The organism is Noviherbaspirillum pedocola (assembly GCF_016632335.1).
Classification (GTDB): Bacteria; Pseudomonadota; Gammaproteobacteria; order Burkholderiales; family Burkholderiaceae_D; genus Noviherbaspirillum_A; species Noviherbaspirillum_A pedocola.
Genome location: NZ_JAEPBG010000017.1, coordinates 57672 through 115342, shown reverse-complemented (window position 1 = coordinate 115342; position 57671 = coordinate 57672). Strand labels below are relative to the sequence as shown.

Sequence of the window (57671 nt, the reverse complement as noted above, 5' to 3'; positions counted from 1 at the left end):
TTTGTAAGCATTCTACCGCGGATCGGCGCAGGCAATACTCGCAAAGGCGTCACAGTAACAGAAGTGTCAATGCCAGCAGCAGCAAATAGGCAACTGCATACGGCGCAGTCCACAAGCCGAGGCGAAAAGTGGAGACACCGTTCAGTGATTGCACCAGTCCCAGGGTGCCACTGAAGGGGCCGATCATGTAGGTCAGCACTGCGCTGCCAATCAATGCAATGGCAAGCGGCGTGACCGCAATGCCCAGCACTTCGGGCTTCAGCGATTCGCCCAGCAGCGCGATTGCCACCAGCGGATGCACGCCCAGGAATGCGGCCACCAGCGCCATGATTGGCATGAGCAGCAGAAAAGGCCGCGTGCCAAGCGCATCGTGCAGATGCAGGAACAGCGCGTTGGCCGCATGATCGTAGCCGGAAAGATGCATGGCGCCGGAGAAAAAGCCGGCCGACAGAAAAATCGCGAACTGGTCAGCCATACGTGGCAGGCGCAGCGCAAGCTGCATGCGTATTTCATGCAGCGACGCACGACCCCGTCCAATCGAAGCGCCCCAAATCAGTGCGAACGGTATCGCCACAACCGTCACCGCGGCCAGCAGGCCGATATGCAACCAGCGATCGAGCAGCACGATGCCGGCCACGAGCAGGATGATGGCAATCAGCATGCGGGCAAGCTTGCGGATCGCTGCAGCGGGATCCGGCGCATCCGAAACACGCGGCAAGGAAGGCCGGTTGCGCCCGCGAAGTTCCAGAAAATAGAACACCAGCCAGTTCGCTGCCAGGCAGGCCACGGACAAGGCGAAAAGCAGCGGAAACAGCCGCAGCCAGTCCAGATGCAGCGCCAGCAGCACTACGCCTACCACGCCGGATACCGGCGTCCACAAAATCGGCAGCACATAGCCGCAGATCGCCGAGACCGCGATGAAACGCTTGCGGTCGTCGATTGGATAGGCATCAACCACCGGCTCCATGCTGCTCATCATGATCGGCACAGCGGCCAGGCTCATGAAGGAGCCGCACAGGAAAGCCAAAGCGGTCACCAGGCAATTGAGCTGCATCACGCCGGCAATGCGCCCGCGCAAAAGCGCGCCGATCGCTTCGCTGTAGCCGCCAAGGCGCACCGGCACCGCGAGTACCGGCAGCACGGTAAACAGCGCCAGCAGATGTGCCATCTGGCCATAGGCGCCGAGATAGGCGCGCGCGCCGATGCCGGCATCGATCAGCATCCAGCTGCCCACGCCGAGAAAGAACAGCGACAGCACACGCGTGATCGCGCCGACGGCAGGAAGCGATACCAGGATCGCGGCCAGCGACAATGCCGACAACAGCGGCGCTGCCGCGCTCATGCCCAGCAATCCGACGGCGAGATAGCAAACCACGGTCGCGCCATAGATCCAGGCGCGCAGCAATGATGCGTAGCGATGCAGCATGTGCCCGGACGGGCTTGCAGCTGGCGTGACAGCCATGCCTGCCGCAGCCTATTTCAATGCCGCATCTGCAGCGCCGGTCGGCGCAGCGGTACCCGGCACATTGCCGCGCTTACCGTAGATGCGGCCCATGATCGCGGTGCAAACGCCGGCAGCAAGTATCACCACGGCGGCGGCGTAGAACACGTCCGCCGGGCTCCAGTGCGCGCCAATCAGCATGCCGACCACCGACGGTCCGGCGATGCCGCCAAGGCGGCCGATGCCAAGTGCCCAGCCCACGCCGGTGGAGCGGATCTCGGTCGGATAAAACACTGCGGCCATTGCGATGACGCTCTTCTGGCCGCCGCTCACGCAGAAGCCGGCCAGGAAAACCGCCAGCATCAGCACCGGCAGCGAAGCGCCGAAGGAAGATGCGGTGAAAGCAAGGAAGGCCGCGCCACACAGATACAGCACGCTGATGGAGATATACGGGCCGATGCGGTCCATCGCCGGCCCGACCACGAACGCTGCCAGGATGCCGCCCGTGGTCGGCAATGCCGTCACCAGCACGATCTTGTCCAGCGGGTATTTCATGGCGGTCAGCATCGTCGGCAGCCAGCTCTGCATGAAATAGAACAGGGCGAGGTTGATGAAGAAGATCAGCCACAACAGCAACGTGCCGCTGCTGCGTTCCTTCGTGAACAGCGCGGAAATCGCCGCGCGCTTGGCTACGCCGGCGCCATCGACGAACACGGTATTGGCGTCGATGCGCAAGCGCGGATCGAGTTTCAGCAAGGTCTTCGCCAGTTCTCCGCTGCGCCCACGATAGCGGGTTAAATAAGCCATCGATTCAGGCAGGCACAGCATCAACAGCAGCGTCAGCACGATAGGCGTAACGCCGCCGACCCACAGCAGCGATGTCCAGCCATAGACAGGCAGCAGCGCGCCAGCGACGAAGCCGGCCACCACGAAGCCGAGCGAAAAGCCGCAGTAGATCGCCAGCACGAAGCTCGCGCGCAGCCGCTGCGGGCTGAATTCGCCGGTCAGGGCCACTGCGCTAGGCGCGGCCGCGCCCAGGCCGATACCGGTCAGAAAACGCATCGCCATGAGTTGCGTGACATCGCCGGCCCAGACCGTGGCAACGGTGAAGATGCCGAACATCAGGCTCGCAATCGTCATCACCCGCTTGTGGCCATACTTGTCCGACAAGGGTGACAGCAGTAGATAGCCGACCATGAGCCCGACCAGCGTGGAAGAAAAGATCGGACCCAGCGTCTTTGGCGCGATGTGCCATTCCTTAGCCACCAGCGGCACGATGTAACTGATGGCTTGCGTATCAAAGCCGTCGATGAACATGATCAGGCCGCACAGGAGGACGATCATGGCTTGATAGCCGCCGACCTTGCGCTGCTCAATCACGTCGGACACGCGTATCACGTTCTGACTCATGGTTTGTCTCCTCCTGTAATTGTCGGGTCGCCCCGGGCATTGCCATGGGACGACCATGCGCAAACTTAGAGATGGGCCTACACAGCGTCAATCGATCCAACTACAATGTTCGCATTCCGAACAAGTTCAATCGCAATGAATGGCATCGAATCAAATACGGCCGCGGATGACAAGGAATATGTCGCCGGGCTGGAAAAGGGATTGTCGATCATCGAGGCCTTCGGCATCGAACATCGCGCGCTGACGCTGACGGAAGCCGCGCGCATCACGGGGCATACCCGTGCATCGGCCAGGCGCTCACTGCTGACGCTGCTGCGGCTGGGCTATGTGGAATCGGATGGCAAATACTTCCGTCTTGCGCCGCGGGTCCTGCGCCTTGGCTATGCCTATGTCGCTTCGCATCCCTTGCCCAAGGTAGTGCAGCCCATCCTCGAAGCGCTGAGCCAGCGCGTGCAGGAACCGAGTTCGCTCGCCGTGCTTGACAGCGCCGAAGTGGTGTTCGTGGCGCGCGCGTCGAACCGGCGCAGTCTCAGCACCGGCCTGTACATGGGATCGCGGCTGCCCGCGTTTGCCGCCGCTACCGGGCGCGCGCTGCTGTCGGCATTGCCGCGCGAGGAATGCGAAACGCTGTTGAAGCGCAGCCGGCGCGAAGCGCTCACGCCGCATACCCGCACGTCGATACCGGAACTGATGGCGCTGGTGGAAGAGGCGCGCGGCCTGGGCTATGCGTACAGCGATGAAGAGCTCGAGCCTGGCCTGTGTTCGATCGCAGTGCCGGTGCCAGACGCCAGCGGCCGCGTCGTCGCCGCGATGAGCATTGCCGCCGCGGCGAGCCGCTACAGCGTGCAGAAGGCGGTGGATCTGCTTCTGCCCGAGCTGGAGAGCTCGCGCCGGATGCTGACGACGCTGCTGTGAGCGGCGCGTGCGCCGAACACCCTGCTAGCCCAGCCTGACGCCATACCCTTGCCTGTTCTTGCGGATCAGCGCAATGAGCCGGTGCGCGGCCGGCGGCAGGTACAGATCGCGGCGAAAGGTCAGTCCCATGCGCCGCGGCATGGTCGTCTGGGGCAGCGGAACTTCCCTGAGCTTTGTTCGACCGGTCTGCAGATTGAGCTTCGACGCGAATCCAAGCAGACCCGTCTCTTCGATCAACGGCAGGATCATGTTGATCACCGTCGGCGTGATCTGCACCCTGGGCCGCGGCAGATGGTGGCGATCGAAGGCGTCGTCCAGCCATTGACGGCTCGCTACCGATGGCGCGGGCAGCACCCAGGAATAATCGAGCAGCGTTCTCATCGTGATCTCCTTCTGGAAGATCGCATGCTGTGCGCTCGCCATCACCACCATTTCATCGTGGATGATTTCCTCGGAGAGGAATGACTCGTCGGTCTGCGTCAGCGGACCCAGCACCACATCGAGCTCGCCCGCCTTCAACCCGGCCAGCAGCGCATCGTTCATCGCCACCTTCAATTCCAGCGTGACCTTGCTCGCCTCGACAAGCAGGTCCTTGCAGATCTGCGGCAGCAGATGCTCGGCGACCGTAGGAGCGCAGCCGAGGCGGATATGGCCTTCGAGCCCCTTGGCGTAATCGCCGATCTCGCGCGCCGTCTCATCCATCATGATGCTCATCTGGCGCGTCCTTGCCAGCAGCACTTCGCCGACGGCGGTCAGGCGCAGGCCTCGTCCGGCGCGCTCGAACAGTTTCGCCCCCAGCTCCTCCTCGAGGCGATCTATGCACTTGGTCAGCGCCGGCTGGGTCCGATACAGCCGCTCCGCCGCGCGGCCCAGATGTCCTTCCACGGCAATCGCCTCAAAGTACTTCAGGTCTCGGAGATCCACGATTCATTCCTGGCATTTATATATTTTCAAAAAAAAGCAAATATACATTATAGGTTCGGCTTCGTAGACTCCATGCCATGTGAACGATTCGCCCGAAACAGCGCGAACGAAAACAGCAGCAAGGAGACATCGATGTACCACTTCAGCCATCCCCGCCGCCGCTTTCTGCGCCAGGCCGCAATGACGGCGCTCGGCGCGACCACGATGCTGCGACTGGGCAATGCGTCAGCTGACGCAGGGCCGGCACCGTTTTCCTCGGGAAGCGACGCACCGACGTTCACCCTGCCTGCCGACGCATGCGACTGCCACATGCATATCTATGACAGTCGCTTCCCCGCTGCGCCGGGCGCGAAGCTGCGCCCTGCCGACGCCACTGTGGCCATGTACCGCCTGCTGCAGCGGCGTCTCGGCACCAGGCGCAATGTCGTGGTCACGCCCTCGACTTACGGCACCGACAACCGCTGCACCCTGGATGCGCTGGCGCAGTTCGGGCCGAGCGCGCGCGGCGTTGCGGTGGCGGACACAGGCATCAGCGATGAAGCGCTGCGCCACCTCGACCGCGCGGGCGTGCGCGGCCTTCGCTTCAATCTCGCGGTAGGCGCGGTCACGACGGCGGACATGATCGAGCCGCTGGCACGCCGCATCGCGCCGCTCGGCTGGCATGTGCAGGTCAACATGCCGCTGGAAGAACTCGAGCGCCAGCGCGCGATGCTGCAGCGCCTGCCCGTGCCCGTGGTATTCGACCACTTCGGCCGCATCCCCGTGGCGGCGGGCATCGAGCATCCGGCATACGCCTTGATCATCGAGCTGATGCAGCGGGAACGCGCGTACATCAAGCTCTCCGGCGCCTATCTGGCAAGCAAGGCAGGCGCGCCGGCCTATGCGGATGTGGCGCCGCTGGCCCGGGCACTCATCGATGCCGCGCCGAACCGGGTGCTCTGGGGCAGCGATTGGCCGCATCCGACCGAGACCTCCAAGCCCGACGATGCCGCGCTGCTGAGCCTCCTGGCGCAATGGGCGCCGGACGCAGCGCTGCGGGAACGCATCCTGGTTGCAAACCCGGCCCGCCTGTACCGCTTCTGAAAGCGCCAACGATGAGCACGACAAAGGAGACCAGCATGGACATGAAGACGCCATTCGCGGCCAGGGCCGAAGTCAATGAAGATGCGTTGATGAAGCGGGTGCTGCGGCACATCATTCCCTTCGTTTTCATTTGCTACGTGGTCAGCTACCTCGATCGGATCAACGTCGGCTTCGCGGCGCTGACCATGAACCGCGACCTTGGCCTCTCGCCCGCCGAGTTCGGTCTCGGCGCCGGGCTGTTCTTCCTGGGTTATTTCATCTTCGAAATCCCGAGCAACCTGGCCATGCACAAATTCGGCGCCAGGGTCTGGATCGCCCGCATCATGATTTCCTGGGGCGTGATCTCGATGGCGACCGCGTTCGTGGTCGGTCCGAAGAGCTTTGCGCTATCGCGCTTCCTGCTCGGATTGGCCGAAGCCGGCTTCACTCCCGGCATCTACCTGTACTTCACGAAGTGGTTTCCGGGCGCATGGCGCGGCAAGGCCACGGCGGCCTTCCTGGTCGGCATCCCGGTGGCCAACATGCTGGGCTCGCCGATTTCCGGAGCGCTGATGGAATTGCACGGGCTTGCCGGGTTGAAGGGCTGGCAGGTGCTGCTGCTGATCGAAGCGCTGCCCGCGGTCGTGCTCGGCGTGCTCTGCCTGTATCTGCTGCCTGACGGACCAATGCAGGCCCGCTGGCTGACGCAACAAGAGCGTTCCTGGCTGGAAGACAAGCTCGCCTCCGAGCAGAAGACGCTGACGCAGAAACATGGCGACAAGCTGCGCGATGCCTTTACCAACTGGCGCGTGTTCGTGCTGGCGCTGATCAACTTCTGCGGCATCATCGGCTCGCTCGGCATCGGCCTGTGGCTGCCGCAGATCGTCAAGGAATTCGGCCTGCGCGCCGGCCAGGTCGGCCTCGTGACCGCCATTCCCTATGCCGTCGGCGCGGTCAGCATGCTGCTTTGGGCGCGCCTGGCCAACCGCAGCGCACGGCGCCTGCCCTATGTCGTCTCGGCGATGATGATCGCCGCGCTGGCTCTGGCCACCTCGGCCTTCCTGGCCGCGCCGGTGGCGAAGATGCTCGCCATTACGCTGACCGTCTCGGCCATCCTGTCGTTTCAGGCCACCTTCTGGGCCATTCCGTCCAGCTTCCTCACCGGCCGCGCCGCCGCTGGCGGCCTCGCGCTGATCGTATCGATCGGCAACCTGGGCGGCTTCGTCGGTCCGTCCATGATCGGCTTCATCAGGCAGGCGACCAACAGCTTCACGGTGCCGCTGCTATCGGTCGCCGGCGCCTTGCTGATCGGCGCCTGCGCAATGCTCCTGCTCGGCGATCCCTCCAGGGCTTCCCGATAAACCGCATCAGGAAAATCCACCATGAGCTTTTTCGCCCCGCCGCCCAGCATCGACGCCAGCGTCTTCACGCGCCTCCCGGAGCATTTCAGAAAGCCGAGGAAGACGGCCTGGAGCAATGCGAACCGCTCCGGCCTCGAAATCGATTCCTTTCTCGAAGGCCCGTCCTTCGACCGGCAAGGCCGGCTGTATGTCACCGACATTCCGTATGGACGCGTCTTCCGCGTTTCCACCGAGGGCGCATGGGAACAGGTCGCCGAATATGACGGCTGGCCCAACGGCCTGAAGATCCACCAGGACGGCCGTATCGTCATTACCGACTACAAGCGCGGCCTGGTGCAGCTCGATCCCGACAGCGGCACCGTCACGCCGCTGCTCGAGACCGCCGGCTCGGAGGGCTTCAAAGGCGTCAACGACCTCGTGTTTTCGCCATCGGGCGATATCTACTTCACCGACCAGGGCCAGACCGGGCTGCAGGATCCCAGCGGCCGCGTCTACAAGCTGTCCCCGTGCGGCACGCTGACCTGCCTGGTGAACACCATCCCGAGCCCGAACGGCATCGTCTTCGACCCGGCGCGCAATCACTTGCTGGTTGCGGTCACGCGCGCCCAGCAGATCTGGCGCATACCGCTGCACGGCAATGGGCCGATCGCCAAGGTTGGCGTCTTCGCGCAGCTGCACGGCGGCATGGCCGGACCGGACGGCCTGGCGCTGGACGACGAAGGCTGCCTGTACGTTGCGCATACCGGCTTCGGCTCGGTCTGGAGACTGTCGCGCTTTGCCGAGCCGCTTTTGCGCATCCGTTCCTGCGCGGGCATTTCCACCACGAACATCGCTTTCGGCGGACCGGACAACCGAAGCCTGTTCATCACCGAATCGGAGACCGGCTCAATCCTGCGCGTGGACGCGCCGGCCCCCGGACTGACCATGTATTCCCACACCATCCCCGCCTGAACCCGGGCGACATTCACTCTTCAAGCAAAGGAAACGCCATGAGCAATTCGAACACCTCACAACCCGACGTCATCCGCGAATTCGAGCGCATCGATGCGAGCGTGGTCGCCGATGCATCGAAATTCGCTGCCTCGATCCTGGCCGACGTCGCCGGCCGCCGCGGTACCCTGTGCAGCCGTGTCGCGCCGCTGGCGCCGAGCATGCGCATTGCCGGACCGGCGCTGACCGTCGAAGTCCGTCCGGGCGACAACCTGATGATCCATGCCGCCATGGCGATCGCCAAGCCGGGCGATGTGCTGGTCATCGATGGCAAGGGCGATGAAACCGCGGCCCTGATGGGCGAGATCATGGTTTCGCAGTGCAAGGCCATCGGCCTGGCCGGCATCGTGATCTACGGTTCGGTGCGCGATACCGAGGCGCTGGTCGAGATGGGCTTCCCGGTGTATGCGGTCGGCGCGAATCCGAACGGCCCGACCAAGAACATCCCCGGTCGCATCAACTGGCCGATCGCGGTTGGCGGCGTGACCGTCAATCCGGGTGACCTGATCGTTGGCGATGCCGACGGCGTGGTCGTGATCGAGCGCGAGAAGGCGGCTTCGCTGCTCGGCGCGGCGGCGCAGAAAGTGGCCGATGAAAACAAGCGCCTGGAAGGCATCCGCGGCGGCGGCCAGCTGCGTCCGGGCTGGCTCGACGACGCGCTGCGCAAGGCCGGCGTGCTGAAGGAAGGAGAGACGCTGTGAGCCAGGGCGCACCTCATCGCGGCGTGGTTCTTGTCACCGGCGCCGACCTGGCGCCGCAGGCGACAGCCTTGCTGCAGGACTATGACATCGTCTACGCCGGCAAGACGCCGGGCGAAGATGACCTGGTGCGCCTGTGCGCCGAACATCAGCCAGAAGCCATCATCGTGCGCTACGGACGTATTACCCGGCGCGTCATCGATGCCTGCCAATCGCTGCGCGTGATTTCCAAGCATGGCACCGGCATCGACACGATCGACGCCGTTGCAGCCGGCGAGCGCGGCATCGCGGTGAAGGCCGCCGCGGGCGCCAACGCGCCGGCGGTCGCCGAGCAAACCTGGGCGATGATCTTCGCTTGCGCGAAGGATGTCGTCCGACTGGACAAGCGCATACACGAGGGCCATTGGGACAAGGCCACGCACAAGAGCCTCGAGCTCAAGGACAGGACGATAGGTCTGGTCGGCATCGGCGCCATCGGCGCTCGGGTTGCCATGGCGGCGATGGCATTCGGCATGAAGGTCATTGCCTTTGACCCCTACGCCTCGCGCTCGCTTGAAGGTATCCGGATGGTCGACCTCGATACCCTGCTGGCGCAGTCGGATGTGCTGTCGCTGCATTGCCCGCTGACGGATGAGAACCGGAACATGATCAATGCCGCCGCGCTGGCGAAACTGAAGGACGGCGCCATCATCGTCAATACCGCGCGCGGCGGCCTCATCGATGAGGAAGCCCTGGTGGCGGCGCTCGAGAGCGGCAAGGTGCGCGCGGCTGGCCTGGACAGCTTCGAGAAGGAGCCGCTCACGGCGCCGCATCGTTTCCAGGACATGGACAACGTCATCCTCGCTCCGCACATCGGCGGCGTCACCGACAATGCCTACATTGCGATGGGTACCGGCGCCGCGAACAATGTGCTCGCCGTCCTGCAGACCGAAGGCGCAACGAGCTAGTGCTTCGTACAACGCCGATTCGCCATCGTGGCTTATGCATGGCGGATTGGCATGAAAAGAGAAAAATTCATGGAGACTACTGTTATGAATGAACAGCAGCTGGAAAAGGAAACGATACGCAAGGTCACCTGGCGCCTGGTTCCTTTCCTGATGGTGTGCTACCTGTTCGCCTTCATCGATCGCGGCAATATCGGGATGGCGTCGCTGCAGATGAACCACGACATTGGCCTGTCGCCATCCATGTTCGGATTTGCCGGCAGCCTGTTCTTCATCTCCTACTTCATCTTCGAAGTGCCGAGCAACCTCGCACTGCAGCGCTTCGGCGCGCGCAAATGGCTGGCCCGGATCATGATCTCCTGGGGCCTGGTCACGGCATGCACTGCCTTCGTTCAGGGGCCGAACAGCCTGTATGCGGTGCGCTTCATTCTTGGCGCGGCCGAAGCCGGCTTCTTCCCGGGCGTGCTGCTCTACCTGACCTACTGGGTCCCGTCCGCATACCGCGCCAGGATCGTCGCGATCTTCATGGTCGCGATACCGGCGGCCAGCTTCATTGGCTCGCCGCTTTCCGCGCTCCTGCTGCAGATGGACGGCATGCTCGGTGCGCGCGGCTGGCAATGGCTGTTTTTGCTCGAAGGACTGCCGACCGTGCTGCTCGGCTTTGCCTGCCTGATGTTCCTGACGAATCAGCCGAAGGACGCGAAGTGGCTCACTGAGCAGGAACGTGAGTGGCTGTCGAGCCGCATGGAATCCGAACGGGCGGAACGCAGCGCGGTCGGCCATGTCTCTCTCGGCAAGCTGTTCCGTAATCCGAAGGTGTGGGGAATGGCTCTGGTTTGTTCATGCGCGTCGGCTGCCGGCTCGGTTCTGAATATCTGGCAGCCGCAATTGTTGAAGTCCTTCGGCCTGACCGTCATGCAAACCGGCTTGCTGAACTCGGTGCCCTACGCCGTCGCTTCCGTGCTGATGGTGTGGTGGGGCCGGCATTCCGACCGCACTGGCGAGCGCCGCTGGCATACCGCGATACCGATGTTGCTGATTGCCGGTGGCCTGATCTCGACACTTTTGACCGGCGCGCTGGCCCCTGTCGTGGTGATGCTGAGCATGATCCTGATCGGCGCCTATTCCTTCAAGGGCCCATTCTGGGCAATGGCGTCACGCTGGCTCGGCTCCGGCTCGGCAGCCGCCGGCCTTGCCGCGATCAATGCGACCTCCAATCTGATCGGCGGAGGTCTCATGGTCAACGTATATGGCTGGGTCAAGCAGGCCACGGGAAGTTACGCGCTTGCCTTGCTTCCGCTTGCCGTGCTGTCCTTCTTCAGCGTCGCCACGCTGCTCTATCTGAGCCGCAAGGAAGCCCGCGCAACAGTGCTTGCCGAGGCTGGCAAACCGGCTTGATTAAGGATGCGGCCTCGCCCTGCCGGGGCTGCGCTTTTCCCTTTTCGCACCTCGGGAAGTCGCGTTCAGGCTTCCGGTTCCGTGCGCAGTTCAGTGGCGGCTCAGCCCAGCTTCGGCGCCGGTGTCACAACGCCGCTGCAGACGCCGAAGCCGACGCGATATCCATCGCCCTGACACCAGCCTCGCAGCGTCATCTCATCGCCATCCTCGAGGAAGCTGCGCTGCTCGCCGGTCTGCAGTGTCAGTGGCTCCCTGCCGTTCTTCGTTATCTCCAGCAGCGAACCATACGAGTCCTGTGTCGGGCCGCTAATGGTGCCCGAACCCATCAGATCGCCAACGCGGGTATTGCAGCCGGAAACCGTGTGATGCGCGAGCTGCTGCGCCATCGACCAGTACATGTAGCGGAAGTTGGTGTGACAGATGCGCGTGCCCTGCGCCGCGCCCTGCGGCTGCAACCAGGCTTCCAGCGCGATGTCGAAGCCATGCTCGCCGCTGTGCCGCAGATAGGACAACGGCTCGGGCGACTGCTCGGGCTGCGCGGCGCGGAACGGCTCGAGCGCTTCCATGGTCACGATCCACGGCGAGATCGTGGTGGAGAAGCCCTTGGAATTGAAGGGCCCGAGCGGCACATATTCCCAGGCCTGGATATCGCGCGCGCTCCAGTCGTTCAGCAGCACCATGCCGAAGATATGGCGCTCGGCGTCTTCGCTGGACACCGGCTCGCCGAGCGCATTCGGTACGCCGACGATGAATCCCATCTCCAGCTCCAGATCCAGCTTGCGGCACGCGGTATAAAGCGGCCGCTCCTGCTCCGGCAGCTTGATCTGGCCATTGGGCCGACGCACCGGCGTACCTGAGACCACCACCGAAGACGCGCGGCCGTTATAGGCAACGGGCAGCTCGGTCCAGTTCGGCAGAAGCGCGTTCTTCGGGTCGCGAAACAGCATGCCGACATTGGTCGCATGCTCCTTGGACGAGTAGAAGTCGGTGTAGCCCGGAATCTCGACGGGCAGCAGCATCGTCGCGTCAGCCTGCTTCACCAGCGCGCGGCGCTGCAGCTCGGCATTGCCCTGCAGTGGGCCATTGCCATCGACAAGCAATGCGCTCAGTTGCGCGCGCACGCTCTTCCATGCATCGGGGCCGAGCGCGATGAAGTCGTTTAAGCGCGGCCTGGCGAAGACGCCGGGCTCGCATTGCAGCAGGCCGGCATCGGCCAATGCCGCGAGATCGACAATGCTGTCGCCGATCGCCACGCCGACGCGCGGCTCGCCATCCTTCGATCGGAACACGCCATACGGCAGGTTCTGTATCGGGAATTCGCAGTCTGACGCATTCGCGCTCTGCACCCAGCTCTTCAATTGCGGCGCGGTGGTCTGATCAAAATGCTTCATTTCGTCTCCGGGTTGAAATTCTTGCTGAGGTTTTGCCAGCACTGGTAATACTCGGCCTGCAGTTGCGAGGTCTCCAGCGCGTAGCGTGTCGGCCGGATCACCGCCGGCGTCTCGAACATGAAGGCCATGGTGTCGGCCACCTTGCCGGGCTTGCTGGTGTCGCTGCGGCTGGCCTTCTCGAAGGTTCCGGCGTCCGGGCCATGACCCGACATGCAGTTGTGCAGGCTCGCGCCACCGGGCACGAAGCCCTCGGCCTTCGCATCGTAGACGCCATGGATCAGGCCCATGAATTCGCTGGCCACGTTGCGGTGGAACCAGGGCGGGCGGAAGGTGTTTTCCGCGGCGAGCCAGCGCGGCGGGAAGATCACGAAATCGATGGTGTCCACGCCGGGCGTATCGCTCGGCGACTGCAGCACCAGGAAAATCGACGGGTCCGGATGGTCATAGCTGATGGAACCTATTGTGTTGAAGCGGCGCAGGTCGTACTTGTACGGCGCGTAGTTGCCATGCCAGGCTACGACATCCAGCGGCGAATGGCCGATGCGCGCGCTCCACAAGTTGCCGCCGAACTTGGCAAGCAATGCGAAGTCGCCTTCCACGTCTTCATAGGCCGCCATCGGCGTGGCGAAATCGCGCGGATTGGCAAGGCCGTTCGAGCCGATCACGCCGAGGTCGGGCAGGCGGAACAGCGCGCCGAAGTTTTCGCAGAGGTAGCCGCGCGCCTGGCCGTCCGGCAACTCCACCGTGAAGCGGATGCCGCGCGGGATCACCGCGATTTCCTGCGGTTCGATCTCGATGCGACCGAGTTCCGTCTTCAGCAGCAGCCTGCCCATCTGCGGCACGATCAGCAGTTCACCGTCGGCATTGTAGAAATAGCGGCCATCCATATTGCGGTTGGCCGCATACAGATGAATCGCGCAGCCGCGCAAGGCTTCCGGCGAACCGTTGCCGGCCATCGTGACCCAGCCGTCGATGAAGTCGGTCGGCGCATCAGGCATGGGCAGCGGATTCCAGCGCAGCTGGTTCGGCGGCGTCGGCGGCACGCTGGAGAAATCGGACACGATGCGCGCATTCTCCACCGCGACAAAAGGCAGATGCACCGCGGCCGGGCGAATGCGGTACAGCCATGAGCGGCGGTTATGGCTACGCGGCGCGGTGAACGCGGTGCCGGAAATCTGCTCGGCGTACAGGCCATAGGGAGCGCGTTGCGGCGAATTCTGGCCGATCGGCAAAGCGCCCGGCAAGGCTTCGGTGGCGAATTCATTGCCGAAGCCGGACATATAGCCGGCCTGCGCCTGCGCGGTATGGCTCTCCATCATCATGATGCTCCTCGGTATCTCGCCAGGAATGGTGCCGACCACTATAGCGATACCCCGCGCCGTTTAGAATGCCAATACTCAAATACAGGCTATTGACGACCTGAATAATGCCCGACATCGCCAGCATCGATCTCAACCTGCTCGTGGTGTTCCACGAGATGTTCCAACTGCGCAATGTCTCGATGGTAGCCCAGCGCCTGGGCCTGTCACAGCCGACGGTCAGCAACGCACTGTCACGCCTGCGCAAGAGCTGCGGCGATGCGTTGTTCGTGCGGACCGGTTTCGGCATGCAGCCCACGCCGTATGCGCAACGCATCGCGGAACCGATCGCGCATGCGATTGCCGGCATTACTGAAGCCTTGAATCAGGAGGAAGGTTTCGAGCCCGGCGCCAGTCAGCGCCGATTCACGATCGCGATGACCGATGTCGGCGAAATCCACTTCATGCCGGCACTGGTGGAATTGTGCCGGCGCGTCGCGCCGCGAGTGAGCATTGCTTCGATGCGCGCCAGCGCGGTCGACTGGCAGTCGGAGATGGAAACCGGCGCTATCGATCTGGCCATCGGCGCCTTCACCGACGTGGCGCAGAGCCTGTATCACCGCCGCCTGTTCAGCCAGGACTATGTGACGATGTTCCGGCGCGGGCATCGCTTCGGCAAGGGCACAGTTGGCCTGAAGGAGTTTCTGGCGGCAAGGCATCTGCTGGTGGCCTCGCGCGAGAGCCCCTACGACCGGATCAATGCGCGGCTGGAAAAGGCCGGCATCGATCGGACGACGAGTTTCCAGGTGCCGCATTTCACCGCGGTGCCGTATATCGTCGGGGCCACCGACATGGTGGTCACGGTGCCGCGCAAGTTGGCGCAGCAGGCATGCGCGCCCTTCGGGCTCGATATCATTGCGCCGCCATTGCGACTGCCGGCGCTGCATACGAATATCCTCTGGCACCGGCGCTATCACCGCGATGCCGGCAATGTCTGGCTGCGCGGGCTCATCGCGGAACACTTCAAGGAATAGCCGGTCGTGGGCGGCACATTGTGTCGCACATGCGCCGTAAAGCGTGTCATATTTCACCGAAGCTATTTCTTTAGGGAAATTATTACCCTACAATGCGGGCCTGCCACGCGCGCCGCTGCCTGGCAGTTCACCGAGCCTGCGCCGAAGCTGCGCGCCTTCACTCTCCTGTAATGACTCACCCCATGAACCTGCTCAGAAACATCAAAATCGGCCAGCGCCTGGCGCTTGGCATCGGCGTGCTGCTTGCTCTTTCGATCGTCATCACCACCGTCGGCCTGGCCAAGCTGAAAGCGGTCGCCAGCGCATCGCGCGAAATGATGGAAGTGCCCGTGGCCAAGGAAAGGCTCATCAGCGACTGGAGCAAATACATCTCGCTGGCGGTCGTGCGCACCATCGCGGTATCGAAGAGCAGCGACACTGGCCTGACGAAGTTCTTTGCCGATGATGCGGCTGCCTCGGTCAAGGCCTCCGCCGAGCTGCTCAAGCGCATCGAGCCGCTGCTCGAGAGCGACGAGGAAAAGGCGCTATTCGCGAAACTGATGGAAGTGCGCAAGGCATACAGCGCCGACCGCGACGGCGTGGTCAAGCTCAAAGCCGAAGGCCGGGCGGAAGACGCCGAGCGGATGCTCGACGAGAAATTCATTCCTACCGCGAACCGCTACAAGGACATGGCGGCCGAACTGGTGACGCTGCAGCGCAAGTACCTGGACCAGAAGGGCGCGGAGATCGCGGCGATCGAAGCATCGAGCCGCATTCAGCTGATCGTGCTGGCGGCCTCGGTGCTGGGCTTCAGCATCCTGTGCGGCTGGTTCATGACCGTCAGCATCACGCGGCCGATGCGCGAGGCAGTGGCCGCCGCGCGCCGCGTCGCTGGCGGCGATCTGACCGGCACGATCACCACGCAAAGCAAGGATGAAACCGGTGAACTGCTGGGAGCGCTGCAGGACATGAACCACAACCTGCTGCGCCTGGTGTCGCAGGTGCGCTCGGGCACCGAAGCCATTGCCACCGCATCCAGCGAAATCGCCTCGGGCAACCAGGACCTGTCCGCGCGCACCGAACAACAGGCGGGCTCGCTGGAAGAAACCGCATCCTCGATGGAAGAACTGACATCGACGGTAAAGCAGAACGCGGACAACGCGCGCCAGGCCAATGGCCTGGCAACGACAGCGGCCGATGTCGCGGTCCGCGGCGGCGAAGTCGTCGCGCAGGTAGTCGATACGATGGCAGCAATCCATGCGGCGTCGAACCGGGTGGTGGACATCATCAGCGTCATCGACGGCATCGCTTTCCAGACCAATATTCTGGCGCTGAATGCGGCGGTGGAAGCGGCGCGTGCCGGCGAGCAGGGCCGCGGCTTCGCGGTGGTCGCGACCGAAGTCAGGAGCCTGGCGCAGCGTTCCGCCGCAGCGGCGAAGGAAATCAAGGAATTGATCACCGCGTCGGTGCAGCAGGTTGGCACCGGCACCGAGCTTGTCGGGCGCGCCGGCGCGACGATGGAGGAAGTGGTGTCGAGCATCCGCCGGGTGAACGATATCGTGGCCGAGATCACAGCGGCCAGCAACGAGCAGAGCGCGGGCATCGAGCAGGTCAACACGGCGATCACGCAGATGGACCAGGTCACGCAGCAGAACGCCGCGCTGGTGGAGGAAGCCGCGGCCGCGTCCGAGGCGATGCATGAGCAGTCGCTGCAGCTGCAGCGCGCGGTCAGTGAATTCAAGGTGAGCGCGTCGCCGGCGCATCGCGAGTCCACTGCGCGCGTACCGCAGGCAACGCGAGCGCTCGTCGCTGGAACCAGGGCGAAACCGTTGGCACGTCCCGGCAAGGCGATCGCTCCTGCGGCCGGCGAAAATTGGGAAGAGTTCTGATCCAAAGCGCTGTAGGTTGAGCTTGCCAAGCCAGCCCTTTCAAGGTCCCCGCGCGGTAGCTGCTGCATTGGATGCAATAGCACTACCCTGCAATGGCGCAAGGCTAGGACCAGGATGCGGGACGCTCAGGCCTAAAGCGTTCGGCAGAAAGTAGATTACGTGCTGAGACTGGTCTTGGTCTTTGTTTTGGTCTTTGTTTTGGTCTTTGTCTTCGCCGTTGCCGTTGATTTTGGCTTTTGTAGTTGCCGTTGCTTTTAATCCCGTTGATCGCGCCGTGGCGCCGGGCCCTGAAGCGGATAAGGTGCGGCGTCTGTTTGAGCGAAGCGCAGCGTAGCGAGTTTAGCCGCGCCCCGCTTCAGGGTTCGGCGACACGGGGACCCCGCGCAGCGGGGCGCGATCTCCGGGTCGCCTTTTCTTGGTTACTTCTTTTGGCGAAGCAAAAGAAGTAACCCGGCTGCCGGGCCGGGACCCGGCTTGCTCGCCAAGTGCGATGTCCTTATTGGGTCATCGGGCCTAGAAACTTCGATCGGGCGGGCCTTTCAATCCAAGCCTCGATCAACGCGACGACGACCAAGGCAAGAGCCTGCCCCTTCAACGACATCACTCCGGTGATGCAAAACGTTCAGCGCCCCCTCGACCTAGCCGGGTCCCGGCCCGGCAGCCGGCCTACTTCTTTTGGGCGCCAAAAGAAGTAGGCAAGAAAAGGCGCCCCGGAGATTGCGCCCCGCTGCGCGGGGTTCCCGTGCCGTCGATGCCCGGAGCGGGGCGCGGCTAAACTCGCTACGCTGCGCTTCGCTCAAACAGACGCCGCACCTTTTCCCGCTCCGGACATCGCCGTCACGGCGCAATCAACGGGGGTTAAAAGCAACGGCAACGGCAACTGCAACTGCAACTGCAACTGCAACTGCAACTGCAACTGCAAAGGTAATTCCGTTCTCGTCGACTGAGCTGACAAAAGAATCCTAACGCGAGTCATATCACTCAGCGCGAAGGAACTCCATTTTTCGAGCGAGCTTCATCGCCATCGCATGCCGCTTGCCGGCACGGGCCAAGCCATGCCTTATGGCCCCCGATCCCGCCGAAACGGCGGCGCCAGCGGCTGACGCGGCGCGCCGCCGCCGCCGATGCTGTCGGGGCCGTTGTTGTCCACCACGTGCAGGCTGCGCACGATCTTCTGCACATCCCGGACCCAATCGCTGTTCTGCCTTACCTTTTGCTCGAAGGCGAAGCCCCAGTCGCGCTGGAACTGCTGCGCGAAAGAGCCATCGGGGCCGTCCTCGGCGCTGAATGCGAATCCCGGTCCATAGGTGTCGTCGACGATGTAGGCACCATAGTTCTGCAGCGTCCAGGCCAGCATGCGCGCCGGCTCGGTGCGCAGTTCCATCATCGCCAGAGGCAACCCAGCCGGTATCGCCAGCAACGCGCCCATCTTCATCGCAGATGGCGGCTGCCCGCCGCTGACTACGCGACTGCCGTAATAACCGATCGCATAGGCATCGCCACGCAGCGCCGGCCAGCGATAGCAATCCTCCGCTGTCCTGCATCGATGCAGATACTGGCGCGCATGCACATTGATCTTCAACGCATGCCGTGGCGGCGGCATTCCGGGCCGCAGCTCCCCTACGCGAAGCGAACCGCCGAACGCAGACAAGCCCGATCCACCATGCGCGCCCTGGATGCCATCGCCATGGATGTCGACCGCATCCGCCTGCACCAGACTGGTGGCTGGCCCGCTGCGCTTGCAGCGCGCCAGCGGCTGCGCCTGCAACAGCGTGCGCCGGTCTCGCGCGAGAAAGACGGCCGGATCATTGCCATGGCCGCTGGCGACGATGAAGTCGGGCGGCATCGGCGCTTCGAACAGCACCGCACCGGTGGCATCGCAGCGATCCTTGCCGGACCAGCCTGCGCTGCTGTGGTAGATCGGCGTAGACGGCGCATTCGGCCGCAGCACGATGCGCTCGGCGTCGATATGCGGCATCCACGCCACGCCGCTGCGGCCGGGCACGCCATCCATACCAGCCGGCACATAAACCGCCGCACTGCCGATGGGCATGTTCCAGATGCTGTGGCGCGAGAACGGCCAGCGCAGCGGATCCCGCCCCTCCCCTTGCGCACCGGTCTGGGCGCAGGCCTGGCTGCCGCAGGCAAGTGCCGCGCACAGCAACGCCGCCGCGCAGACAGGCGCGGCGGCGACAGGATTGCGTTTGGGACGCCCTATGCGCATCGATGCTCGGCGCCGCGATCGGCTTGCTCAATAGGCATTGTTCCCCGTCCATCCTTTCCATGCGGTCCACAGAATGATCTTGATATCCATCAGGAAGGACCAGTGCTGTATGTAGTGAATATCGAATTGCACCCGGCGCGCCATCTTCTCCACGGTCTCGGTCTCGCCGCGGCAGCCGTTGATCTGCGCCCAGCCGGTGATGCCGGGCTTAACGCGATGACGCACCATGTACATGCCGAGCTGGCTGCGATAGAAGTCGTTGTGCTGCATCGCATGCGGCCGCGGCCCCACCACCGACATGTCGCCCTTGAGCACATTGATGAATTGCGGCAGCTCGTCCAGGCTGGTGCGGCGCAGGAAGGCGCCCAGGCGGGTGACGCGCGGATCGTCGCGCCGCGCCTGCGTCACCGCGCCGCCTTCATTGTGCACATGCATGCTGCGGAACTTGTAGACCCGGAACGGCTTGCCATTCTTGCCGAGCCGGTATTGGGTGAACAGCACCGGGCCGGGAGAGGTGAGCTTGATGCCGATGGCAATGGCAATGAGCAGCGGCGACAGCAACAGCAGCGTCATCAGCGAAAACGCGCGATCGAAAACTTCCTTCAACATGCCCTGCATGTTGGCCGAGGCTGGCTGATTCAAATCGAGCGTCGGCATGCCGAGGAAGTTGATCATCCTGTTGCTGAGGAAGCTGATGCTTACCGCATCCGGCACCCAGCGGATGTCGATGAGCGCATCGCATAGCGTGTGATGCAGCTCCGACAGCAAGCCATATTCGCTCACGGGCAAGGTAATCCAGACTTCGTGCACGCGGCTTTCCAGCACATGCTGTTGAATCGATTCCAGGCTTTCCAGCCGCTGTATGCCGGGCGCAATCGGCGTGTCTGCCGCATGCTCGCCCGGATAGATCGCCGTGATCTCATAGCCGAAACCGCCCAGCGCGCGCTCGTGCATGTCCCGGCCGGTGCTGCCATAGCCGACGATGACGACGCGTCGCAAATTGCGCCGGTGGCGCTGCAGATAGCGCGACACCATCTCCGCAAGCTTGCGGTTTGCGATCAGCGCCAGCACGCCGTTGCCATACCAGGTCGCTACCCATACCCGCGACAGCTCGCCTGCCCTGTGGATCAGGAAGGTCGTGATCAGGCCGCAGGCCAGCAGCAGCGCGAAGGAAAACGCGACATGGAAATACATGCCCGAAGCCTGCCGGCCGCGCCAAGACTGGTACATCTCCAGGCTGGGAAACATGAACAGGGCGGCGGCGACGCAGAAATACAGCAGCATCGAATTGATCGGCGCGGCATCGGCAAGCCCGTGCTCGAAACGCAAATAGCTGCTGAGTTCGCCGACCAGCCACAAGGCGGCGGCATCCATCAGCAGCATCCAGAATTTTAGATTCAGAAATAGTGGATTTTCATGGTTTGACATGGCGTCAATTCCGGCAAGACCGTAAATCGGAAGGAGGAATTTCTTATTCCCCCACCGTTTCAATATATTTCCGGACTGTCGAAATTTCCTGACAAACCTCAAATGCGCACCTTGAGGTATCGATACAAAAATTCGATATCAATGCCATTGCAGGAAGAAATGGATAAAGCAGAATGCAGGAATTCCCAGCGGTAAAAAACCCGATGAAATACGCATCTCTAGCGCAGGTTTTTTAAATTTGGATTTAAATTAAAATGCAATAATGCGCGGCCGCTTTCACTCCACATTGCGAATGTGAAAACGCTGGCAATGGTGCCCGTCGTCATTCGCTGCCGGTACGAAGGCCCGAATCCGGCGCTGTGGCGTCGTCCGCGTCGATCAGCGCATAGTCTTCCAGCAAGTGTCGCAGGGTGAACGGATCGTTGAACATCAGTACGTCGATGATCGACAGATTGGGCGTAAAAGGTTCTTTGAACTGGCGATAGCGCACATTCCCCATGTGAAGAAAGCGCAGCTCCAAGCCGTGCTCCTCGAAGTATTGCGATCGGTACAGCGCCGTGCCGCTGCGCGGATTGATATACATGCCACCATTGAGTGCCTTGACGGTTTGCACCACGCGTTCCTGCTTGTCCATGCGTATTGGCAAGCCCAATTCCGAGGCGAGGCGGATCGGCGTAGTAATTCCGGCGTAGCGGCAAAGACGACGTATCGAATTTTCTGCATATTCCGCGAGATTGACTGCCGGGAATTGAATAACGTCTTCCAGAACGGAAAAAAATGCCGAAAAGTTTGGCGCTCTGGAATAACAATTCCTGATGATTTTCAGCAGCTTTTCGCGTTCACCCCCAATATTGTCAACGAATTGCTTTTCTCTAATCAGCGCATCAAACCTGTCCTTTTTCAGCGGAAAGGTAATCAGTTTCGGCTGACCATTCACAAGAATTCTATTTCGATTGATCCACGACTCCTTTTCATATTGCAATACATCGCCAAGCACGAATTCATCGACAGCGTTGATCAGCTGAAAATATCCCAGGTAGGGAAAGAGATAGGGCTGCATCGCTGCGATTTTTCGTACCACTTTCTATCTCCTCTTGATGCTCAGGGCCGGAATGCCGAGGCGCCAACGGCGTTGCACCATCTGGCGCACCGACGATGCGCCGAGGCCGGACAACAGCATCAGTGCCAGTCCGATGGCCACCAGCAAAAACAGCGCGGAAAAGCGGTTCTGCGGCCAGGCGATCAAGCCGCGCAACATGAATGCCGCGACCGTCGGCGGCGCGACGACAGCGGCGACATCGTGCAGCAGCCAGTCGAAGTGCGAGCCGCGCATGAAGCGCCGGTGCACCAGCGGTATCCACAACAGGAAATAAGCGAGATTCGAAATGGCCCAAGCATAGCCGGCGCCGAGAGCGCCATAGCGCTGCGCCGCCCAGATCAGCGCCGGCAGCAGGATGACGAGAAACAGCACATTGCCGATCACATGCAAGCGCAACTCGCCCCGGGCAAATTGCAGGTAGTAAGGGAAGGCGCCAAAGGCGAGCACGCCATTGCCGAACGCATACAGCTGCAGTATCGGCGCGGCGCTGGCCGCAACAGCGGCATTGCCGGTCCAGATGCCAAGCACCTGCTCGGGAAAGCACACCAGCACCAGCATTGCCGGCGCCGCGATCAGGCCAACGATCTGCGTGCCGCGCCGATACAGCCCGATCAACTCTTCCGCGCGACCGCTCGCAGCCACCTGCGCCATGCGCGGCTGCAGCGCCGAGGTAATCGGCGTGGCGATCAGCGTGACCGCGCTGGCGATCAGCACCGCGAGCGTGAAGACACCGTAATCATCCAGCGGCAGCAGCTTGGACAGCATCAGCTTGTCGAGCTGCGTCATGGCTACCCATATCGTGCTGGTGAAGGCCACGCCCATCGAGAATTTGAGCAAGCCGCCCAGCGCTCGCCAGTCCCAGCGCAGCGGCGCGCTGCCCGCTTGTGGCAGCAGACGGTAGGTCTGCCACACCAGCAGCCCCAGTTCGAGCACGGCCACGACGAGCTGGAAGTTGAAGAACACGCGCGGCGTGCCGCCAACAAGCATCAACAGCGGAATGACCAGCATGAAGCGCGCGGTGGCGATGGCGGCATTGCAGGCATTGAGCCAGACTAGCGCTTCGAAGCCGCTGATGACGCCGCGATACAAGCCGGACACCCAGCGCAGCGCAACCAGCATGCCCATGAGCACGGCCGCGTAACGCACCTCATCGATATCGATGTGCCGCGCCTGCAGCCAGTCACTGGCGATGCGCGGCGCGGCAAGTCCGATGGCGAGCGCGCCGGCGATGGCCACCAGCAGGAACAGCGCTTCCAGCGAGCGCAACAGCCGGCGCAGACTCAGCGCATCAATCGCGCCGCCGCGAAAGCGCGCCGCTTCCCGGCTCATGGTCTGGGTCAGTCCCAGGTCCATGAGCTGGAACCATACCTGCAGCATGGCGAAGAAGCCGACCAGTCCATACGCCTCGGTGCCCATGTAGCGCAGGTAGAACGGCACCATCAGCATGCCGGCCACAGAGACGTAGACCTGGCTGACCCAGCTCGCCAGGATGTTTTTCTTCAAGGTCAATGCATTCCTCCCAGCCGATTTTCGGCTTGCAGCTTTCCCGCCGCCGCGGCCACGCCCTGCACCGCGGTACGGGAACGACGTTGACTCAGCGGGCCTGTGGTCAGTGGGCCTGTGGTATCGCGCTCGTGACGACGCCGCCCAGCGCGCCCGGCAGCATCTGGCTGATGGTGCGATGCCAGTTGGTCAGCGCGGTCGGCGCCACATAGACGATGTCCTTCGGATAGAGTTCGAAGCCTTCGGCAAGCGCCAGCGCGTCCGGTGTCTGCGCATCGAGCATATACACCTCCGGCTTGTTGGACTGCCGGCGAATCACATACACCTGCCGCGCGTCGCCGCTTTGCGGATTGATGCCGCCAGCTTCGCCGAGCGCTTCATTCAGCGACAGGCGACCGTTATGCATCTGCAGCGCGCGCGGCACGATGACTTCGCCGGAGACGAATACCTTGCTCTGGTCGCGCGACAGCACGCTGACGACATCGCCGCTGGAGAGCATGATCTCGGCCGGATCCATGCCGGTCTTCACCAGCTCCGGCAGATTGATGTGGTACATGCTGCCGCCGCGATTGAGCATGATCTGGCTTTGATCGGCGCTCGGAAGAAAGCCACCGGCGCGATTGACCGCTTCAAGCAGGGTCATCGGAATATCGTTGATGGTCTGCACGCCCGGCGTCTTGACTTCGCCGTCGACGTAGATGCGCTTGCTGCGATAGGACTGCACGCTCAGGGTCACATTCGGCTTGTTGATGTAATGGCCCAGGCGACTCGTCAGCATTTCGCGCGCCTGGTCCTCGGTGAGTCCTGCGATCTTCAATACGCCCACGTAGGGAAACTGGATCGACCCGTCGTGACCGACGGTGAACGTGGAACCGGGCATCTGATTCGCCGGCATGTCCATGGCGGCCATGGTCGAAATGGCGCGATTGGCGTTCATGCCGCCCGAGAGCTCGGGATGATCCCAGACAATCACGTTGAGTATGTCGCCCTTCTCTATCGTGTACGGCACTGGCGACGCCATCAGCGCATTGAGATTGGCGCTGGAACGAGCGGTCTTGTTCGCCTTTTCATCCTGCAGCAGCTTGGACGTAATCGGTTTGATCTCGGTGGAAGGAGGCTGCGCGGCGTCCGTGGCGCCGCTCTGCGCGACGCTGCCGCTGAACTGTGGTCCCGGGGCAACCGAGCTGCATGCGACGATGGCCGGGACCAAGAGCAATGCGGCGTGGCGTCGTAGCTGTCTGGCGATCAATCCGAGTATGGTGGAACCCGATACGCCGGGCCGCGCGAGTCGCTTCGTAGAGAACATGATGAACCCGTTATTGGTTTGGTTGACTGGTTCTGCCGGCTTGCGCGGCGCGCTGCCGCGCCCCTATCGGACGGCGCCGTCACGCCCGGCTGCTCAGCTTGCGAGGATGGCGCGGGCATGGCTCCAGGCTGTGCTCAACGGACGTCGCCATCGCATCGCTGCTGTGCAAGCGCGCCGGCATGCATGGTGCTTAGGACGCGCGCAGTGCACCATTCGCGCTGCAATGAATCGCGCAGCCGCTGATCAAACACTTTCCGGTGCGGGACACATTCTACGGGCGAGGGCAAGCACGGAATAGCATGAAAAACTGATCAAAGCGCGGTGACGCGGCGCGATCGATCGGCTTGCTTTATGCCTGCTGCCGCAAGCGATCTCGCGCCTGCTTGCAGAAGAACGATGATCAACATACGAACACTGTTGCGAACAACGATCATGCAATCCGTCGCGATTGACATACATTAAATCGATAGCCGGAACCCCGCCTTATTCTTTTTTCAAGGACAACATTCACGCAGCGATGCGTAGCCCGCGACCTGCGGGCACAAGGGCAGGCCGCGCCGCCTCGATGAAGAATTGGCACGGATACGATTTTTGTCTCAGTGATGACAAGCGATGAAACCCGTTGATCTGGATGATGATGGCGATCTGACGCTGAATGCCTGGAAGGAATTCAGCGGCACACGCAACACTCGGCTGCATGACAAGGTAAAGATGCGCATCAGCCTCAAGCAGTGGCGGGTGCTGCATGCCGTCATAGATTGCAATGGCTTTTCCGCGGCGGCCGAGAAGCTGCATATCAGCCAGTCGGCGATCAGCTACACCATTGCGAAGATGCAGGAACAGCTCGGCATACCGCTGTTGCGGGTGGAAGGCCGCAAGGCGCAGGTCACGCGCGAGGGTCGGGCGCTGCTGGAGAAATCGCGCAATGTGATACGCAGCGCCATCGAACTTGAAGCGCTCGCGGAAAAGATGCGCCAGGGATGGAAACAGGAATTGCGGCTGATGGTGCATCACGAATGCCCGCAGCATTTCGTGATGGCAGCCATCGAGGAAATCTCCAGGTCAACGCCTGGCATACGGGTCATGTTGCAGGAAGGCGGCGACGATGAGCTGGAGCAGGCGCTTTGCAACGATGCCGTCGATCTCGCTATCTGCGCGCAGGCGCCGCTGGGCCTCATCGCTGAAAAGCTGGTGAGCGTGGACTATGTCGCCGTGGTTGACGCGGAACATCCGCTGACGCGCATGAGCGGTTTGCTGAACTGGACGCATCTGGCCAACCATGTGCGCATCATGCTCGATACGCCGCGGGCAACGCTGCGCACGCCGGGCGCGGAAGCCGTGCGTCGCGGTCAGTCGCCATTGCGGGTGAGGAACTTGGACATGATGCTCTCCGCGTTGCGGGAAAAAGCCGGTTATGCATGGCTGCCGCTGCAGCGCGCCCGGCCGCTGCTTGAAGCCGGCGCACTGAAACAACTGGAAATCAGCCCCGCCTATTGCTGTACCCGTGACTTCCATCTGGTGCGCGCCTGCACCGATCAGCGCGACGCCGGATCCGACTGCCTCGCGGGCGCCCTGCATGCGCATGCGAAGGCTTGCGCAGGACATCTGTGAAGGAGTCCGTTGTCATGCATACGCCTCCTGACCGCCTACGCCGCAAAGGCATCATCCTGGCGGGAGGTTCGGGCACGCGCCTCTACCCTGTTACCACATCGGTATCCAAGCAGCTGTTGCCGGTGTATGACAAGCCGATGATCTATTACCCGCTCGGCACGCTGATGCTGGCGGGCATACGCGACATCCTCATCATTTCCACGCCGGCCGATACGCCGCGCTTCCATGCGCTGTTGGGCGATGGCGCGCAATGGGGTCTGTCCCTCTCCTATGCGGTGCAGGCTGCGCCGGAAGGTCTGGCCCAGGCTTTTCTCATCGGCAGGGAGTTCATCGGTGGCGATGTCGCCGCGCTCATCCTCGGCGACAACCTCTTCTATGGCCACGATTTCGAACGGCAGCTGAACGCTGCCTCTTCCCGGCAGGAAGGTGCCACGGTTTTCGCCTATCACGTCGCCGATCCGCAGCGATATGGCGTGGTCGAGTTCGATGCGCGCCAGCGCGCGATCGGCATCGAGGAAAAGCCGGCGCAACCGAAGTCGAACTATGCGGTGACGGGCCTCTACTTCTATGACAACGTCGTCTGCGACATCGCGGCAGGCATACGGCCGTCGGCGCGCGGCGAGCTGGAGATCACCGATGTCAACCGGGCCTATCTGGACGCGGATCAGCTGAGTGTAGAGATCATGGGACGCGGCATGGCCTGGCTCGACACCGGTACGCACGAATCGCTGCTGGATGCAGCGCAGTTCATCTCCACGATCGAGAAGCGTCAGGGCCTCAAGGTGTGCTGCCCCGAAGAGATTGCGTATCGCAGTGGATATATCGATGCGGCGCAACTGGAACGGCTGGCGCAGCCGATGAAGAAGAATGGATACGGCTCCTACTTGCTGCAACTGCTTTATCAACCGGCGTTTTGACAAGCTACGTGCATCACATTGTCTGCGGCCATGCTGATGCAGCTCAGGTGAAGAACATCGGGTTTCGAGCTTCGATCAAGGGAGAACCATCCAGGGAAGGATGCTCCGTTTCGAGGGCATCTCCCGTGCCTCAACTGGCATCTTCATGGAGCTACACATGGCCTCATTCATCGTCACGCGGCGCGACTTCATCAAGTGCTCCGCTTCGGCAATCGCCATCGCATCGTTTCCACCATTGGTCCACGCCCAGACCAAATACACGCGTCTCGAATGGCAGCAGTTCAAGACGACGCCGCAATATGCCTCCTATATCAACGCGATCCGTGCCATGCGCAACAACACCAATCAAAACAGCAACGGCTCGTGGCAATACTGGAGCAATGTGCACAAGAAGTATTGTCCGCACGATGCTTCGTACTTTCTTGCCTGGCACCGCGGCTACCTGTACCACTTCGAGCGGCAGCTGCGCACGATTTCCCAGGACCCGAACCTGACCCTGCCTTACTGGGACTATTACAAGTACCCGCGCATTCCGTCCGAATTCACCGATACGGCGACGAACAATCCGCTTTACGTGCAACGCGCCGGCACGAATGTCTACAATGCGCTGACACTTGCGCCCTTCGCTTCCTCTGTCGTGAATTTCCAGCGCGGCACCAGTAACGCCTTCGAGCCATCGATAGAATCGGCGCCGCACAACCCGGTGCACAACCTCATCGGCGGCTACATGGCCAATGTCAGCACCGCGCCGCTGGATCCGATCTTCTATCTGCATCATGCCAACATCGACAGGCTGTGGAATGCGTGGGCGCTGTCCGGGGGCAAGAACGTGCCCTATACCAGCAACCCGTACAACTCCTCCACCAGCAGTTCCTACTGGTCCGGCTCGTTCACCTATGCATCGAATCTGAACCTGTCGCGCTACCTGACCTATACACCGACCTGGCTGAACTACAGCAATGCCGACAACACGCAGCCCAGCTCGCTGCCTCCTTCGGCCAGCACCACGACCGACGGCTCCTTCAAACTCGTGCAGGCACAAATGCAAGCGCTTCTGACACGCCCGGCGATCGGCAATTTCCCAGCCGTCGCGGCACGGGCGATTTCCGCGACCAACCGCTCGCTCGGCGGCGTGGCCGGCATCGCCCTCACTGAAAATTCCGTCAGCGCACGCATTCCGCTGACGCCTTCCAATTTGAATACCTTGCGTTCAGCGGTGGCCGCCGGCGCCTCTGCATCAGCAGGCGACCTGCGCTCGGCCAAGCTCATATTGGACAATCCGCGTCTCACGGGCGCCGGCGCGAATGGCGGCTTCTTCTATAACGTCTATGTGAATCTGCCGCCCAGCGGCGACGCTGGCGACAGTCAGAAATACTTTGTCGGCACCGTGGGCCCCTTTGAGCTCAGCGCCGCGCAACAGCATGGAAGCGGGAGCATCGAGTATGCCGCCACGGATACGCTGGCTGGACTGCTCGCGTCCGATCTGCAGGAGCTCACGGTCTCATTCGTACGTGTGGATGGCGGCAATGGCCCGCGCGGACAAGTGCTCTCCATAGGCGAGCTTCGCATTGAAGTGTCCACGGACGCGCCATCGGCGAGTGGCACGTAAGAGATGATCCGCCGGAACACGGGCAGCCTGGTTTTCCGGTTGTCCGGGGCTGACTTGCGCTTGGCCGCGCCGTGGCTAGCCTGAGTTGATGTCGGCAATCGGCGCGGAGATCGTTGCGCTATGTCAGTTGCGTTATGTCGCGGCCATGCGCGCGGTGTGATGGCCATGCATTGTCGTCGCATGCACAAGCCACACGAGACGTATCGCCGTCGAAAGCGCGTGCCACAAGTTGAACCGTGCCAGACCGCTCCCCATGCATTGCATCGGGCTGCCACGTCATCCAGTCAGGCGGCACGCGCGGAAACGAACGCGCACAGGTTTTTCATGCGCCAAGGCTTGCCGAGCGCTAACCGGGCGTTGCAATACTTCGCGGAATTCTCCGTTCGAAAAGACCGAAGGAATTCCTTGTTTAACGGGATTTCCTGAGAAAACCCAATACGCCTCCTACCAATGCAATTCCGAGCAGAAGATTGCTGCCATCTATTTCGGGAGCATTGAAGCTTGCATGCTCATTGGCATTTGCCAGAGCATGTTCATTTGGCGCGGCGAAAACCGCTACCGGCGCCAAGAGCGCTGCAATGAAAATCGCTTTCCTAAGCATGATCATTCCTCCAAATTAAAAGAACCTCCCTGAACCGAATATAGAGGACCGTTAACGGCCACTTTTGATATGGTTCAACCTACCCCAGACATTTCACAGGCGCGCTACACCCGAAAAGTCTCACTGCCAATAGGACCAATGCCCCGAGTGCAGGACATGTAGCGCAAGCAGAAAATTCGTAGTCATATGAGCAACGACCGCATCCCAGATTCGTCCCGATCGCAGCCGCACAATTCCGTACAACATTCCGGCAATGCTCGCAGCAATCCAGTTTCCATGCAGCATGCCGAATGCCAACGCAATTGCGATAATTGCCAGCCAGCGCGTTGCAACGTGATCCGCATTTTTCCGGGCCTCGATGCCAAAAATACGGAACAGATATCCACGAAATGCCAACTCCTCCGCAATCGGCACGATGATGACTGAACCCAGAAAGCGAAATGCCACCCATGCGATGACAATTTTTTCCGGCGCGGCGAAAAGCGCTTGAGCGAACGAGCGATCGTTTACGACCGATGGCGGAATCAGGACTATCCACACAAGAAATGCGGCAGTGCCGCAAAACACCGGGAACATTTTCGGCAAAAGCGGTGCCAGCGCGAATCGTTTCCATAGGCAGAGTATCGTCAATCCGGTTGCAATTGTGCGCAGCGGGTACAGCCATTGAAATTCCGTGGAAAATGCCGAACTGAACAAGGTAGTTGCCAGCATTACCAGGAATGGAATGAGCATGACATTTTCGGAATCGGTGCGAATTTCCAGACCCCTGTCACCACGTTCGAAAACTCGGCTGCGCCTGGTAAGCCAGATGATGCCGAAGGAAACGATAACGAAACTGATGAGCCCGGCATTGGAATGAAAGCCGGTCTTTGCAAGCTGTGGCGAAACCGAGCTGCCGATGGCGATCAGCGCGGCAATACGCACCGTGTTGAATAACCACATGAGCGTTATGCCAAGCGGATACAGTAAAAAAATTGCCGGAAATCGGAAATATTTGCCGAAATTCCACAAATACCAGGTGATAAAGGCAACGATCATTCCAATGCCTTCATAACCGGAGCAGCGATATCCGATTGCCGCTGTGAATCGCGACGTTCCCAGCAGCTGAGCATTGAGGTCGACGATAACATCGTCCCTATACAGCAGCCTGAGCAGAAGCGTGGAAACCTGCATGGTCGGCTGGCCCAGTACATCCCACGACTGCTGCATGAATACGCCGAATCCGAAGCTCAGGCAGGAAAATGCCAGAGCAATCAGCATCGCCATTTTTTGGTTACCGAAGAATCCGCGCCAGAAGGAATGTGGGGCAATTATCTTGAATGAGAGACCGGCCGTTGAAACTGCGCCGATCGCCAGCAGAATATCCCAGCGCAATGCGCTATTGGAATCAGCTATCGGCGCTGTGCTGAAACTGCTCGGTATCAGATGAGCTGCCGAAAGAAGGAATATCCCGAAACAGGACAATTGCAGGATCGTGGCAATGTGCCAGTGATGACTTCGATTGGCATCGATCAGTGCGCGCCATAAAGTTTTCATCCGCGCAAAGTTTATCAATGAGATGGCAATGATGAAATAAAGCGATATTGGAAAAACAGCGCGACCGAGTATTGCATATCTGCCGTCATATCCTTCCGCTTGCGGATGCAGGGTGAATTTGACAATTACCGCTTCACTCAGTAGCAGAAAAATCAGCAGTGCCACGCGTGTTTCAACGGAAATGATTCCCGAAAGAACCCGCGGCCTCGATTGTATGCTCCATTCCCTGTTTCCCCATCGACCATGTTTCGGCACATTCATCTTCACCCTCCGCTTCCGGGGATTCTCCTAGGATCTGAATCGAATGGGAATACAGACGCATTCGAAATATTTGATCCGCTTCAAATCGACCGAAAAGCTCGCAGCTTCCGTCCTGCTTGGCTACGAAATTCGAAGATTCAGAGCGCCGATTTTTTCGAATGACCGCTGCAATCGATCAATTCCCAACAGCGTTCTGGTGTCTTTGTTACATGGATAAAAAATCCTGTTCAGCAATGACTGATCAATCAGTTTTTTATATTTGATCATTGTCGAGGAGCTACATACGCTGATTTGATTCCCATCTTATCAAGCCGTTTCAAATCCATTAGCCAGGGGACGCTCAGGCCCATTTTCAGACGCAAGGAGCATTTCATGTTGAACGCAAGAATCAATAGGCGCAATTTTGTTCTGGGTAGCGCATCAGCATTGGCTCTTGGCAGCCTGCCACGCTTCACCTACGGTCAGACGACAACGCGGATCCGCCTTGAATGGCAGCAATTCAAAGTTTCCAGCCAGTACTCGTCGTATTTGAATGCCGTACGCACAATGAAGGCAAATACGACATCGACTTCACGTAATTCCTGGCAATACTGGATCAATGTGCACAGAAACTATTGCCCGCATGACACCGCTTATTTTCTTGCATGGCATCGCGGCTATATGTATTACTTCGAGCGCCAGTTGCAGATCGTTTCCGGCGATCCGAATCTGGCCTTGCCTTACTGGGATTACTACACGAATCCGAATATCCCTAGCGAATTCACCGACCCGGCAAGCGGTAATCCCCTGTATGTCGCGCGCAGCGGCACCAATGTCTATAACGCGCTGGATCTGTCACCGTTTGCGTCTACGGTCTGGAATTTCCAGCGCGGCACAACCAATGCCTTCGAGCCCAAGCTCGAGTCGGCGCCGCATAACCCGGTGCACAACCTGATCGGCAATTTCATGGCCAATGTGATGACCTCGCCGACTGATCCGATCTTCTACCTGCATCACTGCAATATCGACAGGTTGTGGCACGCCTGGGCGCTGCCGGATGGGAAAGGCATTCCGCCCACGGCCAATCCGTATTCGTCGACCAACAGCTCACCGTATTGGGCAGGCACCTTCACCTATGCCTCCGACCTGACGATGCCGCGCTATCTGGCCTACTATCCGGGCTGGCTGAACTATGACTATGCCAACGACAACAAGCCGAGTTCGCTTCCGCCGGTGTCGGGCGCGTCATCAATCAAGCTGGTACAGGCGCAGATGAGCACGATGTTGAACCGTCCTGCCACCGCGACCTTCGCGCCCTCCGCGGCCCGTACGATCTCCAGTACGCGCCGCTCGCTCGGCGGTGTAAGGAACGTAAGTCTCGGCGACAACTCGCTCAGCGTGCAATTGCCGATCGCGAGCACCGCCCTGCGGCAGATCAGCAGCGCGGCGTCGGCAGGAGTCAGCGCGGCGACGGCAGGCGCGGCTGCCACGGCCGCAGCCGGCGGGACGAGATCGGTGATCGTGGTGGCGGATGGCCTGGCGCTGCGGCCGCTCGGCGCGAACGGCGGCTACTTCTATAACCTGTACCTGAACCTGCCGGCGAGCGGTGATGCGACGTCGGTGAAGCAGCGCTATTTTCTCGGCACGCTTGGCGCCTTTGAAGCCACGACAGCGGCGCATCACGGCACCAACGCCGTTGAATATCCGGCTACCGAGGTGCTGGCCAACATGACGGATGCGCAGTTGTCCGAAGTGACGGTTTCACTGGTGCGGGTGAATGGCTCCAGTGCGCCGCGAGGCGGCCCCGTGATAGGCATCGGCGAGCTGCGGCTGGAGATATCGACCGAAGCAGCATTCGACAGCAGTCAGCTGGTGCCGAAGACGTCGGAAAACTGTTATTGCGACCGCTGAGCGCGGGACATGGAGCTCGAGCCGCGCCATCAAGGTCTGATCCGGCGGCGAAGACATATACCGTGATGCAGACCGGTGCGGCCGCAACGGCAGCGAGCGCCGTCCGGACGTTGCCATCGCAGCCGTTCACAAGTTGCCGGCCAGCGCCAAATCGGGGATAATCGCGCCTGCGTTGCCGAGATGGCGGAACAGGTAGACGCACGGGACTCAAAATCCCGCGCCAGAAATGGCGTACCGGTTCGATTCCGGTTCTCGGCACCACCCCAGCAATTCATGCCTGTCCAGGCGTTCAAAGTACCCGCGCTTCCAATCCTAAGCGCGGGTTTTCTTTTTGCGGGCCAGTGCAACGCGCATCGATGGTTTCCTGATGGCGCGCCGCATCGTGGCCCAGCGCAGTTTCCAATACCGGTATTGCTCCACCCGCAGATTGCGCCATCGCGATCAGGCTGCAGTAAACGAATTCGGCCGCGCCCCTTCCGAAGCGCGGCCGATTCACAGCTTTCCAGTCGAATGGCTTAACGCTGATACACCGCATCCACCACGCACAACGCCGTCATGTTGACGATGCGACGCACGGTAGCCGACGGAGTGAGAATATGCACCGGCTTCGCGCAACCCAGAAGTACCGGGCCGATGGCGATACCGCTGCCGGCCGCGGTCTTAAGCAGGTTGTACGAGATATTGGCCGACTCGATATTGGGCAGCACCAGCAGATTGGCGTCGCCGGTCAGCGTGGTGTCCGGCATGCTGGCTTTTAGCGCCGCGGCATTGAGCGCCATGTCGCCATGCATCTCGCCATCGACTTCCATGTCTGGCGCCATGTCGCGCAGCAGCGCCAGTGTGTCGCGCATCTTTTTCGCCGACTCACTGTTGGACGTGCCGAAGTTCGAATGCGACAGCAGGGCCACGCGCGGCATCAAGCCAAAGCGACGCATTTCTTCAGCTGCCAGCATCGTGATCTCGGCCAGCTGCGCCGCGCTCGGATTCTCGTTCACATGCGTGTCGACCAGAATGACATGGCGATCCTGCAGGATCAGGCCGTTCATCGCGGCGTAGACATTCACGCCTTCACGGCGACCCAGCACCTGATCGATGTATTTCAGGTGCATGTCGGTCGTGCCATAGGTGCCGCAGATCATGCCGTCGGCATCGCCCTTGTGCACCATCATCGAGCCAATCAGCGTATGCCGGCGACGCATCTCCAGCTTCGCGTACTGCTCGCTGATGCCTTTCCTCGCCGTCATGCCGAAGTAGGTCTGCCAGTAGTCGCGATAGCGTGCGTCGTATTCCGGATTGATGACTTCGAAGTCCGTACCCGGCTTCAGGCGCAGGCCGAAACGCTCGATGCGCTGCGCCAAAATCGCCGGACGGCCCACCAGGATCGGCCGCGCCAAACCTTCGTCCACTACCACCTGCACCGCGCGCAGGACACGCTCTTCCTCGCCCTCGGCATACACGATGCGCTTCTTCTCCATCGGCGCCTTCTTCGCTACCGCGAACACCGGCTTCATGAAGGTGCCGCTGCGGTACACGAATTGCTGCAGCCGATCGACATACGCCTGCCAGTCCGTGATCGGCCGCGACGCCACGCCGCCGGCTTCGGCAGCCTTGGCTACCGCTACCGCGATGCGCTCCATCAGGCGCGGATCAAAGGGCTTCGGAATCAGATATTCCGGGCCGAAGGACAGGTTGGTCACGCCATAAGTCGTGGCCACGATGTCGGATTGCTCTTCCTGCGCCAGACCCGCGATCGCATGCACCGCAGCGATTTCCATTTCGCGCGTGATCGTGGTCGCACCGCAATCCAGCGCGCCGCGGAAGATGTACGGAAAGCACAGCACATTGTTGACCTGGTTCGGATAGTCCGAACGGCCGGTGGCGATCACGACGTCGTCGCGCACGGCGCGCGCCTCTTCCGGCAGGATCTCGGGCGTCGGGTTGGCCAGCGCCAGGATCAGCGGGCGCGGCGCCATTTGCCTGAGCATGTCCTGCTTCAATACGCCGCCGGCGGACAGGCCGAGGAAGATGTCGGCGCCGCCGATGACTTCAGCCAGCGTGCGTGCCGGCGTGTCCTGCGCGAAGCGTTCCTTGTCCGGGTCCATCAATTCCTTGCGGCCCGTGTAGACCACACCAGCCAGGTCGGTAACCCAGATGTTTTCTTTCGGGAAGCCCAAATCCAGCATCAGCTCCAGGCAGGCCAGCGCGGCCGCGCCGGCGCCGGAGACGACCATCTTGCATTCACGCAGATCCTTGCCGACGACCTTCAGGCCGTTGAGCAGCGCGGCGGCGACGATGATGGCGGTGCCATGCTGATCGTCATGGAAGACCGGGATCTTCATGCGCTCGCGCAGCTTGCGTTCGATGGTGAAGCATTCCGGCGCCTTGATGTCTTCGAGGTTCACGCCGCCGAAGGTCGGTTCGAGCGCGGCGATGATGTCGCACAGCTTGTCGGGGTCGGTTTCGTTGACTTCGATGTCGAAGACGTCGATGCCGGCGAACTTCTTGAACAGCACGCCCTTGCCTTCCATGACCGGCTTGGAAGCGAGCGGGCCGATGTTGCCCAGGCCGAGCACGGCGGTGCCGTTGGAGATGACGGCCACGAGGTTGCCGCGGGCGGTGTAGCGGAAAGCGTTGGCGGGATCGGCGACGATTTCCTCGCAGGCCGAGGCCACGCCGGGGGAGTAGGCCAGCGACAGGTCGCGCTGGTTGGTCAGTTGCTTGGTCGGGGTGATGCTGATTTTGCCCGGGGTCGGAAATTCATGATATTCAAGCGCCGCCTGGCGCAGCTTTTGACGGATTTCTTCCTTGGGATCCATGGGCGTTTGCATCTGCGACCTTCCTGTGAGCTAAAACCAAAAGCCTCGGATTCTAACAGAGGCATTTGATGCATATCATAGGGGTTTCTACGGACGCTTCCGCCGATGACAGGCCATTTGCCCCGTGAAACTTGCGTATTCATTTCAATCAGGAAATCGCCTATTGGATGCATAAAGACAATCAATTTCACTGGATTATTTTTAATAGCTATCATTCGATTCATTCTGATTTACTTTATTAATTGAACGAAGGGAGCGCAACATGGCAAACGACACGAAATCCATCACCATCGCCAATCTGGAAGCCGCATTCGCCGGTGAAGCGATGGCCCACATCAAATACCGCTATTTCGCCAAGCTGGCACGGGCCGCTGGCGCAGAAGACGTGGCCAAGGCTTTCGAGGAAACCGCTGATCAGGAAGTCATGCATGCATTCGGTCACCTCGACCTGCTGTATCCTAAGGCGCAAATGACGCCCGCCAAAGCGCTGGAAATCGCAATCGAAGGCGAAACCTACGAGTACACCGAGATGTATCCGAAGTTTCGCCACCTCGCGGTTGAGGAAGGCAACCAGGCGGCAGTTGCCGAATTCGATGAGCAGATCGCCGAATCAAAAGAGCATGCCGCCGCTTTCCGCCGCACACTCGAACTGGCAGCCAAGCGCTTCGCCGCCTTGGCCAAGGTCGAGGAAAGGCACGCCAACCATTATCGCGATGCGCTGAACGCGCTCGAGCAACAGGCAAACAAGGCTGCTTGAACGCCGCCTGCACTATTCATCGAAAGGAAATCATGAAGACTTACCAATGCATCGTATGTGGTTTTGTTTACGACGAAAGCGTCGGCATGCCGGAAGAAGGCATCGCGGCCGGTACTCGCTGGGCGGACATTCCGGAAAACTGGTCCTGCCCGGACTGTGGTGTGTCCAAGGCCGATTTCGAGATGGTTGAAATCTGATCGACACCTGATCGAAAACCGGGGCGCCCGGAAGCGGCATGCTTCCGGGCTTTGTTTTCAGAACATGTTTATTGCGGCCCTCTCGGTGTTCACTCGCGCCGATGGTGCCGCGGACGCAAAGAATCCAACCAGATGCGAGACATCCTCATCATAGGCGCCGGCATGGCCGGTTATACGCTGGCGCGCGAGCTGCGCCGGATCGACAAGACGGTTCCGCTGACCATCAGCACCGCCGACGAAGGCGGCTTCTATTCCAAACCAATGCTGTCGAATGCCTTCGCGCAGAAGAAGGCGGCAGCGCAACTGCTCACACAAAGTGCGCAGCAGATGGCCACGCAACTGAATGCGACCGTGCTGTCTTCTACCCGCATCAGCAATATCGATACCGCGGCCAAGACCGTGACGACGTCGCAGGCGCAACTCTCCTATGACAAGCTGGTGCTGGCCACCGGCGCCGACCCGATCCGCCTCAACTTCGAAGGCGATGCCGCCGATGCGGTAATGTCGGTGAATCATATCGACGACTATGCCCGCTTCCGTGACAGCCTCGAGGCAACCGAGGCTGGACGGCAGGCACGCGTGGCCATTCTCGGCGCTGGATTGATTGGCTGCGAATTTGCGGATGATCTGGCGGGTGGCGGTCATGCCGTCACCCTGATCGACCCGAGCCCGCTGCCGCTGGCGGCGCTCGCCGCGCCGGCATTGTCGGAAGGTTTGCGGGCGGCATTGATCGCGCGCGGTGTCGAACTGCACCTGGGCACGACCGCCAGCCGCATCGACCGCGCGGGCAATGCACTGCGCCTGACGCTGGCCGATGGCGGCAGCATTGAAGCCGACATCGTGTTGTCCGCGGTCGGCCTGCGGCCGAATACCACGCTGGCGCGTGCGGCGGGCATTGCCTGCGGGCGCGGCATTCTGATCGATGCCGAAGGACGCACCAGTGCGCCCGATGTATTTGCACTCGGCGATTGCGCCGAGTACACCATGGCTGGCGGCAACACGGCGGTGATGCCTTACATTGCACCGTTGATGAGTGCGGCGCGCGCAATCGCAAAAACGCTGAGCGGCGAGCCGACGGCGATCGACATGAAGCCAGCGCCGGTTTTGGTAAAGACACCCTCCTATCCGCTGGCGCTGCTGCCGCCGCCGCGCGATGCAGTCGGCAATTGGGAACATGCCAGCGACGCACAGCGCCTCATTGCACGCTTCTACGATGAAACCGGTGTGCTGGCCGGCTTCGGCGTGTCGCATCATGATGCCGGCTCGCGCAATCAACTGCTGGCAGCGCTAGGCAGCGCTGCACCGGAAGCGGCCGACAACAAGTAACATCGCCGCACCCGCACGCACAGCCGTCTGGTTCCAGCCGGCAGTGCGCATTCGGTACAATCGCGCGATGCTTTCCGAATTCACATTAATTTCCCGCTACTTCGAGCGCCCCGCTCGACCAGATGGACGCGTCGTGCTCGGTGTTGGCGATGACTGCGCCCTGGTGCAAACCACGCCGGGTATGCAGACCGCGATTTCGACCGACATGCTGGTCGAAGGCCGTCACTTCTTTCCGGGCGCCGATCCACATTTGCTCGGCCACAAATGCCTGGCGGTGAATCTCTCGGATCTGGCCGCGATGGGCGCGACGCCAATTGGTTTCACACTCGCACTGGCCTTGCCTTCGGTAGAGGAAAGCTGGCTTGCGGCATTTTCCGCCGGTATGTTTGCGCTCGCCGACACCTACGGCTGCGAGCTGATTGGCGGCGATACCACCAAGGGGCCGCTGACGATCTCCATCACCGTCTTCGGCGAAGTTCCGGCAGGACAGGCGCTGCGTCGCGATGCGGCGCTTCCCGGCGATGACATCTGGATTTCCGGCACGCTCGGCGATGCGCGTCTCGCACTGGCCGCCTATCGTAAAGAACTTTCGCTGTCGTCCGAAGCGCTTGACGCGGTCGCCATGCGCATGCATGCGCCAAGCCCGCGACTGGCGCTCGGCACCGCCTTGCGCGGCATTGCCCATGCCGCCATCGACATTTCGGATGGCCTTGTTGGGGATCTCGGCCACATCCTGAAACGCTCGGGTGTCGGCGCTCGCCTCGATGTGGATGCCTTGCCGCTCGGATCGACGCTGCAAGGACAAGCGCAGCCACTGCGCCGCGCGTTTGCGCTTGCCGGCGGCGACGACTATGAACTCTGCTTCACCGCGAGTGAGCAGCATCGCGATGTGGTGCTGGAAGCGGCGCAGCGCGCAGCCATTCCGGTGACACGGGTTGGCTCCATTGTGGTCGAGCCTGGACTGAAGCTGATTGATGCTGGCGGCACCATCATCGAACTATCGTTGCGATCCTTCGATCACTTTTCCAGTCTATGAATACCAAACTCTATGGTGGTCGCAATGCGTTCGGGTTTCTCCTTGCAAATCCAGCACACCTGATTGCACAAGGCTTGGGCAGTGGTTTGTCGCCGATCATGCCGGGCACCGCAGGTACGCTATTCGCCTGGATCAGCTATGTCTTGCTGAGTGCGCGCTGGCCGGACTTCTTCAACATACAGCGATGGCTCATCATCATCGTGGCCGGATTTGTGTTGGGCGTCTGGGCTTGCGAACGCACCGGCCGCGATATGGGGGTTTCAGACCACGGCAGCATGGTGTGGGATGAAATCATCGCTTTCTGGCTGGTGCTGGTGCTGGTGATGCCAGCCAGCTTTGCCACGCAATGCTGGGCCTTCGTCTGCTTCCGCTTTTTCGACATGGTCAAGCCCCCACCGATCCGCTACTTCGATGAGCATCTGGGCGGGGGCTTCGGCGTGATGTGGGACGATATCGTTGCCGCGTTTTATACCTTGCTTGTGTTTGCGTTATGGCGGGTGCTGTAAAGCATGCGCAGCGCTACGCCCAGCTTACACGGAACGTGAGTACTACAGCCCGAGATAAGCCTTCTTGATATCCTCGTTGTCGAGTAGTTCTGTGGCTTTGCCTTCCATGACAATCGCGCCGGTCTGGATGACATAGCCATAGTGAGCGATCGTCAGAGCCTTGTGCAAACTTTGCTCGACAAGCAGTATCGACACACCCTCCGCATTTACCTTTTGTATGGTGTCCAGCACTTTGCTTACGAACTTCGGCGCAATGCCCCAGGACGGCTCGTCGAGCATCAGCATTTTCGGCTTGGCCATCAAGCCGCGACTGATGGCAAGCATTTGCTGTTCGCCGCCGCTCATCGTTCCCGCCAATTGATGCCGCCGCTCCTTAAGGATAGGAAACAGCGAATACATCCGATCAATCGAGGCAGCGACTTCATGCGGATCATCGCGGGTATAAGCGCCGAGCTGGAGATTGCGCTCTACCGTAAGCTTCGCAAAAATCTTGCGTCCTTCCGGTACAAGACAGATTCCCTGCGTGACGCGCTTGTGCGCCGGCATAACGCCAATATCGATACCGGCCAATTTGATGCTGCCCTTGTCCGCTGCATTCAAACCGGCGATCGCGCGTAGCGTCGTCGATTTGCCGTTACCATTACCGCCGACCAGCGCGACGATACTGCCTTCCCTGACATCGAGGCTGACTTTCGATACGGCCAGCACGCCGTCATAGCTGACTTTCAGATCGCGAACCTCAAGCATTATTCATCCCCCAGATAGGCAGCAATCACTACGGGGTCATTGGATACCTGCTGCGGCGTACCCTCTGCAATCTTCCTGCCATAGTCCAGCACCACAATGGCGTTGGCAATGGGCATGATTCCCTCCAGCACATGCTCGACGATCAGGCAGGCAATGCCCTGATCCCGAATTTTCAATACGACTTCCACAGTCTCGCGGACCTCGGTGGGATTCAAGCCTGCCATGACCTCATCCATCAACAGCAGACGCGGCTTGATCGCCAGCGCGCGTGCCACCGCCAGCCTGCGCTGCTCACTGATTGTCATGCTCCCCGCCGGCTTGTCTGCGAAGCGTCCAAGATTCACGAAGTGCAGCAGGCGCAGCGCTTCCTCTCTTGCTGCCACGGTATTCCTGCCAGTCAGGAAAGCGCCAACCATCACATTTTCCAATGCAGTCATGCTGGTAAACGTGCGCGCAATCTGAAAGGTGCGGCCGACGCCGGCGCGTGCGCATTGCTCCGGAGAGAGGCCGGTAATGTCACGTCCATCCAGAATGATCCTGCCGCTGCTTGGACTCCCATTCCCGGCGATGCAATTGAACATTGTCGTTTTGCCTGCGCCGTTCGGACCGATCAAACCGACGATCTGCCCCGCACCAACGCCGAAAGACACATTCTCATTGGCGACAATGCCACCGAAGCGCTTGGTCACCTCTTCCACTCTCAACAAACTCATTGCGCTTCCTCCATTGCACGATGCAGACGTTTGTTTTTGCGCCGCGCCAGCACCCCGCGGAACCAGCCAATCACACCACTGGGGTAATACACAGCGATGAGAATGATCAGTGCCGCATAGATCACAAGGTCGGTGCCGCGCCCCGATCCACCGAACGCCGCGCGAGTGCCTTCCTCGATCATCGTTAGCACGCCGGCTCCAACCAGCGGCCCGAACAGTGTGCCGACACCACCAAGGATGGATACCAGTGCCATCTTGATCGACAAGCCAGTGTGCAATACCGAGCCTGGATCGATATAGAGCTCCTTCTGCGCATACAGGCTGCCGCCGAGTGCGGTAAAGAAACTGCTGATGGCAAACGCGATCTGCTTGTAGCGGGTAAGGCTAACGCCCAGGCTGCGTGCTGCATCCGGCTCGTCCTTGATCGCTCGGAAGTAATAGCCGAGGTAACTACTTTCGATCAGATAATTCGCCAACAGCGTAAGCAGCAGCAGTCCGAGAGCGAGATAGTAATAAGGCTCCTTTGATGAAAAGACCAGCCGACTCCAGCCCTCTTCCATCGGCAGACTGAGCCCGACAGCAGCACCGGCATAATCCCAGTTGGTGAAAACGATCTGAATGATTTCAGCTACGGCAATTGTCGCCATCGCGAAATAATGTCCCTTGAGCCGAAAGCACGACCATCCAATGGCCAGGCTAATGCCTGCCGCGAGAAAACCGCCGCAAAGGATGGCGAGCCAAGGATTGATACCGAGACGGGAGAGCAGCAAGGTCGATGTATAAGCGCCCAGGCCAAAGAACGCTGCCTGGCCCAGAGAAATCTGCCCGGCATAACCGCCGATGATGTTCCACGCCACCCCTAGTTGGGCTGCCATCAGTATCAGAATCAAGAGATTGATATGCGCTGGATTCCGATCGAGTAGCGGAATGCAAAGCGCGGCCAGAAGGGCAAACACAAGAAGTGCACGCATCAGCCATGCGTTTTCACTGGTGGAGCGATAAGACATCTGCGTCAGCGCGGGGTTGGTTTTGTTCATCATGAGATCCTTGTCCAATGATCCGTATCAGGCCTTGCCCATCAGGCCCTGCGGCCGGAACATCAGTACCCCAAGGAACAGGGAGAGCACGATGGCCAGTTTGTATTGCGGGCCGATGAAGAAGCCGCCCATGACTTCGATAACGCCAACCAACAGCCCAGCGATCAATGCGCCGATGACGCTGCCGAAGCCACCAAGGTTCACCACCACAAAGGCAATCAGAACAAAGGTTGCGCCAACCTCCGGAAAGATCGGAAAGAAAGTCGAGAGCAAGGCGCCTGCCACGCCAGTACAAGCGGCCGCGACTCCCCAGGCAAGTGCGAACATCCGTCGCGTATCAATACCCATCAGGCGAGCAGCCTCCTTATCTGCTGCCGTTGCCTCAAGCGCGATGCCGACCTTGGTACGTGTCAGAAACAGGTAGACACCAACGCTGACGAGCACCGCGCCGACACCCGCAACGAGTTGCGGCAAGCCGATCTGTACGCCGAGCAGAGACACATTTCCGCTCACCATCGAATTCTCAACGGTTCGGAAGTCCGGCTTCCACAGGAATTGCGCGATACCACGGAAGAGAATCATCAAACCAAAGGTTGTGAAAATCTGCGACAGCATCGGCGCATTGATGATCTTGCTGATGACGAGTCGATAGACCACCACACCGAGTGCAAAGAGCATTAGTGCGGTCAAAGGCAGCGTTAGCAGTGGATCAAATGCATACAGCGCGAAGAGCCAGAAACTCGAATACATGCCGAACATCAGAAATTCACCGTGCGCAAAATTGACGATATCCATCACGCCGAATATCAAGGTCAGGCCAACAGCAACTAGCGCATAGATAAGGCCAATGAGCAGACCTGATACGAGGGTCTGCAAGACAATTTCAAAGGACATCACCACTCCCTGTGGATGGCGCCTGACTAAGCGCCGCTGAGGACAATACGAGGCTGGGCAAGGCATGGCGACTAGGCCGATGTGCTTGCCAGGAGTCCGGATGACGCCTTTCCATGAAAGACGTCATCCGGACCTGGGCAATAGCTGCTTACTTCCGGCTTTCCCATTTGGGCATGGGCCAGACTATCTCCCTCGTGGCCAGCGAGAACGGCCACACCGTGTGGTACTTGCCATCGACAATCTGCACCAGGATGCCGGAACCGTGAACGTTCTGCCCCTTGTCATCGAACTTGATGCCTTTCCACGGCATGATGATGTTGGCACCGTCGATATTGGTTTCCACAAGCGCCTTGCGTATCGCTTCAGGATCGGTAGAACCTGCGCGGTTGATAGCATCGGCCAGCGTCATCAAACCGGTAAAGGTACGCGCGGAGTTGCCGGTGAAGTCGATGTTGTAGCGGGCACGGAACAAATCATTGACCTGTTTGATCAATGGATTATTTTTCGCAAGATCAAGCGACCAGACTTCGCGGCTGATGATGTAGTCCGCATCACGCCCGAGAGTACGGGTGAACTCGGTGTCGGAGAAGCCGGCATCATTGGCCAGCACCATGTCCGGCAAAAAGCCGAGTTCCTTGTAAGTCTTGACCGACATGATTGCATCGCCGAGATACGAAGACTGCATCAGAACTTCAGGATTGGCCGCCTTCAGGGACTGCACTTCCGATGTGAGCTGAGTGCTGCGCGCCGGGTAGCTGATGGACTTGACGAGATTGATACCGCGCTCCTGTGCCAATTGCGTCTGCAGTTTCGTGGTTTCATTTCCCCATTGTGTGTTTTCATTGAAAAGGGCGACATTCTTCACCTTGATGCCCTTCTTCGTTTCGATATCCTTCAGGAATTCAAAGAAGTTACGGACGAACAGTTCGTCATGCGCAGTCGTCCTGAAAAACCATTTGAAGCCGCGATTCGTCAAGGACGCGGACGAAGACTCGGGGTTCAGGTAGGGAATCTTGTAGCGTTCGGCAACCTGGCTTGAGGTTGCAGTGACATTACTGATATACGCACCGACCACCGCAACAACCTTTTCCTTGGTAATCAGACGCTCGGTTTCGGTAGATCCGACTTGTGGATTGCCCTGATGGTCCGCGAAGATCAGCTTGATTTTCGCGCCGCCCAAGTTAGGCAGGCCGCCTCCCTTTGCGAAGGGAAGCTTGGGGATATCCTTGGCGCCGTTATTAACGATGTCTGCTGCGAGCTCGAGCGCATGCTTCATTTCCGCGCCGGTCGAAGCGGCGGGTCCAGTGAACGGATACAGCACGCCGATACGGATTTCCTGCTGTGCATGCGCGCTGAATGCAATCAGGCATGCACAGCCCGTTACGGCGAGTTTTCCAAGTACGCGATGAAGCATCATCAAGACCTCCCAGGTTGTGAAGTTTGTTCAGGATTAATCGATACAAAGGCGAATTCCGCCTGGCGTTCAACACTCTGCTGCCTTTGTGCACGCGTGAAGACATGCGCGACGGGACGCCGGTCCCAAGCGCAATTCAACGCAGTCAGACAAACAGGAGAACTTATTTCGCGGAGCGTTCCACGGTGTACTTGAGCAGGACTTTCATTTCGTTGGCGCCCGCCTTCTTCAGCCACTCCCGAGCGACTGTTTCGCCTATCCGGTCGAGGTAATTTCTAATCATGAAATCCAGTCCGGCGACCTTGATGCCGTTGTTCTTGAGCTCTCTTTCATACTCGGCATCGCTTTCCTGGCTCATTTGCCAGCCTCGCCGCTCGGCGACATCCGCTGCATCGAGTAGCTGTTTTCTGTCGGCTTCCGACAAGCCGTCAAAGACGCGCTTGCTTAGAAAGACCATATTCTTCGGCAGCCAGGCATTGATCCGGTAGTAATACTTCATCGAGCGCCATGCGCGCGTATCAACCCCAGTCCAGCTTGAGGTCAGCATCAATTCGATTCTCCCCGCCGCGAGGGCCTTGCCGAGATCAATTACCTGAAAAGTGACCGGCCTTGCCCCGAGCAGCTGCGCAATGCGTTCGGTTGCCGGTGTGTAGACGCGCATGCTGCGACCAGTGAAGTCGCGAATCGTGTTGATTTCATCAATGGCGTAAAGGTTTTGTGGCGGCCAAGGCACCGCATACAGCAATTTCAGTCCCTGCGACTCGAGGATCTTCGCCACTTCCTGTCGCGATGCTTCCCAAAGGCGCCTTGCATCGTCATAGCCTGACACGATGAAGGGCAACGAATCGATGCCAAACAGCGCAGCTTCTTTCTCAAGACTGGACATGATGACTTCGCCACCATCAGCCTTTTCCTCGCGTACTCCTGAATAAATCTGTGCGGGCTTGAGCAGCTTGCCGCCCGGGTGTATGCGCATATTGAGACGACCACCGGTTGCACTGCGCACCTCATCGGCGAATTGCTGCAGATTCCGCGTTTGAAAATTGTCTGCCGCGTAAGCGGTCGCCATATCGATATTGGTTGCCGCATGTACCAGTCGCATGAAGAAGATATGCATCAGGAACACCATTACTGCCGCAACGACACGACTGCCTGTTCCCATGAACGCTCCCTCGTTGACCCCGGTTGTTGAACATGGCGCAAGCGCAAATACCGGCTGCTGCAAGATACGTCGGCGAATTATATTGATTCCATTTCACGATTCAATGGCGCCGATTAAACACTTTTATAACAATTTACGATTGAAGCCCAGGCACTGACGTATCCTCTCGCGGCACTTGTTCATCACATTGGAAAGGCGCAGTCATGGAGCAAAGCAAGCATGGGCACGACCCGCGGAGTCCGCAAGATTTGCAGGCGCAATGGCAGTTCTGGATAGATCGTGGAGGCACCTTCACGGACATCGTCGCGCGCCGTCCCGATGGCACGCTTCTCACCCACAAGCTGCTCTCGGAAAATCCCGAGCAATATCGGGACGCGGCCGTTGCAGGCATCAGGCAGCTGCTCGGCATTGCGCCCGGTGATCCCATACCCGCCTCGCTGGTGGATGCGGTGAAGATGGGAACCACAGTGGCAACCAACGCACTGCTTGAACGCAAGGGCGACCCGACGGTGCTGGCAATTACGCGCGGCTTTCGGGATGCGCTGCGCATCGGTTATCAGAACCGCCCGCGCCTGTTCGACCGGAACATCGTGCTGCCGCAGCTGCTGCACTCGGAAACCGTGGAAATCGATGAACGCATCGACGCGCGTGGCAATGTGCTGACTCCGCTTGATGAGGCAGCAGTGCGCACGCAATTGCTGGCGCTGTATGAACGCGGCTATCGATCCATCGCCATCGTGCTGATGCACGGCTACCGCTACACCCAGCACGAACATCTTGTCGCAGTCATTGCACGGCACATCGGCTATACCCAGGTGTCGGTATCGCATGCGGTCAGTCCGCTGATGAAACTTGTTTCGCGCGGTGATACCACGGTGGTGGATGCCTATCTATCGCCAATACTGCGCCGCTACGTGGACCAGGTGGCCAGCAACATGGACGGTGTACGACTGCTGTTCATGCAGAGCAATGGCGGACTGACGGACGCACAGCGCTTTCAGGGCAAGGATTCGATTCTTTCAGGCCCTGCGGGCGGCATCGTCGGCATGGTGCGCACCGCTGGCGACGCCGGCTTCAACAGGATCATCGGTTTCGACATGGGCGGCACTTCCACCGATGTGTCCCACTACGCTGGCGAGTTCGAACGCGAGTTCGAAACCCAGGTTGCCGGCGTGCGCATGCGTGCGCCGATGATGAGCATACATACGGTGGCTGCGGGTGGCGGCTCGATCCTGCACTTCGATGGCAGCCGCTATCGCGTCGGCCCGGACAGCGCCGGCGCCAATCCGGGCCCGGCCTGCTACCGGCGCGGCGGCCCGCTGACCGTGACCGACTGCAATGTCATGCTCGGCAAAATCCAGCCTGGGCACTTTCCGAAGGTCTTCGGCCCGCATGCGGATCAGGCGCTGGATGCCGAGGTGGTGCGGCAAAAATTCGAGCGGCTCGCCGACGAGATCTTCCAGGCCACCGGCAAGCGCCGCACGCCCGAGGAAGTGGCGGAAGGCTATATCGATATCGCTGTAGCCAATATGGCCAACGCGATCAAGTTCATTTCGGTGCAGCGCGGACATGATGTGACCGACTACACGCTGGTGACCTTTGGCGGCGCGGGCGGTCAGCATGCCTGCCTGGTCGCCGATGCGCTCGGCATGACACGCGTGTTCGCGCATCCGATGGCGGGTGTGCTCTCGGCGTTTGGCATGGGTCTGGCGGATCAGACTGCAATGCGCGAGCAGGCAATCGAGGCACGGCTTGAAGACGATGCGATGCCATTCCTGCTTGCGCATCTGCAGCGCCTGTCGAACGAGGCCCGCACCGATCTGCGTGGGCAAGGCATTGCCGATGCGCAGATCGAGGTGATACGCCGCGCGCATCTGCGCTATGAAGGTACTGATTCAGCGCTGCAGATTGAGTTTGGCACCCTTGCAGACATGATCGAGCGCTTTGAAGCCGCATACCGCAAGCGCTATTCCTTCCTGATGGCGGGCAAGCCGCTGATGGTGGAGGCAGTGTCGGTAGAAGCAATCGGCCGCTCCGAACAGGATGCCGTGGCGCAGCAGCAGCTGACGCCGCGCGACGGCGCTCCCGTGGCATGCGAAATCGTGCGCCTGTTCTCCAGCGGCGAATGGCGCGACACCAAACTGTATCGCCGCGATGACTTGCGTCCGGGCGACCGCATTCCCGGCCCCGCCGTCATCGCGGAAAAGAATGCGACCAATGTGGTGGAACCCGGCTGGCTCGCCGAAGTCACCGCGAAAAACCATCTGGTGCTGAACCGCATCGAGGCGCGTCAGCAGCGCCATGCCATAGGCACCGATGCCGATCCGGTGATGCTCGAGCTGTTCAACAATCTGTTCATGAGCATCGCCGAGCAAATGGGCTTGCGCCTGCAGAACACCGCTTACTCGGTCAACATCAAGGAGCGGCTCGATTTCTCCTGCGCCGTTTTCGATGCCCAGGGCAATCTGATCGCGAATGCGCCGCATATCCCGGTGCATCTCGGCTCGATGGGCGAAAGCATCAAGACCGTGATTCGCAATCGTGGCAGCAGCATGCGGCCGGGCGATGTCTATGTGCTCAACGATCCGTATCACGGCGGCACCCACCTTCCCGATGTGACAGTGATCACGCCAGCCTTCGATGCAGCCGGCAGCCGGGTGCTGTTCTACGTCGCCTCGCGCGGCCATCACGCCGACATCGGCGGCACTACGCCGGGCTCGATGCCACCTGACAGTGTCACCGTGGACCAGGAAGGCGTGCTGATCAATGATTTCCAGCTGGTGCAGGACGGCCGCTTTCTTGAACAGGAAACGATTTCGCTGCTGTCTTCCGGCCCCTACCCCGCGCGCAACATTGCGCAGAACCTGGCCGATCTTCAGGCGCAGGTTGCGGCGAACCAGAAAGGGGTAGATGAGTTGCTGAAGATGGTGGAGCACTTCGGTCTTGAGACGGTGCAAGCCTACATGGGGCATGTGCAGGACAACGCCGAGGAAGCGGTGCGCCGCATCATCACGGCGCTGCATGATGCCGAGTTCACTTACCGGCTCGACAATGGCGCGGTGATCCAGGTCGCCATTCGTGTTGACCGCGCCAGCCGCAGTGCCGAGATTGACTTCACCGGCACCTCGCCGCAGCTGGAGAACAACTTCAATGCGCCGGCGGCGATCTGCATGGCCGCGGTGCTGTATGTGTTCCGCACCCTGGTCGACGACGACATACCGCTCAATGCCGGCTGCCTGAAGCCGCTCAAGGTCATCATTCCTGAAGGGTCGATGCTCAATCCACGCTATCCGGCGGCGGTGGTGTCGGGCAATGTCGAAACCTCGAGCTGCATTACCAATGCACTGTACGGCGCGCTCGGTGTGCTGGCGTCCTCGCCCGGCACGATGAACAACTTCACCTTTGGCAACGACCGCTATCAGTACTACGAAACCATCTCGGGCGGATCGGGCGCGGGGGAAAACTTCGACGGTACCGACGTCGTGCAGACGCACATGACCAACTCGCGTCTGACGGACCCCGAAGTTTTCGAATGGCGCTATCCGGTGCTGCTGGAGAGTTACGAGATCATGCCGGGCACTGGCGGTGGCGGTCGCTGGCATGGCGGTAATGGCGGGCGGCGACGTGTCCGCTTCCTGGAAGCGATGACTGCATCGATTCTGTCCAACAACCGCATCGTGCCGCCCTTCGGCGCAGCCGGTGCAGAACCCGGTCGCTGCGGCCGCAACTACGTGATTCGTGTCGATGGCAATGAAGAGAAACTCGGCTTCGTTGCCAGCACCGAAATGCAGCCGGGCGATGTATTCGTCATCGAGACCCCGGGCGGCGGTGGTTATGGCAAAACCGATGATGTCCGCGGTGACCTGAGCCCGGATTGAGCTGACAGGCGGCTGTGATTGCCAGTGCTACAGTGACGGCTTTGCGAAACGGCGCCGGCTTGTTCCGGCGCGCGACGGAGAGCTGACATGGAAGACATCATCGAACTGGCGACACGGGTCGGGCATGCGTTGAAGGCGCACGGCCTGATGCTGGCCACGGCGGAATCCTGCACTGGCGGCGGCGTGGCGCAAGCCGTCACCGAGATTGCGGGATCTTCGGAATGGTTCGAGCGCGGCTTCGTTACCTATTCGAACGCGGCGAAGGCTTCGATGCTGGGCGTGCCTGAAGACCTCCTCAACCGGCATGGCGCGGTCAGCGAAGAGGTAGCGGGGGCAATGGCAAGCGGCGCGGTCGCCCACTCCCGAGCGCAGGTAGCGCTGTCGACGACCGGCATTGCCGGCCCCGGTGGCGCGGTACCGGGTAAGCCGGTGGGCACAGTGTGCTTCGGCTGGTCGATGGGAAGCCGGACCATTGTTGAACGGCTGGTGTTCGCGGGGGATCGGCATGCGGTGCGCGAGCAGTCGGTCGCGCATGCATTGCGGGGGCTGCTGCGGTTTATCGAAGCGGCATAAGGATGGGCGAGACGTGCGGACGACGCAACAGCGATTTTAAGAAATGCATGGCCACAATGTAGGGTGGGCTCGCGCCCACCCTACGAATCGGCATGCTTCAGTTACGGCTTGCGATGCGTATTGATCGCATCGCGCGTTTCCAGGGCCACGCGCCGCGCCGCCGCGGCAAAATCTTCCCCGGCTTGCGCTTGCGCATACAGAATCGCGCGCGAGGAATTGATCATCATGCCGGCGCCGACACTGTCGCTGCCGGCGGCAACCGTGGCCGCGATGTCGCCGCCCTGCGCGCCGATGCCCGGCACCAGTAGCGGCATGTCGGCCACGATGGCACGCACCTGCGCCAGTTCCTCAGGAAAAGTCGCCCCGACCACCAGGCCGCACTGGCCATTGGTATTCCACTTCTCCGCGACCAGGCGCGCGACATGCTGATACAGCGGTACGCCATCGACCTTCAGAAACTGAAGGTCCGAACCGCCGGGGTTCGAAGTGCGGCACAGCACGATCGCACCGCGGTCCTTCCACTCCAGGTAGGGCGCAATCGAATCCGAGCCCATGTAGGGATTGACCGTGACCGCATCCGCGCCGTAGCGCTCGAAGGCTTCGCGCGCATACTGCTCGGCTGTCGCGCCGATGTCGCCACGCTTTGCATCCAGTACCAGGGGCACTTGCGGATAACGGCTGCGTATGTACTTGCAGAGCTCCTCAAGCTGGTCTTCTGCGCGCAGTGCGGCGAAGTAGGCGATCTGCGGCTTGAAGGCGCAGGCAAGATCGGCGGTGGCGTCGACGATGGCGCGGCAGAAGGCGAGGATCGCATCGGGTTGGGACTGCAGCTCGGCGGGCAAGCGCGACAGGTCGGGATCGAGACCGACGCACAGCAGCGATGTCTGCGACTGCCATGCGGCGGATAGTTTGTCTGTGAAACTCACGGCGGGCTTTCGGGAAAGATATCTGAAGGGAAGTTGATGTGGTGCCGGCGCGTATTGTAACTTGGCGTGCTATGTTTTCCGGCATCGCGCCGACAGGGGTAAGCGCTTTGCCGCTGGCGGCTATGCATAGCTCACCGGGTATTGCCGGATCAACAGAAGAGGGAAAGAGCATGAAGAAAGTTACGGCATGGATGATGGTGGTATGGATGACGGCTTTGCTGTCGGGTTGCGGCTACAACGAATTTCAGGCGCGCGATGAAGCGGTGAAGGCAGCCTGGGGGGAAGTCGTGAACCAGTATCAGCGTCGCGCCGACCTGGTGCCGAACCTGGTGAACACAGTCAAGGGCTATGCCTCGCATGAGAAGGACACGCTCGAAGCGGTGACCCGGGCGCGCGCGGCGGCCACCAGCATCCAGGTCAGCCCGGAAACTTTGAATGATCCGCAAGCCTTCCAGCGTTTTCAGCAGGCGCAGGGCGAACTGAGTTCGGCGCTGTCGCGCCTGCTCGCGGTCTCGGAAAATTATCCGCAGCTCAAGGCTGACAACCTGTTCCGCGATCTGCAGTCCCAGCTCGAAGGCACCGAGAACCGCATTACGGTGGCGCGCCAGCGCTATATCAAGTCGGTGCAGGACTATAACGTGCTCGCGCGCAGCTTCCCCACCAACCTCACGGCCATGATTTTCCATTACCCGGTGCGTCCATCCTTCACCGTTGAAAACGAGCGCGCGATCTCGAACGCTCCCACGGTCAACTTCGGCAAGTAGATGATCATGAAACCGCTGGGCGCGCTGCTTGGCCTCTTGCTGGCGCTGGCATGCGCGATGGCCTTGGCGCAGGACTTCACGCCGATACCGCCGCTGAGCGCGCGCGTCACCGACACGATCGGCATGCTCGTGCCGGCTCAGCGCGATGCGCTCGAGAATGTGCTGAAAGAGCATGAGGACAAGACCGGCAACCAGATCGCGGTGCTGATCGTCGCCTCGACGGCGCCGGAAGCCATCGAGCAATACAGCATCCGCGTGGCCGAAGCCTGGAAGCTCGGGCGCAGCGGCGTCGACGACGGTGTGATCCTGCTGGTGGCGCGGGACAATCCGCCGTCGCTGCGCCGCCTGCGTATTGAAGCCGGGCGCGGCGTGCAGGGCTCGCTGACCGATGCACAATCCAAGCGCATTCTGCAGGACATCATTGCGCCGCATTTCCGGCAGAACGATTTCTATGGCGGCCTGGTTGCCGGCGTCTCTGCGATCGCGGCGCTGGTGGACAAGGAGAATCTGCCGCCTCCGACACAAGGGCAAGCGTCACAGCAGAGCGAAGACACTGGCTTCTGGTGGCCGATCGTGTTGTTCTTCGTGCTGCTGATGCTCATGCGCATGTTCTCACGCGGCTCACGACGCCGTGCGCTTGGCGCAAATGACTGGGGCCGCAACGCGGGCATTATCATCGGCAACAGCATTGCCAACGAGATGGGTCGTCGCGGTGGCTTCGGCGGTGGTTTCGGTGGTGGAGGATTCAGCGGCGGATCGGGCGGCGGCTATTCCGGCGGCGGCGGCACCTTTGACGGCGGCGGCGCATCGGGGAACTGGTGAATATGAAACTCAGGCGCATCTTCAGGCATCTCTTCACCACCGCGGCAAGCGGACGGCGCGCTTTTCCGCCGCAGGCGCTGCACGAGTTGCAGCGAGCGATCCGCGAAGGCGAACAAAGCCATCGTGCCGAAGTGCGGATCATCATCGAAGCCGCATTGCCGCTGGCTGAATTGATCGACGGCGTCCACGCCCGCGCGCGTGCACGCATGCTGTTCTCGGACTACCGCATCTGGGATACCGAGGAAAACAGCGGTGTGCTGATGTATGTGAACTTGGCTGATCGCGAAGTCGAGATCCTGACCGACCGCGGCGTTGGCCGCCTGGTGGAAGCCAAGGAATGGCAGGCGATTTGCGACGCCATGACCCGCGACTTCGCACGAGGCAGCTACCGGGATGGCGCAGTGGCGGCGCTGTCGAGCCTGAACGCCCTGCTCGCGCAACGCATGCCTTCGGATGGGCAGCGCACGAATCAGTTGTCGGACAGGCCGATCATTCTGTAGCGCAGCCTAGGTGCGGCGCACGGGCGATCACGCGAAAAGACCGGCTAGCTGGGCGTAGGCGGCATGCTGGCAACACAGCATGCCGCCGCAAAAAGCTCATCCGCGCTCATACACCCATTGCAGCAACGCATCCATCGCACGCAGCGAGGCCGTCGCATTCGGATGGTTGACCAGGCACACCAGCGCATAGCGCCGTCCCGATGCCGACAACACATAGCCGGCAATGGCGCGCACCCCCTCCAGCGTGCCGGTCTTCAGATGCGCACGGCCGGCAGCGTCGCTGTCGCGCAGGCGGTTGCGCATCGAACCATCGAGCGCGGCGATCGGCAGCGAGGCGATGAACTCGGGCATGGTCGGCGCATGGAAAGCGGTGATCAGCATGCGTCCCATGGTATCGGCGGACACCCGGGCATTGCGCGACAGCCCGGAGCCGTTATCGATCACCAGTTCCGGCGCGGGGATGCCCTTTCGCGCCAGCCAGGCGCGCACCGCCTGCGCGCCGCTGGCGGCATCGGCCGGTCGCGCGCCGCTTTCCGCGCCCAGCGTCAGCAGCAATTGCCGCGCCATCACGTTGTTGCTGTACTTGTTGATATCGCGCACCACCTGCCCGAGCGGCTCGGATTGCCATTCGGCGACCAGGCGGGCATCGGCAGGCAATGGCGCATCGCGCACCGTGCCGGAAAAGCTGCCGCCAAGTTCTTTCCATATCTGCCGGAACACCGCGCCGAAATACGCCGAGCGCTTCATTCCATAGGGATGGATGAACCATTCCTTTTCACCGCAGGCATACGGGTAATCACCCTCGATGGCGATCGCAGCATCGTCGATGCGCGGCGAAAGATTGCCTTTCCAATCGCCGCAATCACCGCCCACCAGGCGTGGACCGCTGACCGCAAGGCCAGCCACCGGCGGCTCGACCAGCACTTGCGCGCGGCCGGCGGCCTGATCCGGCACGAGGCGCACGGCAAAGGCATTGAAGTTCAGCAGCAGCGCATCGGCGCCGGCGTTGTAGGACTTCAGCGGCTCGCCATCGAAGAGTGCGGCGTCATGGGCATCGTCGGCGAACAGGCTGCGGTCGAGCAGCAGGTCGCCGCGGATATCGCGGATTCCCTTGTCGCGAATGCGGCGCAGGAACAGCCACAGGTTTTCCTGTACGAGATGCGGATCGCCGGCGCCGCGCAGGATCAGGTCGCCTTCCAGCACGCCATCCTGCTGGCGCCCACGCACATACGCCGCGGTTTTCCACACATAGGCCGGGCCCAGCGTTTCCAACGCCGCATCCGTGGTGAACAGCTTCATTGTCGATGCCGGCGACAACGGCAAGGTCGGATTGATTGCCAACAGCGGCCGCGGACTTTCGACGGCGCGCACATAGACGCCAATCGCCTCAGGTGGTACGCCGGCGCGGCGCAATGCCGCGGCTACCGGCGCCGGTAATTCCTGCGCCTGCGCGGCGACGCAACAGAGCAGAAGGAAAAGCAAAGCCTGCAGTTTTCTGAACATGGGCATGGAAGAAGATGGGAACCGGAATACGTTTTCGCCTACGAAGAATGCGCTTGTCGAACCAACAAGATAGCGGCGTGCGGATATCACCCGAAACGGCTGCGGGCATGTTAGCAGACAGAATTGTGCCGGCACTCGCGATACACTCCAGCGCCCATTCCCGGAAGGTTGCCGGGCCGATCAACAAACCGTAGTCGCGACAAGGCGGCCACGCTTTCAGGATTTCCCTACCATGATGATTCCTCATCTCACCGCGGACCAATTGCGCGCCGCCCTTCCCTACGAAGCCCTGATTTCCGCCTTGCGGGCCGCCTTCGTCGCCGACATTGAGTCGCCGAAGCGCCACGTGCATGCGATCTCGCCGCAGGAAAACACTGTGATGCTGCTGATGCCGGTGTGGCAGCCGCAACGCCATGCCGGCATGAAGCTGGTCACGGTCGCGCCGAACAATGGGGTGCGCGGCCTTCCGACGGTGCATTCGATCTTCATGCTGCTCGACAGCGTCACCGGCGCGCCGCTGGCGCTGATGGATGGCGAGGAATTGACGCTGCGCCGCACCGCCGCCGCCTCCGCGCTGGCATCGCAATTTCTTTCGCGCCCGGACAGCCGGCGCCTGCTGCTGGTCGGCACCGGCTCGCTGGCGCCATACATGGCCGCGGCGCACTGCGTGGCGCGCGGCATACGGGAAGTCGCGGTCTGGGGCCGTTCGGCGGAAAAAGTGGCGCGCACGGTATCACGCCTGCAGGCCGAGTTGCCACAGCAGGTCACCGTGCGCGCCGCGCAAAACCTCGAAGCCGAAGCCCGCGCTGCTGACATCATCAGCTGTGCGACGACCAGTACCGAACCGATCCTGCGCGGCGAGTGGATCGCACCGGGCGCTCATGTCGACCTCGTCGGCGGCTTCAAGCCGAACATGCGCGAAGCGGACGATGCCCTGATGGCGCGCGCCTCGGTATTCGTCGATACCCGGGCCGGCGCGCTGGCCGAGGCCGGCGACCTGGTGCAGCCGCTTGCCAACGGCGCATTGGGCATTGAATCGATTCACGCCGAGCTGGCGCAATTGTGCTCGGGCGCACATCCCGGACGGAACGATACGGCCGAAGTGACGGTCTTCAAATCGGTCGGCGCCGCGATCGAAGACCTGTGCGCCGCCGATCTGGTGTGGGAATCCCATAAGAAACAAGGCTGAAGAAATCAGGGGAAGCGTCGCCACACCGTGCCGGCACGTCATGAAAGTGACATGTTGCCGGCCTTGAAAATTAAAATGACCATCCCTATACTTAGCACTCGCTGACGGGGAGTGCTAATAATTGCCCGCCTCCGTCGAATCCCAGCGGACGACTGCAGCGAAAAGCGCCTCCTTCGTCCTCTCCAACAATGACTGACAACACACTTTAGGAGTTTGTATGGCACTTCGTCCTTTGCACGATCGCGTCATCGTCAAGCGACTCGACCAGGAAACCAAAACCGCATCGGGCATCGTTCTTCCTGAAACCGCCGCTGAAAAGCCGGATCAGGGTGAAGTTTTGGCCGTCGGCAACGGCAAGATCCTGGAAGGCGGTCAAGTCCGTCCTCTCGACGTGAAAATCGGCGACCGCGTTCTGTTTGGCAAGTATTCCGGCCAGTCCGTGAAAGTGGACGGCGAGGAACTGCTCGTCATGCGCGAAGAAGACATCCTGGCCATCGTCCAGAAGTAATCCGGAGGCCGCGGCCCGGGCGCGATGCGCCGGCCGCGGCAAATTTCATTCACGAATACGCAAGGAGTAATCCAACATGGCAGCTAAAGACGTAGTTTTCGGCGACAGCGCGCGCCACAAGATGGTCGAAGGCGTCAACATCCTGGCCAATGCAGTCAAGGTGACCCTGGGCCCGAAAGGCCGTAACGTCGTGCTCGAGCGCTCTTTCGGCGCCCCGACCGTGACCAAGGACGGTGTATCGGTCGCCAAGGAAATCGAGCTGAAGGACAAGCTGATGAACATGGGCGCCCAGATGGTCAAGGAAGTGGCGTCCCGCACCAGCGACAACGCCGGCGACGGCACCACCACCGCAACCGTGCTGGCCCAGGCGATCGTGCGCGAAGGCATGAAATACGTTGCCGCCGGCATGAACCCGATGGACCTGAAGCGCGGCATCGACAAGGCCGTCGGCGGCCTGGTTGAAGAAGTGCGCAAGCTGGCCAAGCCCTGCACCACCTCGCGTGAAATCGCCCAGGTTGGCTCGATCTCCGCCAACAGCGACACCTCCATCGGTGATCGCATCGCCGAAGCGATGGAAAAAGTCGGCAAGGAAGGCGTGATCACCGTGGAAGACGGCAAGTCGCTGAACGACGAGCTGGATATCGTGGAAGGCATGCAGTTCGACCGCGGCTACCTGTCGCCGTACTTCATCAACAACCCGGACAAGCAGACCGCGATCCTCGAGAACCCGTTCATCCTGCTGTTCGACAAGAAGATCTCCAACATCCGTGACCTGCTGCCGGTGCTGGAGCAAGTTGCGAAAGCCGGCCGTCCGCTGCTGATCATCGCTGAAGACATCGAAGGCGAAGCGCTGGCAACCCTGGTGGTCAACAACATCCGCGGCATCCTGAAGACCTGCGCCGTCAAGGCTCCGGGCTTCGGCGACCGTCGCAAGGCGATGCTGGAAGACATCGCCGTGCTGACCGGCGGCCAGGTGATCGCCGAGGAAGTCGGCCTGACGCTGGAAAAGGTCACGCTGAACGATCTGGGCCAAGCCAAGCGTATCGAAGTGGGCAAGGAAAACACCACCGTGATCGACGGCGCCGGCCAGGCAGCCGCGATCGAAGCCCGCGTCAAGCAGGTTCGTGTGCAGATCGAGGAAGCGACCTCCGACTATGACCGCGAGAAGCTGCAGGAGCGCGTGGCCAAGCTGGCCGGCGGTGTTGCCGTGATCCGCGTCGGCGCTGCAACCGAAGTCGAAATGAAAGAGAAGAAGGCACGCGTGGAAGATGCGCTGCACGCTACCCGCGCTGCGGTGGAAGAAGGCATCGTCCCGGGCGGCGGCGTGGCACTGCTGCGCGCTCGCGCCAACCTGAACGTCAAGGGTGAAAACAGCGACCAGGAAGCGGGCATTCGCATCGTGCTGCGCGCCGTGGAAGAGCCGCTGCGCATGATCGTGCAGAACGCCGGCATGGAAGCGTCGGTCGTCGTTGCCAAGGTGCTGGAAGGCCAGGGCAACTTCGGCTACAACGCCGCCAACGACACCTACGGCGACATGGTCGAGCAAGGCGTGCTGGATCCGGCCAAGGTGACCCGCACCGCGCTGCAGAACGCCGCGTCGATCGCCGGCCTGATGCTGACCACTGACGCCACCGTCTGCGAACTGCCGGAAGACAAGCCGGCCGCTGCAGGCATGGGCGGTATG

The 57671-nt window shown here is 60.9% G+C and carries 47 protein-coding genes and 1 tRNA gene (1 of these 48 only partly in view); 27 read left to right on the top strand and 21 right to left on the bottom strand.

Annotation, left to right across the window (positions count from 1 at the left end; genetic code table 11):
* Positions 1-49 precede the first annotated feature (49 nt).
* The gene (locus JJB74_RS26370) at positions 50-1462 is read right to left on the bottom strand and encodes a hypothetical protein (RefSeq protein ID WP_200597130.1); all 1413 of its coding nucleotides are present in this window, start codon (positions 1460-1462) and stop codon (positions 50-52) included.
* A 12-nt stretch (positions 1463-1474) separates the two neighbouring features.
* On the bottom strand, positions 1475-2851 hold the full coding sequence (locus JJB74_RS26365) for an MFS transporter (RefSeq protein ID WP_200597129.1): 1377 nt from the start codon (positions 2849-2851) through the stop codon (positions 1475-1477).
* Positions 2852-2986: 135 nt separating this feature from the next.
* Between JJB74_RS26365 and JJB74_RS26360 the strand changes: the two genes are divergently transcribed.
* Positions 2987-3766, top strand: a complete 780-nt coding sequence (locus tag JJB74_RS26360) for an IclR family transcriptional regulator domain-containing protein (RefSeq protein ID WP_200597127.1) — start codon at positions 2987-2989, stop codon at positions 3764-3766.
* 24 nt (positions 3767-3790) lie between these two features.
* Here JJB74_RS26360 and JJB74_RS26355 read toward each other — a convergent pair whose 3' ends face one another.
* The gene (locus JJB74_RS26355) at positions 3791-4690 is read right to left on the bottom strand and encodes a LysR family transcriptional regulator (protein ID WP_200597125.1); all 900 of its coding nucleotides are present in this window, start codon (positions 4688-4690) and stop codon (positions 3791-3793) included.
* Between the two features lie 132 nt (positions 4691-4822).
* Here JJB74_RS26355 and JJB74_RS26350 point away from each other — a divergent pair, with 132 nt between their 5' ends.
* The 6 genes from JJB74_RS26350 to JJB74_RS26325 all read left to right on the top strand — a co-directional run bounded on the left by JJB74_RS26350 (position 4823) and on the right by JJB74_RS26325 (position 11143).
* A complete protein-coding gene (locus tag JJB74_RS26350; protein WP_200597124.1) occupies positions 4823-5773 on the top strand; it encodes an amidohydrolase family protein in 951 nt (316 codons plus the stop codon).
* Between the two features lie 35 nt (positions 5774-5808).
* On the top strand, positions 5809-7113 hold the full coding sequence (locus JJB74_RS26345; RefSeq protein ID WP_407672429.1) for an MFS transporter: 1305 nt from the start codon (positions 5809-5811) through the stop codon (positions 7111-7113).
* Between the two features lie 21 nt (positions 7114-7134).
* Complete coding sequence (locus tag JJB74_RS26340) at positions 7135-8064, top strand: SMP-30/gluconolactonase/LRE family protein (protein WP_200597120.1); 930 nt, start codon at positions 7135-7137, stop codon at positions 8062-8064.
* A 38-nt stretch (positions 8065-8102) separates the two neighbouring features.
* Entirely contained in the window at positions 8103-8804 is a 702-nt protein-coding gene (locus JJB74_RS26335) for an RraA family protein (RefSeq protein WP_200597118.1), read from the top strand.
* On the top strand, positions 8801-9748 hold the full coding sequence (locus JJB74_RS26330) for a hydroxyacid dehydrogenase (protein ID WP_200597116.1): 948 nt from the start codon (positions 8801-8803) through the stop codon (positions 9746-9748). Before JJB74_RS26335 ends, JJB74_RS26330 begins: the two co-directional genes overlap by 4 nt.
* 69 nt (positions 9749-9817) lie before the next feature.
* Positions 9818-11143, top strand: coding sequence for an MFS transporter (locus JJB74_RS26325; RefSeq protein WP_200597115.1), 1326 nt, complete (start codon positions 9818-9820; stop codon positions 11141-11143).
* A gap of 101 nt (positions 11144-11244) precedes the next feature.
* Here the strand turns inward: JJB74_RS26325 and fahA are convergent, their stop codons facing one another.
* Together fahA and hmgA are read right to left on the bottom strand one after the other, a co-directional pair.
* Positions 11245-12534, bottom strand: a complete 1290-nt coding sequence (fahA, locus tag JJB74_RS26320) for a fumarylacetoacetase (protein ID WP_200597113.1) — start codon at positions 12532-12534, stop codon at positions 11245-11247.
* Complete coding sequence (gene hmgA / locus JJB74_RS26315; protein WP_200597172.1) at positions 12531-13850, bottom strand: homogentisate 1,2-dioxygenase; 1320 nt, start codon at positions 13848-13850, stop codon at positions 12531-12533. Before hmgA ends, fahA begins: the two co-directional genes overlap by 4 nt.
* Positions 13851-13960: 110 nt before the next feature.
* On the opposite strand from hmgA, the gene JJB74_RS26310 reads away from it, so the two are divergent.
* Together JJB74_RS26310 and JJB74_RS26305 are read left to right on the top strand one after the other, a co-directional pair.
* Positions 13961-14866, top strand: a complete 906-nt coding sequence (locus JJB74_RS26310; RefSeq protein ID WP_200597112.1) for a LysR family transcriptional regulator — start codon at positions 13961-13963, stop codon at positions 14864-14866.
* A gap of 182 nt (positions 14867-15048) precedes the next feature.
* Positions 15049-16734 (top strand): methyl-accepting chemotaxis protein, encoded by a 1686-nt coding sequence (locus JJB74_RS26305; RefSeq protein WP_200597111.1) that lies wholly within the window; start codon positions 15049-15051, stop codon positions 16732-16734.
* Between the two features lie 1060 nt (positions 16735-17794).
* Here the strand turns inward: JJB74_RS26305 and JJB74_RS26300 are convergent.
* The 5 genes from JJB74_RS26300 to JJB74_RS26280 form a co-directional block, all read right to left on the bottom strand.
* Complete coding sequence (locus JJB74_RS26300) at positions 17795-18958, bottom strand: hypothetical protein (RefSeq protein ID WP_200597109.1); 1164 nt, start codon at positions 18956-18958, stop codon at positions 17795-17797.
* 27 nt (positions 18959-18985) lie between these two features.
* Entirely contained in the window at positions 18986-20386 is a 1401-nt protein-coding gene (locus JJB74_RS26295; RefSeq protein WP_325170179.1) for an undecaprenyl-phosphate glucose phosphotransferase, read from the bottom strand.
* A gap of 322 nt (positions 20387-20708) precedes the next feature.
* The gene (locus tag JJB74_RS26290) at positions 20709-21467 is read right to left on the bottom strand and encodes a WbqC family protein (RefSeq protein ID WP_200597107.1); all 759 of its coding nucleotides are present in this window, start codon (positions 21465-21467) and stop codon (positions 20709-20711) included.
* A 3-nt stretch (positions 21468-21470) separates the two neighbouring features.
* Complete coding sequence (locus JJB74_RS26285) at positions 21471-22988, bottom strand: lipopolysaccharide biosynthesis protein (RefSeq protein WP_234484872.1); 1518 nt, start codon at positions 22986-22988, stop codon at positions 21471-21473.
* Positions 22989-23094: 106 nt separating this feature from the next.
* Positions 23095-24294 (bottom strand): polysaccharide biosynthesis/export family protein, encoded by a 1200-nt coding sequence (locus JJB74_RS26280; RefSeq protein ID WP_200597104.1) that lies wholly within the window; start codon positions 24292-24294, stop codon positions 23095-23097.
* Between the two features lie 612 nt (positions 24295-24906).
* Here JJB74_RS26280 and JJB74_RS26275 point away from each other — a divergent pair.
* The 3 genes from JJB74_RS26275 to JJB74_RS26265 all read left to right on the top strand — a co-directional run bounded on the left by JJB74_RS26275 (position 24907) and on the right by JJB74_RS26265 (position 28431).
* Positions 24907-25905 carry a LysR family transcriptional regulator gene (locus tag JJB74_RS26275; protein ID WP_200597102.1) on the top strand — a complete coding sequence of 333 codons (999 nt, stop codon included), beginning with the start codon at positions 24907-24909 and terminating at the stop codon, positions 25903-25905.
* A 14-nt stretch (positions 25906-25919) separates the two neighbouring features.
* On the top strand, positions 25920-26822 hold the full coding sequence (rfbA, locus tag JJB74_RS26270; RefSeq protein ID WP_200597100.1) for a glucose-1-phosphate thymidylyltransferase RfbA: 903 nt from the start codon (positions 25920-25922) through the stop codon (positions 26820-26822).
* 157 nt (positions 26823-26979) lie between these two features.
* Positions 26980-28431 carry a tyrosinase family protein gene (locus tag JJB74_RS26265; protein ID WP_200597098.1) on the top strand — a complete coding sequence of 484 codons (1452 nt, stop codon included), beginning with the start codon at positions 26980-26982 and terminating at the stop codon, positions 28429-28431.
* A 409-nt stretch (positions 28432-28840) separates the two neighbouring features.
* Here the strand turns inward: JJB74_RS26265 and JJB74_RS26260 are convergent, their stop codons facing one another.
* Positions 28841-29032, bottom strand: a complete 192-nt coding sequence (locus tag JJB74_RS26260) for a hypothetical protein (protein WP_200597096.1) — start codon at positions 29030-29032, stop codon at positions 28841-28843.
* 120 nt (positions 29033-29152) lie between these two features.
* Positions 29153-30733 carry an exosortase E/protease, VPEID-CTERM system gene (gene xrtE, locus JJB74_RS26255; protein ID WP_200597094.1) on the bottom strand — a complete coding sequence of 527 codons (1581 nt, stop codon included), beginning with the start codon at positions 30731-30733 and terminating at the stop codon, positions 29153-29155.
* A 468-nt stretch (positions 30734-31201) separates the two neighbouring features.
* Here xrtE and JJB74_RS26250 point away from each other — a divergent pair, with 468 nt between their 5' ends.
* Positions 31202-32719, top strand: coding sequence for a tyrosinase family protein (locus JJB74_RS26250; protein WP_200597092.1), 1518 nt, complete (start codon positions 31202-31204; stop codon positions 32717-32719).
* Positions 32720-32893: 174 nt separating this feature from the next.
* Positions 32894-32980 (top strand) — tRNA-Leu (locus JJB74_RS26245).
* A 254-nt stretch (positions 32981-33234) separates the two neighbouring features.
* Here JJB74_RS26245 and JJB74_RS26240 read toward each other — a convergent pair.
* Positions 33235-35547: an NADP-dependent malic enzyme gene (locus JJB74_RS26240; protein ID WP_200597090.1), complete on the bottom strand. Its 2313-nt coding sequence runs from the start codon at positions 35545-35547 to the stop codon at positions 33235-33237.
* Between the two features lie 250 nt (positions 35548-35797).
* On the opposite strand from JJB74_RS26240, the gene JJB74_RS26235 reads away from it, so the two are divergent.
* From JJB74_RS26235 to JJB74_RS26215, 5 genes are all read left to right on the top strand, one after another.
* Positions 35798-36292, top strand: coding sequence for a rubrerythrin family protein (locus JJB74_RS26235; RefSeq protein ID WP_200597089.1), 495 nt, complete (start codon positions 35798-35800; stop codon positions 36290-36292).
* Positions 36293-36324: 32 nt separating this feature from the next.
* The gene (locus JJB74_RS26230) at positions 36325-36489 is read left to right on the top strand and encodes a rubredoxin (protein WP_200597087.1); all 165 of its coding nucleotides are present in this window, start codon (positions 36325-36327) and stop codon (positions 36487-36489) included.
* 132 nt (positions 36490-36621) lie between these two features.
* Positions 36622-37815, top strand: coding sequence for an FAD-dependent oxidoreductase (locus JJB74_RS26225; RefSeq protein WP_200597085.1), 1194 nt, complete (start codon positions 36622-36624; stop codon positions 37813-37815).
* Between the two features lie 67 nt (positions 37816-37882).
* Complete coding sequence (gene thiL / locus JJB74_RS26220) at positions 37883-38851, top strand: thiamine-phosphate kinase (protein WP_200597083.1); 969 nt, start codon at positions 37883-37885, stop codon at positions 38849-38851.
* Positions 38848-39357: a phosphatidylglycerophosphatase A family protein gene (locus tag JJB74_RS26215; RefSeq protein WP_200597081.1), complete on the top strand. Its 510-nt coding sequence runs from the start codon at positions 38848-38850 to the stop codon at positions 39355-39357. Before thiL ends, JJB74_RS26215 begins: the two co-directional genes overlap by 4 nt.
* 42 nt (positions 39358-39399) lie before the next feature.
* Here the strand turns inward: JJB74_RS26215 and JJB74_RS26210 are convergent, their stop codons facing one another.
* The 6 genes from JJB74_RS26210 to JJB74_RS26185 all read right to left on the bottom strand — a co-directional run bounded on the left by JJB74_RS26210 (position 39400) and on the right by JJB74_RS26185 (position 45387).
* Positions 39400-40104, bottom strand: coding sequence for an ABC transporter ATP-binding protein (locus JJB74_RS26210; protein ID WP_200597079.1), 705 nt, complete (start codon positions 40102-40104; stop codon positions 39400-39402).
* A complete protein-coding gene (locus JJB74_RS26205; protein WP_200597077.1) occupies positions 40104-40817 on the bottom strand; it encodes an ABC transporter ATP-binding protein in 714 nt (237 codons plus the stop codon). Before JJB74_RS26205 ends, JJB74_RS26210 begins: the two co-directional genes overlap by 1 nt.
* On the bottom strand, positions 40814-41857 hold the full coding sequence (locus JJB74_RS26200; RefSeq protein WP_234484871.1) for a branched-chain amino acid ABC transporter permease: 1044 nt from the start codon (positions 41855-41857) through the stop codon (positions 40814-40816). The genes JJB74_RS26205 and JJB74_RS26200 overlap by 4 nt, the downstream gene beginning before the upstream one ends.
* Before the next feature lie 24 nt (positions 41858-41881).
* Positions 41882-42748, bottom strand: a complete 867-nt coding sequence (locus JJB74_RS26195; RefSeq protein ID WP_200597075.1) for a branched-chain amino acid ABC transporter permease — start codon at positions 42746-42748, stop codon at positions 41882-41884.
* Between the two features lie 148 nt (positions 42749-42896).
* Positions 42897-44165 (bottom strand): ABC transporter substrate-binding protein, encoded by a 1269-nt coding sequence (locus JJB74_RS26190; protein ID WP_234484870.1) that lies wholly within the window; start codon positions 44163-44165, stop codon positions 42897-42899.
* Between the two features lie 160 nt (positions 44166-44325).
* Positions 44326-45387 carry a TRAP transporter substrate-binding protein gene (locus JJB74_RS26185; protein WP_200597073.1) on the bottom strand — a complete coding sequence of 354 codons (1062 nt, stop codon included), beginning with the start codon at positions 45385-45387 and terminating at the stop codon, positions 44326-44328.
* A 140-nt stretch (positions 45388-45527) separates the two neighbouring features.
* Here JJB74_RS26185 and JJB74_RS26180 point away from each other — a divergent pair, with 140 nt between their 5' ends.
* A complete protein-coding gene (locus JJB74_RS26180; protein WP_200597071.1) occupies positions 45528-49202 on the top strand; it encodes a hydantoinase B/oxoprolinase family protein in 3675 nt (1224 codons plus the stop codon).
* Between the two features lie 87 nt (positions 49203-49289).
* Positions 49290-49775, top strand: a complete 486-nt coding sequence (locus JJB74_RS26175) for a CinA family protein (RefSeq protein ID WP_200597069.1) — start codon at positions 49290-49292, stop codon at positions 49773-49775.
* Between the two features lie 101 nt (positions 49776-49876).
* Here the strand turns inward: JJB74_RS26175 and pyrF are convergent, their stop codons facing one another.
* A complete protein-coding gene (gene pyrF / locus JJB74_RS26170; protein WP_200597067.1) occupies positions 49877-50701 on the bottom strand; it encodes an orotidine-5'-phosphate decarboxylase in 825 nt (274 codons plus the stop codon).
* Positions 50702-50871: 170 nt separating this feature from the next.
* Between pyrF and JJB74_RS26165 the strand changes: the two genes are divergently transcribed.
* From JJB74_RS26165 to JJB74_RS26155, 3 genes are read left to right on the top strand one after another with little or no spacing between them, the layout of a single operon-like run.
* Entirely contained in the window at positions 50872-51465 is a 594-nt protein-coding gene (locus JJB74_RS26165) for a LemA family protein (protein WP_200597065.1), read from the top strand.
* Entirely contained in the window at positions 51466-52287 is an 822-nt protein-coding gene (locus JJB74_RS26160) for a TPM domain-containing protein (RefSeq protein ID WP_407672428.1), read from the top strand.
* Between the two features lie 2 nt (positions 52288-52289).
* On the top strand, positions 52290-52787 hold the full coding sequence (locus tag JJB74_RS26155) for a TPM domain-containing protein (protein ID WP_200597063.1): 498 nt from the start codon (positions 52290-52292) through the stop codon (positions 52785-52787).
* A gap of 96 nt (positions 52788-52883) precedes the next feature.
* Here JJB74_RS26155 and dacB read toward each other — a convergent pair whose 3' ends face one another.
* Positions 52884-54269: a D-alanyl-D-alanine carboxypeptidase/D-alanyl-D-alanine endopeptidase gene (gene dacB / locus JJB74_RS26150; protein WP_234484869.1), complete on the bottom strand. Its 1386-nt coding sequence runs from the start codon at positions 54267-54269 to the stop codon at positions 52884-52886.
* 253 nt (positions 54270-54522) lie between these two features.
* Between dacB and lhpI the strand changes: the two genes are divergently transcribed.
* The 3 genes from lhpI to groL form a co-directional block, all read left to right on the top strand.
* Entirely contained in the window at positions 54523-55479 is a 957-nt protein-coding gene (gene lhpI, locus JJB74_RS26145) for a bifunctional Delta(1)-pyrroline-2-carboxylate/Delta(1)-piperideine-2-carboxylate reductase (protein ID WP_200597058.1), read from the top strand.
* Positions 55480-55696: 217 nt separating this feature from the next.
* Positions 55697-55987: a co-chaperone GroES gene (gene groES / locus JJB74_RS26140; protein ID WP_200597056.1), complete on the top strand. Its 291-nt coding sequence runs from the start codon at positions 55697-55699 to the stop codon at positions 55985-55987.
* Positions 55988-56063: 76 nt separating this feature from the next.
* Positions 56064-57671: the 5' portion of a chaperonin GroEL gene (groL, locus tag JJB74_RS26135; RefSeq protein ID WP_200597054.1), read on the top strand. It continues 42 nt past the right edge of the window; 1608 of the gene's 1650 nt are visible here — the first part of the coding sequence; the start codon lies at positions 56064-56066; the stop codon falls past the right edge of the window.

Coding starts and splice junctions, on each gene's coding strand:
- JJB74_RS26370 (WP_200597130.1), bottom strand. CDS start 1,462: ATGGCTGTCACGCCAGCTGCAAGCCCGTCCGGGCACATGCTGCATCGC.
- JJB74_RS26365 (WP_200597129.1), bottom strand. CDS start 2,851: ATGAGTCAGAACGTGATACGCGTGTCCGACGTGATTGAGCAGCGCAAG.
- JJB74_RS26360 (WP_200597127.1), top strand. CDS start 2,987: ATGAATGGCATCGAATCAAATACGGCCGCGGATGACAAGGAATATGTC.
- JJB74_RS26350 (WP_200597124.1), top strand. CDS start 4,823: ATGTACCACTTCAGCCATCCCCGCCGCCGCTTTCTGCGCCAGGCCGCA.
- JJB74_RS26345 (WP_407672429.1), top strand. CDS start 5,809: ATGGACATGAAGACGCCATTCGCGGCCAGGGCCGAAGTCAATGAAGAT.
- JJB74_RS26340 (WP_200597120.1), top strand. CDS start 7,135: ATGAGCTTTTTCGCCCCGCCGCCCAGCATCGACGCCAGCGTCTTCACG.
- JJB74_RS26335 (WP_200597118.1), top strand. CDS start 8,103: ATGAGCAATTCGAACACCTCACAACCCGACGTCATCCGCGAATTCGAG.
- JJB74_RS26325 (WP_200597115.1), top strand. CDS start 9,818: ATGGAGACTACTGTTATGAATGAACAGCAGCTGGAAAAGGAAACGATA.
- fahA (WP_200597113.1), bottom strand. CDS start 12,534: ATGAAGCATTTTGATCAGACCACCGCGCCGCAATTGAAGAGCTGGGTG.
- hmgA (WP_200597172.1), bottom strand. CDS start 13,850: ATGGAGAGCCATACCGCGCAGGCGCAGGCCGGCTATATGTCCGGCTTC.
- JJB74_RS26310 (WP_200597112.1), top strand. CDS start 13,961: ATGCCCGACATCGCCAGCATCGATCTCAACCTGCTCGTGGTGTTCCAC.
- JJB74_RS26305 (WP_200597111.1), top strand. CDS start 15,049: ATGAACCTGCTCAGAAACATCAAAATCGGCCAGCGCCTGGCGCTTGGC.
- JJB74_RS26300 (WP_200597109.1), bottom strand. CDS start 18,958: ATGCGCATAGGGCGTCCCAAACGCAATCCTGTCGCCGCCGCGCCTGTC.
- JJB74_RS26295 (WP_325170179.1), bottom strand. CDS start 20,386: ATGTCAAACCATGAAAATCCACTATTTCTGAATCTAAAATTCTGGATG.
- JJB74_RS26280 (WP_200597104.1), bottom strand. CDS start 24,294: ATGTTCTCTACGAAGCGACTCGCGCGGCCCGGCGTATCGGGTTCCACC.
- JJB74_RS26275 (WP_200597102.1), top strand. CDS start 24,907: ATGAAACCCGTTGATCTGGATGATGATGGCGATCTGACGCTGAATGCC.
- rfbA (WP_200597100.1), top strand. CDS start 25,920: ATGCATACGCCTCCTGACCGCCTACGCCGCAAAGGCATCATCCTGGCG.
- JJB74_RS26265 (WP_200597098.1), top strand. CDS start 26,980: ATGGCCTCATTCATCGTCACGCGGCGCGACTTCATCAAGTGCTCCGCT.
- JJB74_RS26260 (WP_200597096.1), bottom strand. CDS start 29,032: ATGCTTAGGAAAGCGATTTTCATTGCAGCGCTCTTGGCGCCGGTAGCG.
- JJB74_RS26250 (WP_200597092.1), top strand. CDS start 31,202: ATGTTGAACGCAAGAATCAATAGGCGCAATTTTGTTCTGGGTAGCGCA.
- JJB74_RS26240 (WP_200597090.1), bottom strand. CDS start 35,547: ATGCAAACGCCCATGGATCCCAAGGAAGAAATCCGTCAAAAGCTGCGC.
- JJB74_RS26235 (WP_200597089.1), top strand. CDS start 35,798: ATGGCAAACGACACGAAATCCATCACCATCGCCAATCTGGAAGCCGCA.
- JJB74_RS26230 (WP_200597087.1), top strand. CDS start 36,325: ATGAAGACTTACCAATGCATCGTATGTGGTTTTGTTTACGACGAAAGC.
- JJB74_RS26225 (WP_200597085.1), top strand. CDS start 36,622: ATGCGAGACATCCTCATCATAGGCGCCGGCATGGCCGGTTATACGCTG.
- thiL (WP_200597083.1), top strand. CDS start 37,883: ATGCTTTCCGAATTCACATTAATTTCCCGCTACTTCGAGCGCCCCGCT.
- JJB74_RS26215 (WP_200597081.1), top strand. CDS start 38,848: ATGAATACCAAACTCTATGGTGGTCGCAATGCGTTCGGGTTTCTCCTT.
- JJB74_RS26210 (WP_200597079.1), bottom strand. CDS start 40,104: ATGCTTGAGGTTCGCGATCTGAAAGTCAGCTATGACGGCGTGCTGGCC.
- JJB74_RS26205 (WP_200597077.1), bottom strand. CDS start 40,817: ATGAGTTTGTTGAGAGTGGAAGAGGTGACCAAGCGCTTCGGTGGCATT.
- JJB74_RS26200 (WP_234484871.1), bottom strand. CDS start 41,857: ATGATGAACAAAACCAACCCCGCGCTGACGCAGATGTCTTATCGCTCC.
- JJB74_RS26195 (WP_200597075.1), bottom strand. CDS start 42,748: ATGTCCTTTGAAATTGTCTTGCAGACCCTCGTATCAGGTCTGCTCATT.
- JJB74_RS26190 (WP_234484870.1), bottom strand. CDS start 44,165: ATGATGCTTCATCGCGTACTTGGAAAACTCGCCGTAACGGGCTGTGCA.
- JJB74_RS26180 (WP_200597071.1), top strand. CDS start 45,528: ATGGAGCAAAGCAAGCATGGGCACGACCCGCGGAGTCCGCAAGATTTG.
- JJB74_RS26175 (WP_200597069.1), top strand. CDS start 49,290: ATGGAAGACATCATCGAACTGGCGACACGGGTCGGGCATGCGTTGAAG.
- JJB74_RS26165 (WP_200597065.1), top strand. CDS start 50,872: ATGAAGAAAGTTACGGCATGGATGATGGTGGTATGGATGACGGCTTTG.
- JJB74_RS26160 (WP_407672428.1), top strand. CDS start 51,466: ATGATCATGAAACCGCTGGGCGCGCTGCTTGGCCTCTTGCTGGCGCTG.
- JJB74_RS26155 (WP_200597063.1), top strand. CDS start 52,290: ATGAAACTCAGGCGCATCTTCAGGCATCTCTTCACCACCGCGGCAAGC.
- lhpI (WP_200597058.1), top strand. CDS start 54,523: ATGATGATTCCTCATCTCACCGCGGACCAATTGCGCGCCGCCCTTCCC.
- groES (WP_200597056.1), top strand. CDS start 55,697: ATGGCACTTCGTCCTTTGCACGATCGCGTCATCGTCAAGCGACTCGAC.